This is a genomic window from Lewinella sp. W8 (assembly GCF_004375085.3).
GTDB lineage: Bacteria > Bacteroidota > Bacteroidia > Chitinophagales > Saprospiraceae > Neolewinella.
Genome location: NZ_SNAQ03000010.1, coordinates 1 through 57671, shown reverse-complemented (window position 1 = coordinate 57671; position 57671 = coordinate 1). Strand labels below are relative to the sequence as shown.

At 55.0% G+C, this 57671-nt stretch carries 46 protein-coding genes and 1 tRNA gene (1 of these 47 running past the window's edge); 29 read left to right on the top strand and 18 right to left on the bottom strand.

Annotation, left to right across the window (positions count from 1 at the left end; all coding sequences use genetic code 11):
- The 5 genes from E1J53_RS12545 to E1J53_RS12525 all read left to right on the top strand — a co-directional run.
- Nucleotides 1-393, top strand: partial view of a hypothetical protein gene (locus E1J53_RS12545; protein WP_134270832.1) — the 3' end only. The gene continues 570 nt to the left of window position 1, outside the view; only the last 393 of its 963 coding nucleotides appear in the window; its start codon lies off the left edge, out of view; it ends in the stop codon at nucleotides 391-393.
- An 86-nt stretch (nucleotides 394-479) separates the two neighbouring features.
- Nucleotides 480-1226, top strand: coding sequence for a phosphatase PAP2 family protein (locus tag E1J53_RS12540; RefSeq protein ID WP_134270833.1), 747 nt, complete (start codon nucleotides 480-482; stop codon nucleotides 1224-1226).
- 370 nt (nucleotides 1227-1596) lie between these two features.
- The gene (locus tag E1J53_RS12535; protein ID WP_134270834.1) at nucleotides 1597-2928 is read left to right on the top strand and encodes an APC family permease; all 1332 of its coding nucleotides are present in this window, start codon (nucleotides 1597-1599) and stop codon (nucleotides 2926-2928) included.
- 100 nt (nucleotides 2929-3028) lie between these two features.
- Nucleotides 3029-3775 carry an ABC transporter permease gene (locus E1J53_RS12530; RefSeq protein ID WP_154640192.1) on the top strand — a complete coding sequence of 249 codons (747 nt, stop codon included), beginning with the start codon at nucleotides 3029-3031 and terminating at the stop codon, nucleotides 3773-3775.
- A gap of 14 nt (nucleotides 3776-3789) precedes the next feature.
- Nucleotides 3790-4563, top strand: coding sequence for an ABC transporter ATP-binding protein (locus E1J53_RS12525; RefSeq protein WP_134270835.1), 774 nt, complete (start codon nucleotides 3790-3792; stop codon nucleotides 4561-4563).
- A gap of 127 nt (nucleotides 4564-4690) precedes the next feature.
- Here E1J53_RS12525 and E1J53_RS12520 read toward each other — a convergent pair whose 3' ends face one another.
- From E1J53_RS12520 to E1J53_RS12505, 4 genes are all read right to left on the bottom strand, one after another.
- Nucleotides 4691-5851 carry a homogentisate 1,2-dioxygenase gene (locus E1J53_RS12520; protein WP_134270836.1) on the bottom strand — a complete coding sequence of 387 codons (1161 nt, stop codon included), beginning with the start codon at nucleotides 5849-5851 and terminating at the stop codon, nucleotides 4691-4693.
- A 131-nt stretch (nucleotides 5852-5982) separates the two neighbouring features.
- Nucleotides 5983-7485 carry a right-handed parallel beta-helix repeat-containing protein gene (locus tag E1J53_RS12515; protein WP_134270837.1) on the bottom strand — a complete coding sequence of 501 codons (1503 nt, stop codon included), beginning with the start codon at nucleotides 7483-7485 and terminating at the stop codon, nucleotides 5983-5985.
- 139 nt (nucleotides 7486-7624) lie between these two features.
- Nucleotides 7625-8386, bottom strand: a complete 762-nt coding sequence (proB, locus tag E1J53_RS12510) for a glutamate 5-kinase (RefSeq protein WP_134270838.1) — start codon at nucleotides 8384-8386, stop codon at nucleotides 7625-7627.
- Nucleotides 8387-8843: 457 nt separating this feature from the next.
- The gene (locus tag E1J53_RS12505) at nucleotides 8844-9593 is read right to left on the bottom strand and encodes a LytTR family DNA-binding domain-containing protein (RefSeq protein ID WP_134270839.1); all 750 of its coding nucleotides are present in this window, start codon (nucleotides 9591-9593) and stop codon (nucleotides 8844-8846) included.
- Between the two features lie 89 nt (nucleotides 9594-9682).
- On the opposite strand from E1J53_RS12505, the gene E1J53_RS12500 reads away from it, so the two are divergent.
- The 6 genes from E1J53_RS12500 to E1J53_RS12475 all read left to right on the top strand — a co-directional run bounded on the left by E1J53_RS12500 (nucleotide 9683) and on the right by E1J53_RS12475 (nucleotide 19552).
- The gene (locus E1J53_RS12500) at nucleotides 9683-12907 is read left to right on the top strand and encodes a histidine kinase (protein WP_134270840.1); all 3225 of its coding nucleotides are present in this window, start codon (nucleotides 9683-9685) and stop codon (nucleotides 12905-12907) included.
- A gap of 370 nt (nucleotides 12908-13277) precedes the next feature.
- On the top strand, nucleotides 13278-14756 hold the full coding sequence (locus E1J53_RS12495) for a glycosyltransferase family 39 protein (protein ID WP_134270841.1): 1479 nt from the start codon (nucleotides 13278-13280) through the stop codon (nucleotides 14754-14756).
- A 109-nt stretch (nucleotides 14757-14865) separates the two neighbouring features.
- A complete protein-coding gene (gene aspS / locus E1J53_RS12490) occupies nucleotides 14866-16635 on the top strand; it encodes an aspartate--tRNA ligase (protein WP_134270842.1) in 1770 nt (589 codons plus the stop codon).
- Between the two features lie 64 nt (nucleotides 16636-16699).
- On the top strand, nucleotides 16700-17821 hold the full coding sequence (locus E1J53_RS12485; RefSeq protein ID WP_134270843.1) for a hypothetical protein: 1122 nt from the start codon (nucleotides 16700-16702) through the stop codon (nucleotides 17819-17821).
- A 51-nt stretch (nucleotides 17822-17872) separates the two neighbouring features.
- On the top strand, nucleotides 17873-18847 hold the full coding sequence (locus E1J53_RS12480; protein WP_134270844.1) for a hypothetical protein: 975 nt from the start codon (nucleotides 17873-17875) through the stop codon (nucleotides 18845-18847).
- 87 nt (nucleotides 18848-18934) lie between these two features.
- Nucleotides 18935-19552 carry a DUF4294 domain-containing protein gene (locus E1J53_RS12475; RefSeq protein WP_134270845.1) on the top strand — a complete coding sequence of 206 codons (618 nt, stop codon included), beginning with the start codon at nucleotides 18935-18937 and terminating at the stop codon, nucleotides 19550-19552.
- A gap of 53 nt (nucleotides 19553-19605) precedes the next feature.
- On the opposite strand, the gene E1J53_RS12470 is transcribed toward E1J53_RS12475, so the two are convergent.
- Genes E1J53_RS12470 through E1J53_RS12460 form a run of 3 tightly spaced genes read right to left on the bottom strand, consistent with a single transcriptional unit; the run spans nucleotide 19606 to nucleotide 23157 of the window.
- On the bottom strand, nucleotides 19606-21465 hold the full coding sequence (locus E1J53_RS12470; RefSeq protein ID WP_134270846.1) for a gliding motility-associated C-terminal domain-containing protein: 1860 nt from the start codon (nucleotides 21463-21465) through the stop codon (nucleotides 19606-19608).
- 33 nt (nucleotides 21466-21498) lie between these two features.
- Entirely contained in the window at nucleotides 21499-22647 is a 1149-nt protein-coding gene (locus E1J53_RS12465) for a glycosyltransferase (RefSeq protein WP_134270847.1), read from the bottom strand.
- Nucleotides 22648-22671: 24 nt separating this feature from the next.
- Entirely contained in the window at nucleotides 22672-23157 is a 486-nt protein-coding gene (locus tag E1J53_RS12460; protein ID WP_134270848.1) for a hypothetical protein, read from the bottom strand.
- A 222-nt stretch (nucleotides 23158-23379) separates the two neighbouring features.
- Here E1J53_RS12460 and E1J53_RS12455 point away from each other — a divergent pair, with 222 nt between their 5' ends.
- The 4 genes from E1J53_RS12455 (at nucleotide 23380) to E1J53_RS12440 (ending at nucleotide 30237) form a co-directional block, all read left to right on the top strand.
- Entirely contained in the window at nucleotides 23380-24735 is a 1356-nt protein-coding gene (locus E1J53_RS12455) for a TlpA disulfide reductase family protein (protein WP_253931629.1), read from the top strand.
- Nucleotides 24736-24781: 46 nt separating this feature from the next.
- Entirely contained in the window at nucleotides 24782-25351 is a 570-nt protein-coding gene (gene lspA / locus E1J53_RS12450) for a signal peptidase II (protein WP_134270849.1), read from the top strand.
- A gap of 139 nt (nucleotides 25352-25490) precedes the next feature.
- Nucleotides 25491-27668, top strand: a complete 2178-nt coding sequence (locus E1J53_RS12445; RefSeq protein WP_134270850.1) for a gliding motility-associated C-terminal domain-containing protein — start codon at nucleotides 25491-25493, stop codon at nucleotides 27666-27668.
- Nucleotides 27669-27690: 22 nt separating this feature from the next.
- Nucleotides 27691-30237, top strand: coding sequence for a TonB-dependent receptor (locus E1J53_RS12440; RefSeq protein ID WP_134270851.1), 2547 nt, complete (start codon nucleotides 27691-27693; stop codon nucleotides 30235-30237).
- Nucleotides 30238-30245: 8 nt separating this feature from the next.
- On the opposite strand, the gene E1J53_RS12435 is transcribed toward E1J53_RS12440, so the two are convergent.
- Nucleotides 30246-30842 carry a hypothetical protein gene (locus E1J53_RS12435; RefSeq protein ID WP_134270852.1) on the bottom strand — a complete coding sequence of 199 codons (597 nt, stop codon included), beginning with the start codon at nucleotides 30840-30842 and terminating at the stop codon, nucleotides 30246-30248.
- Nucleotides 30843-31072: 230 nt separating this feature from the next.
- Here E1J53_RS12435 and E1J53_RS12430 point away from each other — a divergent pair, with 230 nt between their 5' ends.
- The 3 genes from E1J53_RS12430 to E1J53_RS12420 all read left to right on the top strand — a co-directional run bounded on the left by E1J53_RS12430 (nucleotide 31073) and on the right by E1J53_RS12420 (nucleotide 34019).
- Nucleotides 31073-31291, top strand: coding sequence for a hypothetical protein (locus E1J53_RS12430; protein WP_134270853.1), 219 nt, complete (start codon nucleotides 31073-31075; stop codon nucleotides 31289-31291).
- 21 nt (nucleotides 31292-31312) lie between these two features.
- A complete protein-coding gene (locus tag E1J53_RS12425; protein WP_134270899.1) occupies nucleotides 31313-32008 on the top strand; it encodes a PD40 domain-containing protein in 696 nt (231 codons plus the stop codon).
- 283 nt (nucleotides 32009-32291) lie between these two features.
- A complete protein-coding gene (locus tag E1J53_RS12420; RefSeq protein WP_134270854.1) occupies nucleotides 32292-34019 on the top strand; it encodes a sulfatase-like hydrolase/transferase in 1728 nt (575 codons plus the stop codon).
- A 356-nt stretch (nucleotides 34020-34375) separates the two neighbouring features.
- Here the strand turns inward: E1J53_RS12420 and E1J53_RS12415 are convergent, their stop codons facing one another.
- The 4 genes from E1J53_RS12415 to E1J53_RS12400 all read right to left on the bottom strand — a co-directional run bounded on the left by E1J53_RS12415 (nucleotide 34376) and on the right by E1J53_RS12400 (nucleotide 37251).
- The gene (locus tag E1J53_RS12415; RefSeq protein ID WP_134270855.1) at nucleotides 34376-35074 is read right to left on the bottom strand and encodes a hypothetical protein; all 699 of its coding nucleotides are present in this window, start codon (nucleotides 35072-35074) and stop codon (nucleotides 34376-34378) included.
- 124 nt (nucleotides 35075-35198) lie between these two features.
- Nucleotides 35199-36047, bottom strand: a complete 849-nt coding sequence (locus E1J53_RS24675) for a LytTR family DNA-binding domain-containing protein (RefSeq protein ID WP_134270856.1) — start codon at nucleotides 36045-36047, stop codon at nucleotides 35199-35201.
- Nucleotides 36044-36667 (bottom strand): hypothetical protein, encoded by a 624-nt coding sequence (locus E1J53_RS12405; protein ID WP_134270857.1) that lies wholly within the window; start codon nucleotides 36665-36667, stop codon nucleotides 36044-36046. The genes E1J53_RS24675 and E1J53_RS12405 overlap by 4 nt, the downstream gene beginning before the upstream one ends.
- Nucleotides 36668-36756: 89 nt before the next feature.
- Complete coding sequence (locus tag E1J53_RS12400; RefSeq protein ID WP_134270858.1) at nucleotides 36757-37251, bottom strand: DUF1573 domain-containing protein; 495 nt, start codon at nucleotides 37249-37251, stop codon at nucleotides 36757-36759.
- A gap of 290 nt (nucleotides 37252-37541) precedes the next feature.
- Between E1J53_RS12400 and E1J53_RS12395 the strand changes: the two genes are divergently transcribed.
- From E1J53_RS12395 to E1J53_RS12375, 5 genes are all read left to right on the top strand, one after another.
- A tRNA-Ala gene (locus E1J53_RS12395) sits at nucleotides 37542-37615 on the top strand.
- Between the two features lie 185 nt (nucleotides 37616-37800).
- Entirely contained in the window at nucleotides 37801-38085 is a 285-nt protein-coding gene (locus E1J53_RS12390) for a GIY-YIG nuclease family protein (RefSeq protein ID WP_134270859.1), read from the top strand.
- 467 nt (nucleotides 38086-38552) lie between these two features.
- The gene (locus E1J53_RS12385) at nucleotides 38553-39236 is read left to right on the top strand and encodes a chitosanase (protein WP_134270860.1); all 684 of its coding nucleotides are present in this window, start codon (nucleotides 38553-38555) and stop codon (nucleotides 39234-39236) included.
- An 85-nt stretch (nucleotides 39237-39321) separates the two neighbouring features.
- Nucleotides 39322-39714: a hypothetical protein gene (locus E1J53_RS12380; protein ID WP_134270861.1), complete on the top strand. Its 393-nt coding sequence runs from the start codon at nucleotides 39322-39324 to the stop codon at nucleotides 39712-39714.
- Nucleotides 39707-40270, top strand: coding sequence for a hypothetical protein (locus E1J53_RS12375; RefSeq protein WP_134270862.1), 564 nt, complete (start codon nucleotides 39707-39709; stop codon nucleotides 40268-40270). Before E1J53_RS12380 ends, E1J53_RS12375 begins: the two co-directional genes overlap by 8 nt.
- A 327-nt stretch (nucleotides 40271-40597) precedes the next feature.
- Here the strand turns inward: E1J53_RS12375 and E1J53_RS12370 are convergent, their stop codons facing one another.
- From E1J53_RS12370 to E1J53_RS12345, 6 genes are all read right to left on the bottom strand, one after another.
- Nucleotides 40598-42163: a pentapeptide repeat-containing protein gene (locus E1J53_RS12370; RefSeq protein ID WP_134270863.1), complete on the bottom strand. Its 1566-nt coding sequence runs from the start codon at nucleotides 42161-42163 to the stop codon at nucleotides 40598-40600.
- 321 nt (nucleotides 42164-42484) lie between these two features.
- On the bottom strand, nucleotides 42485-43627 hold the full coding sequence (locus tag E1J53_RS12365; protein ID WP_134270864.1) for a hypothetical protein: 1143 nt from the start codon (nucleotides 43625-43627) through the stop codon (nucleotides 42485-42487).
- A gap of 236 nt (nucleotides 43628-43863) precedes the next feature.
- A complete protein-coding gene (locus E1J53_RS12360) occupies nucleotides 43864-46035 on the bottom strand; it encodes an amino acid permease (RefSeq protein WP_134270865.1) in 2172 nt (723 codons plus the stop codon).
- Between the two features lie 199 nt (nucleotides 46036-46234).
- Nucleotides 46235-46684 carry a hypothetical protein gene (locus tag E1J53_RS12355; RefSeq protein WP_134270866.1) on the bottom strand — a complete coding sequence of 150 codons (450 nt, stop codon included), beginning with the start codon at nucleotides 46682-46684 and terminating at the stop codon, nucleotides 46235-46237.
- Between the two features lie 132 nt (nucleotides 46685-46816).
- Complete coding sequence (locus E1J53_RS12350; protein ID WP_134270867.1) at nucleotides 46817-47704, bottom strand: hypothetical protein; 888 nt, start codon at nucleotides 47702-47704, stop codon at nucleotides 46817-46819.
- A gap of 4 nt (nucleotides 47705-47708) precedes the next feature.
- Complete coding sequence (locus E1J53_RS12345) at nucleotides 47709-48032, bottom strand: hypothetical protein (protein ID WP_134270868.1); 324 nt, start codon at nucleotides 48030-48032, stop codon at nucleotides 47709-47711.
- Nucleotides 48033-48304: 272 nt separating this feature from the next.
- Between E1J53_RS12345 and E1J53_RS12340 the strand changes: the two genes are divergently transcribed.
- The 6 genes from E1J53_RS12340 (at nucleotide 48305) to E1J53_RS12315 (ending at nucleotide 57072) form a co-directional block, all read left to right on the top strand.
- Nucleotides 48305-49519 (top strand): acetyl-CoA C-acyltransferase, encoded by a 1215-nt coding sequence (locus tag E1J53_RS12340; RefSeq protein ID WP_134270869.1) that lies wholly within the window; start codon nucleotides 48305-48307, stop codon nucleotides 49517-49519.
- A 4-nt stretch (nucleotides 49520-49523) separates the two neighbouring features.
- Entirely contained in the window at nucleotides 49524-51662 is a 2139-nt protein-coding gene (locus tag E1J53_RS12335) for a 3-hydroxyacyl-CoA dehydrogenase NAD-binding domain-containing protein (protein WP_134270870.1), read from the top strand.
- A gap of 130 nt (nucleotides 51663-51792) precedes the next feature.
- Nucleotides 51793-53283, top strand: a complete 1491-nt coding sequence (locus E1J53_RS12330; protein ID WP_134270871.1) for a DASH family cryptochrome — start codon at nucleotides 51793-51795, stop codon at nucleotides 53281-53283.
- Nucleotides 53284-53417: 134 nt separating this feature from the next.
- Nucleotides 53418-53849, top strand: a complete 432-nt coding sequence (locus tag E1J53_RS12325; RefSeq protein ID WP_134270872.1) for a nuclear transport factor 2 family protein — start codon at nucleotides 53418-53420, stop codon at nucleotides 53847-53849.
- A gap of 46 nt (nucleotides 53850-53895) precedes the next feature.
- Complete coding sequence (locus E1J53_RS12320) at nucleotides 53896-54324, top strand: hypothetical protein (RefSeq protein WP_134270873.1); 429 nt, start codon at nucleotides 53896-53898, stop codon at nucleotides 54322-54324.
- A 255-nt stretch (nucleotides 54325-54579) separates the two neighbouring features.
- Nucleotides 54580-57072: a DNA translocase FtsK gene (locus E1J53_RS12315; protein WP_134270874.1), complete on the top strand. Its 2493-nt coding sequence runs from the start codon at nucleotides 54580-54582 to the stop codon at nucleotides 57070-57072.
- Nucleotides 57073-57671: the final 599 nt, after the last annotated feature.

The window sequence follows — 57671 nt, the reverse complement described above, 5'->3', positions numbered from 1 at the left end:
ATTTTCAACCGAATCAGAATGGGTTGGGAGGGCCTCCCTACGGGTACCTTTTCGGTTATTCCCGGCACGGCCTACCTCCTGATGACCCACAAGCCCTACCGGGCGGCGGAGGCGAAGCTCTCCATCAAGGATTACTCGGGGTCGGAATACACATCTGATGCTCCCCTGAAGGCCTACGTAATTGAGTATCCCAGCCAGGAAAGAACCGTCGAGATTGTCTTTGATGCCGAAAGCCCCTACGTGATTCGGGGGTGGGAGGAAAATTACTCTAGCCGGGGAAAACGGCTGACCACCCGGGCCATACTCACCCATCAGGTGATGGAAGCATACTGGAACCTCAACGGCCGGGAGGATGCTCCCCGACGCGCTTCATTAGGACTACCCCTTCAGTAGTTTTATCCCGGGGAATCCCCCAATCTATCGGGCTAACCGCCCGGGTAGGTTACCTTTAAGCTTCACACCGAATAGAACCTTTATTTATGTCCCAAAGATTGTACTTCTCCCGCATCCTGTTTCTTTTACTCCTGCTGGTCAGCGGGCTGCTACCCGCCCAGGGACTTAGGGTCTACGACCCCAGCGGCAGCACCAATGCCGTGCTTTTGGGCATCGGGGGAAGCCTGACGGTCAGCTCGGTTATGCTCGATCGCCGCGTCAAGCCCATGACGGAAGAAGACATCAAGATGCTGGACCTGGAACGCATTTGGGGGATTGACCGGTTTTCTACCCGGCACCTTTCCTTGCCCGCCGATGAGTTCACCGACAAGCTGCTGGTCACCAGTTTTGCTAGCCCCTTCCTGCTGCTGCTCGACGAACCTGGTCGGGATAATTTCGACGACATGGCGCTGGTCGTTTTCCAGGGCGCACTCATCAACAGTGGCCTCATCAATTTGACCAAAGTGCTCGCCAAGCGCCCCCGACCCTACAACTATAATCCGGATGCTCCCCTCGATACCAAGATGCGGAAATCGAGCCGGTACTCCTTCTTTTCGGGGCACGTGGCCACTTCGGCCTACTTCAGCTTTACCACGGCCAAATTATACAGCGATCTCCACCCGGACAGTAAGGCCCGTCCGTTGGTCTGGGCCACGGCAGCCCTCATTCCGGCTACGGTGGCCTACGGTCGGATGCGTGCCGGTCGCCACTTTTTCACTGACGTCCTGGTTGGTTTTGTGGCCGGTACGGCCATCGCCCTGACGGTACCCTCCCTGCATAAAGTGGGGAATTAGCAGAATGATTCCAAGTCCCACCAGACCCATCGGGATCACCGGTTTCATAACAAGGCGGCGAATCGCCGGCAGAGCATGAGGATCTCGACCTTTTGTCGCGGACGCAGGTGCAATGATCCAGGGTGAAGTGCAGGGAAATTTAGTTAAAGACCTTCTTTCTTCCCCACAACTCTTGCTCCCGCCCAGAAGCCTGGCACCCGCGCTTGCGCCCCTTGCTTAAATTTCATTCCCTTACCGGCTCCGGAAACGTTGAATCGGTGCTCGTCCCGAAAATACGTATGGCGCCCACTCCACCTTAGCATACGTTAAAATAAGGTTACGCCCGGGCTTTCGTAACAGCTTTAAGTGTTGAAAAGAGTTTCTTTTCCCTATGGGAAGCCGTGCGGATAAAATCGGATGGAAGAGTGCCACGGCGCTCGTTCTGGCCAACATGATTGGTACCGGGGCCTTTACTACCCTCGGGCTCCAGCTGGAATGGATTTCCTCCGGCCTGGTCCTGTTGTTGCTCTGGGGCATCGGTGGGCTGGTGGCCTGGTGCGGTGCCGTATCCTACGCTGAGCTGGGCACCCGACTGCCGAAATCCGGTGGTGAGGCCCATTTCCTGAGTGAAATTTTCCATCCCCTGGCCGGCTTTTTAAGCGGCTGGGTCAGTCTTACCGTGGGTTTCGCGGCCGCAGTGGCTCTTTCGGCCATGGCCGTGGGGCAGTACCTCTCGGTCTGGACCGGTTGGTCTCCCATGCTGACGGCCGTGGGCAGCATTGTGCTCCTTTCCCTGGCCCACAGTTTCGGCACCCGGGAATCGAGCCGTCTCCAGAACGTGCTCACGGGCATGAAACTGCTGTTGGTCTTTTGCCTGGGACTGGCCGGCATCCTTCTGCCGGCGCCGGCCAGCGCCGAGGTTTCCTGGAGTATGGAAAGCATCGATATGCTGTGGTCTCCCGGTGCCGCCGTGGCCCTCATCAGCGTTTTCTACGCCTTTTCCGGCTGGAACGCCGCGGCCTACATCGTGGAAGAGATCAAGGATCCCCGCAAAAATCTGCCCCGGGCACTGGTGGTGGGCACCCTGCTGGTCACGGGCCTATTTATCCTCCTGCAATACGGCTTCCTGAAGCAGGCCGGAGCCGCCGCCCTGACGGGGCAGATCGACGTCGCTCAGGTCGCCGCGGAAGCCATGTTCGGCCGGCAGGTCGGGGAGTACGTCAGTCTGTTGATCGGTGTATTGTTGTTGACGGGCATTTCGGCCATGATCTGGGTTGGCCCCCGGGTGGTCCGGGCCATGGGGGATCAGCACCAGCTGTGGCGCACCTTCGGCCAGCTGTCGCGGGGAGGTCTCCCTCTGCGGGCCACCTGGCTACAGGGAGGGATCAGCCTGTTCCTCGTGTTTACTTCCAGCTTTGAGCGGGTATTGCTCTACAGCGGATTCGTGTTGCAACTGTTTACCTTTCTGGCGGTAGCCGGATTGTTGTTCCTCCGGTCACGGCAGCCGAAAGCTGCCGGCTACGCCTCTCCCGGTTACCCGATCCCGCAGATTATCTTTCTGGCCTTTAGCGCCTGGTCCTTGGGCTACCTACTCATCAACCAACCCCTGGAAAGCCTGCTCGGGTTGCTTAACGTGGTGGCGGGACTGGTGGCGTACTACTTCGATGTCTCCCAGGATTCTTCCGAATCCAGCCCCCAGGAAGCCGTTAGCCTGAAGGAATAGGCCATTTCTGGCGGAGAAGCCCCGAGGATTGTAGTATTTTCGCCGCCCGCAAAACCTATGTCTCTGCCATCACGTTACAGAGCGTGTCGAGAAACTCTTTATGCTCCTAGAGAAAATATTTTATAGCGTTGGCCGGTATTTCCTGTTGCTCAAATCGGCCGTCGCCCGTCCCGAGCGGTTCTCCATGTACTACAAGGAGACCATGCGGCAGATGGACGCCATCGGCGTCGGATCGGTCTTTATCGTCATTCTGATCTCCGTCTTCATCGGTATGGTAACGGCCGTGCAGTTTGCCGATCAGTTGGGCGACAGCTTCGTCCCCTCCTACTACATCGGTTATATCGTTCGGGATATCACCATCATCGAGATGGCCCCCACCATTACCTGCCTGGTACTGGCCGGAAAGGTTGGCTCCAATCTGGCCGCCGAAATCGGGGGGATGCGCCAAAAGGAACACATCGACGCCATGGAAATCATGGGCGTGAATACCGCGGCCTACCTCATCATGCCCAAAATTGTGGCCGCCGTGATCGTCATTCCCCTCCTGGTGGCCATCTCTGCCTTTATCTCCATCATCGGTGGCTACATCGCCACCGTACTACCGGGCACCATTTCGCACACCGAATACGTGCTGGGATTGCGCTCCTTCTTCGTTCCCCGCTACGTTTTCATGATGTTCGTAAAGGCCAGTGTATTTGCCTTTCTACTCACTTCCGTAAGCTGTTACCTGGGCTACTACGTTAAGGGCGGTAGCATCGAACTGGGCCAGGCCAGTACCAATGCAGTGGTGATCTCCAACGTGCTCATCCTGCTGTTTGATTTCATCATTGCGCTCTTGCTGACCTAAAAGGACCTCCCCGTATGATACGCACGGAAAACATCACGAAAACGTTTGGCAGCAATGAAGTCCTCAAGGGAATCACGACCGAGTTCTACGCGGGCAAGCCGAACCTGATCATCGGTAGTTCCGGAGCGGGCAAGACCGTACTGCTCAAATTGCTCATCGGACTGTTCACCCCAACCTCCGGTAAGGTCTTTTATGGAGATACGGACCTTTATGCCCTCAACCCCAAAGAATTGCGGGTCATTCGGATGAAGGTGGGCATGCTCTTCCAGGGCAACGCCCTGTTCGACTCCATGACCGTGGGAGAAAACATCCGCTTCCCCATGGATATGTTCACCAAGATGACCGCCCAAGAGAAGCGGAAACGCGTGGACGAATGCCTCGAAATGGTCAACATGGAAGGCATCAACGATCGCTTCCCCTCGGAGGTTTCCGGTGGTATGCAAAAGCGCGTCGGTATTGCGCGGGCCATGGTCCTGGAACCTGAATACCTCTTCTGCGATGAGCCTAACTCCGGACTGGACCCCCAAACCTCCATCCTGATCGACGAACTCATCTGCGACCTCACCAACCGCAACAACATCACCACCGTCATCAACACCCACGACATGAACTCGGTGATGGGCATTGGAGACAACATCATCCTACTGAAAAACGGATTGATCGCCTGGCACGGAAACAAAAGTCAGGTACTGGAAAGTGATAACCAGGTACTCGAAGACTTCATCTTCGCCAGTCCCTTCCTCCGCCGGCTGCGCGCCGATGCCCTGAAACAACGGAGTAACGGGTAGGTGGAATCTTAGTCTGTTAGTCTGTTAGAAGTTAAAGCTTACCCCCGCTAAACTAAAATACCAACAGACTGAAATACTAACGCACTAAATTACCAACAGACTAAAATACCAACGAACCAACAGACCATCAATGTTCCATCCAGCTCTTCCAGTAGACGCCATCGTCCAGATCAAGGGCTGCCTGGGTGATTTGTAGTGGCTTGAAGGTATCAATCATGACGGCCAGTTCGTCGGTGTCCTTTTTGCCGATACTGCGCTCATAGGCTCCCGGATGTGGTCCGTGGGGGATACCCCCCGGATGCAGGGTGATCACTCCCGGCCCAATGTCATTGCGACTCATAAAATCTCCATCGACGTAGTACAGCACCTCATCTGAGTCAATGTTAGAGTGGTTGTAGGGAGCGGGAATGGCCTTGGGGTGATAATCGTACAGTCGGGGACAGAAACTGCACACCACAAAGGCCTTGGTTTCGAAGGTCTGGTGCACCGGGGGCGGCTGGTGTACCCGACCGGTGATCGGCTCAAAGTTGTGGATCGAAAACCCGAAGGGAAAGTTGTAGCCGTCCCAGCCCACCACGTCAAAGGGGTGACTGGCGTAGACGTAATCCGTAATTTGCCCCTGCTTCTTGATGCGGATTAGAAAATCCCCCATTTCATCGTGGGCCTGGAGGTTTCGGGGCAGCACGTAATCCCGTTCGCAGAACGGGCTGTGTTCCAGTAACTGCCCGAAGTGGTTGCGGTAACGCTTCGGGGTGTAGATCGGATGAAAGGACTCCGTAATCAACAGGCGGTTATCCTCGGTATCAAAGTGCATCTGATAGATGACACCCCGCGGAATCAGGACGTAATCTCCCGGCACGAAGGGTACCTCCCCAAACATACTCTTCAGTGTCCCACTACCTTCGTGCACGAACAGCAGCTCGTCGGCATCCGCATTTTTGTAGAAGTAGTCCGTCATCGAATGTCGCGGCGCCGCCAGGCTCACGTGCACGTCACTATTGATCAGCACCGGCACCCGGGAATCGAGGAAATCATCTACGGGAGCCACCTTGAAGCCATGAAGTTTCCGCGACTTCATGTTTCGCTCAACGGCCACCTGGGGCCGCTTGTCCACACTCTCCCCTACCTGCTTGACCATGGTCGGGCGATGCAGGTGATACAGCAGCGATGACATGCCGTCAAAGCCAATCGTTCCAAATAGTTGCTCGTAGTGCAGTCCGCCGTCGGGCTTTTCAAAAATGGTGTGACGCTTCGGCGGCAAATTCCCCAGACGATGATAAATGGGCATAAGGAAGGATTTTGGGAGGTATAATCAACCGATAGTTGTCTTGGCAACAAAAGTACAAATATTTAGTTGCCCGATTTCCCTAAACGAGCAGCAATTTATCCCATTTGGTTCAGTTTCTCGCCGGCAAACGCCTACTGCGGCTGCCACTCCAAAGCACCGGCATCCGGGCTTTCGGTATCCCGCTGGTTGCCCCGCAAGTCCTGGGGTAAGGCCGGGAGAAAAACGCCCAGGTTCCGGGCCACGCTGAGGGAGTCCAGCGCGTAGTCGTCCTCCTCGATGGAGACGAACAGCGGGTCACTGAATTCCAGGTTAACGCAATTCTGGCAGATGGTTTCGTAGAAGTCCGCGTACAGCCCGTTTTGGTCCGTCAGGAACCGACTGTCGGTGCGCACCACGGAATTATCGATTTGGACGTCAAAAGTGGTGGGTTCCTCCCCCTGAAAGATATCCACCAGAATAATCTCACTGGCCCGGGAGCCGCTGACGATGCTGTTCTCCAGTCTGGCCACCATCGGGGAGAACACACAATTCTCTCCGTTTTCGTCGCAATCGAAGTTGGTCAGCACCAGCCCGCTGGCGTCCACGCCGTAGTTTGCGATGGTCGTATGCTGCATCCGCAGGGTGCCGCCCTTGACGAACTGCACCGTATTGCCGAAGTTGGAATGAAACAGCGAGTTGCGGACCGTCACGTCGGACTGATAGGCCGAAATGGCCGGACCACCGGAAAAGGCAATGATGCTGTTTTCCACCCTCACCTCCGCGGCGCTATCGATGGTGATCCCAACGATGGCATTCAACAACTGGGCATTTTCCAGGACATTATTCTCGCTCCCTGGCCCGAGGATTAATCCCCGGTATTTGGCCGGGTCGTCGGCGAACTCTTCTTCCAGCCGATCCGTCTGGACGATGACGGGGTTTTCCAGGGTGCCCAACAACTGAAGACTTCCGTCCGGCTGGGTAAAAATGAAGCCGTCGTTAAAGATGCCGCTGCCCCCAATCAATTCGTTGCGTTGCACCCCACCGTGAAGGTAGAGTCGGGTCCCCGGCAGGGCCTGCACGACGCAACTGTCAATGAACATCGAACCGTAAACCACCGTCGGTAACTCCTGCGGCAGCACGGCGACGCCATTGTCACAGGTGATGCGGAAAAACTCCCCGCGATTGAATCCATTGATGTAGTTGGCGTTTTGCCCAAAGGCAATCAGGGTCACCTCTTCCACGGCATTGCCGGTCTCAAAGATCAGGGCGTCTTCCACGATGAAGGGGCTCACCTCCTCGGGGTCGGTGGGGTCGACGAAGACTTCCACAAAAATGAAAATGCTGTCTTCTCCCCAAATGATGACGTCTTCGGCTTCGGGGCCCTGAAACCCGTCCACGTTGAAGATGAAATTGACGCCGGAGCTTTGTCCGACCCGCACCCGATCAATCTTGACGGGCTGCTCGCCGTCGTTGTACACCTTGAAGGAGCGCGTGGCGCTTCCCCGGGCGGTAAAAACCGTGTCGAAGGTCACCGTATCGGTGCTGAAACGTAGTTCGACCTGCTCACCGGTCACAAATTCCGTTTCCACTTCGCAGGCCATCACCAGCGTGCAGCAGAGTGCCATCAGGTATAAAAGGGGGCGCAGACTGTTCATAAAGATTACTTGTTCCTCGGGGGTATGTTGCGGGGGCGAGGGACCGCAGGTGCAAAGAAATAACGAAAAAGGGCAAGGAAGCGTGGACGAGACCACATAAATCTTCCCTTTCGACGCAGGCACGTCCTTTATCCCGACCTTAGCGGATGATGGTTCCCGGCCAGGAGGCCGCCTCCAGGGCGTTCAGAATACCCGGCCGGCGGCCGTTCCCCAGATAGACCGGAATGCCCTCGCGGGCGGTTTTCGTGGCAATTTTCAGTTTGGTGGCCATGCCACCACGACCCCGCGATGACTTTTTCTCCTGGACAAACTCCATGACGGTCTTGTCGTTGGCCTCCACCAACCGGATGAGTGCACTCGCTTCGTCCTCCGGCGGACCGTCATATAGACCATCCACGCTGGAAAGAATTACCAGGGCTTCGACCCGGAGCATCCGGGCCACCAGGCCGGCCAGTTCATCATTATCGGTGAACATCAGCTCGGTGACGGCCACCACGTCATTCTCGTTGACCACCGGGACAATCTGATCCCCAAGTAATCCCCGGAAACAATTGTACATATTGTCATAATGCCGCTGGTCTCGAAAGTCGCCCTTCGTGGCCAGCACCTGGGCGCACACCAGGTCGTGGCCGGCAAACAGCTGCCGGTAAAGCTCCATGAGTCGGACCTGTCCGGTAGCGGAAAATACCTGCCGGCGGGCCACTTCATCCTCGGTCACCAGGCTGGGCAGCAACTCCATGCCGGCGCCGACGGCTCCGGAAGAGACCAACACCAGCGATACCCCATTTTTTTTCAGCAGGGCGATCTGGTCCACCAGGTGGCTGATGTTGGTCACGTCCAGTCGGCCGTCCGGGCGGGTGAGCACATTGGTGCCTACTTTGATCACAAGACTTTTGTACATGCCGCAAAGATAGCTGTTGCCGCCGGGGATGCCATCCTCGCCATCCGCCTCGGCCTACGACTGCAAAACCCATGGGCCGGCCCCCGGTATACCCCCGGCACCTGCCTTTGGCCATCAGTAAATTCCTCCTCCGACCGGGAAGCCCCTAAATAAAAACGGCCCAATTGTCAGTTGACAATCGGGCCAAGTCAATTGGCTATCGTGGTGTTCTTCTGGGATCATTAAGTGTTCATAGCGTTCTCTCAACGGAGTTTAAATCCAGGAAGGTGGGTCAATAGCCAAATCGACAAATAATGGATTCACGAAAACTCTTGCTGCAAATGTAAACGACTAGCCTACCCCAAACCACCTCCATTCCACGAGCGGTTGATCTCGTAGCACGAACGGTTATTTGATCGTTTAATGGAGTATTTCCGATGCCGCAAAAGCGGTTTCTTCCGGAATTTTCCGGCCTATTTCACACCCGATTTTCCTGCAGAATCTTCAAGATGTGGGGGCGGCGACGGCGACTGACGGGCACCTCGTCCTTATTGGCCATGATGAGGAAACCCGAACGATCAAATTTTCGGATGTGCATCCGATTGACCAAATGGGCGCGATGCACGTTCAAAAAGCCGAAGGGCTCGAGCATCCTGACAAACTCCCCGATGCTGTAGCTAGACAGAATATCCCGTTCCCGTGTCAGCCGGATGCGTGTGTACCGATCTTCGGCGATACAGTTGACGATTTCGTCGGCGGGAAAAAAATCAATGCCCTGTTCGGTGGGAATGCCGATGGGCAGACTTCCCCCCGTGGGCTGGGCCAGATGGCCCAGCAGGACGTCCAGGCGTTTGGCACTGTTCTTCTGGCTCACCCGCTCCTCCGCCAACTGGACCGCCCGTAATAAATGCTTGAGCTCAATGGGTTTCATCACGTACCCGATGGCACTGGAGCGAATGGCCTCCAGCCCATAGGCTTCCAGACTCGTCACGAAAATGACCTCCGGCCGGTTCCCTTTGGGCAACTGCTTGATCAGATCAAAGCCCGTTTCCTTGGGCATGTGGATGTCAAGAAAAAGGAGATCGGGTTCGATGGCGGCAATCTTCCTCAGGGCCTCCGCCGCCGAATTTGCGGTGTCCATCACGTTTACCGTAGGACAAAATTCATCCAACAAGGATTGAAGCTCGGCCAGGGCGGCAGCTTCGTCGTCAACGAGTATTGCGGTCAATTTGATAGTGCTTGTTGGACGAAAATACTCAATATCCCCCTATTTTGTGGTTAGTTTTCTGCCTTCCCAGTATTCCCTCTGCTTCCGCTATGCCCAAGTGCAACACCACTAGATATTGTCCACCGGGCCATTTCCTGATCCCGGCTTTCCTGTGCCTCCTGCTTTGCGGAGGCGCATCCGGTGTTGCTCAGTCCGACACCATTCACCACTTTTTCAGCCTGGAGCAGGGCATTCCACACCGCACGGTACAGGCCAGCACCCAACAGGACAATGGGCTGATCTGGCTCTCCACCGATGCCGGACTGTCCCGCTTCGACGGGCATCGCTTCGTAGAATTCACCGAACATCCCCAACAGTTTGTCGGTCCCCTCCACTTTGATGACCGGGGCTTTCTGATCTGCCAACCCCTCAACTATCCGGATTCCATTGAGATTTTCAATCCGCAAGACTTTACCGCCCACGGCGTGCGGCTATCGGGACTACGACCGGGAGTCTTTGCCGGCATGTTCCACCGCGACCATCAACCACTATACTTTGCTAACGGTGCCGGCATTTTCAAATTCTCGGTGGAGGGTGAACTACGCCAGGTCCATTCCCTGTACCGCGAAATTCAGCTGGGCGACCGCTTGCTGTACGCTGATGAGCGGAGCTTCTCCATCTACCGGCCGGAAACCAACCAGGTTATTTACAAACACGGTGGCGTGCCCGGAGTGGCCAAACTTCCTTTTTCACCTCCCTTCGACTTACTCCACCAGGATGCTTCGGGGACCGTCTGGGCCAGTAAGGACGGGGAGCTTTATCGCAAAAAGAAGTATCGTCGATCCTTTGATCCCATCTCCGCCCTACCCTCCGGGCGCATCATTAATTTTTCGGCCGAGGATGCCGTGGGGAACCTGCTATTCGCCAACATCACCAACCGCTGGGTAAAGGACATGATCAAAATCCGGGACGACTCCGTCCGGGATTGGCGATGGCAGCTTCAGATCGACTCCAGTTTCACTTCTTTGTCGGGCACCAATTTTGAGAAGCAGATTCGCGTCAACTCTTATTTCGGCCTGTACATCATTGACCTGACGAGTGCCAACCGAAAGATCTTCACCAATTACTTTGAGCAACAAATCACGCCCGGTCGGTTTGGCCACATTATCCGCGGCTTCGCCGCGGATAATCGAGGTAACGTATACACCAACAAAGACTCCAAAGACCCCTGGTGGCCGCGCCTGAACATCAGGGATGGTTCAATTGACACCATGCTCATCCGGGATAATCAAAATCGGGTGGTGAACCAATTTGGTTGCGGCACCCAGTTGATCAACTACCGGGGAGACATTTACGGGCACAACTGTCGTTTGGGGAGCCTGGATACCACCCACCTCTACCGTTACCGGCCCGCCGACGATAGCTGGAAAAGGTGGGAAGCACCGGTGTTGAACCAAAAAATCCGCGGCCTGCAACTCACCAACCGGCCGGGAGAGTTCATCCTGGCCCTGGAGGATGCTCGCGACCTGCGCCTGGGAAAACTCCTGTTCTTCGACCTTACCCGCGAAGTGTTTACGCCCATCCTCCCCCACGGGGAAGAGGCCCTGGCGGGTAGCATCCGAAAGGCCACTTTTGACAGCACTCGCAACACACTGTGGATCGCTTCGTCGGTGGGACTTTACGAATACAACCTCGATTCGGAGTTGCTCACCAAACACGTTTTCGACAACCTCCGCACGACCCACGTGCTGGAAATCGTCCTCATAAAGGATGGCAATCTACTCGTTGGCACCCTCAGCGAGGGACTCTTCCTTTTTGAGCCGGCCACCAAAGAATTCACCCTGGTGGGCGGGATTAGCCAAAACCGCCGGGAAGAACCCTCCTTCTTTATCCCCCTCCCCAGCGATGATGTTGCTGCCGCCGCCCTAACAAAAGATGATTACCTGCTCATCTCCACCTTTAACGGCCTGGTTCTCCACGGAGGGCCGGAAGGCATGACCTACGTATTCAACGAAAAGGACGGCCTGCCCTCCAATGAATTCAATACGCCTTCCCTCTTCTACAATGAAGCCAGCGACCTTTGGTACGCCGGCACCATCAACGGGTTTACGGAATTCTCCCTGGACTCCCTGCTTCCTCCCCCCAGCCCCCACCGCGCCCTGATTACCGGGATGAATATCCTGGACGAAAAGGAGGAGCAGGAAATCTATCTACCGCTGTCCAGGGTGCCGACCAAAGGGCTCTCCATTGCCCCCAGCGTAATCTACTTCACCCTCGAATTAAGCTTACCCGATTTCCGTGACCCGGGGGAGGTGAGTTATCAGACCAGGTTACGGGGGTACGACCCCGACTGGACGCCCATCAACGATAACCCCACCGTTCGCTACACCCGCCTGCCACCGGGGTACTACACCTTCGAATTGCGGGCCTTTGACGCCCGCGGCCAGCAGGCACCGGAAGTCATTTCCTTCCCCATCCGGGTGAGAAAGCACTGGACCGCAGAGTACTGGTTTTACGCCCTCCTGATGGTACTGGCCGTGCTGGCCGCCACGGCCTACTACCGTTGGAAGCTTCGGGAGGAGAAAAGGAAGATGGCCGAGAAGAAGGCCCACGAGCAACAGGTGCTCGAACTGGAACTTCGCGCCCTGCGGCAGCAGCTCAACCCTCACTTCCTGGCCAATGCGATGTACTCCATTCGCCGCTACATTCTGAAAAAAGACCGCCAGGTCGCCGCAGACTATCTGAGGGATTTCACCCTCCTGATGCGGCAGTTCCTCGAATCCAGCCGCTCCCGCTTTACAAAAATTGAAATTGAGGTCAGCATGCTAAAGCGGTACGTGAGACTGGAACAGCTGCGGCATCCCGGAAAGTTTTCCTTCAAATTACTCCTGGACCCCAACATCGAGCCCGGATACGATGATGTTCCCTCCCTGCTCATGCAGCCCATCGTCGAAAACGCCATCACCCACGGACTCTTTAACCTGCCGGATACGGGCGAGCTGACGATTGCCATTTACCGGGCCCGGGAATATGAAGACATGATCGTCTGTACCGTTACGGATAACGGCATCGGCCGGCGGGCGGCGGAGGAGATCAAGCAAAATTCCGCCGATAAAAAACACATCTCCCGTGCCACGCAGATTCTGAAGGAGCGGCAGGCGCTGTTGGCCACGGACGATACGGTCACCATCAGTCTGTTTACCGAAGACCTCTACCCGGACCAGGAGTACACGGGAACCCGGGTGACCCTCCACATCAATTATGGAGAAGAGCCCATGCCGTCGTCCCCCATCCGTATTCCCACGGCGGCCCTCGGGCCCCTTCCGACCACCTGAGTCCGCCGCAGCGGGTAATTCCCCGTCAACGTAAAGTTTGTTTTGGTTTTGGCCTTCTGGCCGGATTTGAGCCTTTTTAGATAATGGCCAGGCGGGAAGACCAAAGCCCAGGGCTAAGTTAGGATATTCCCAGCGCAGCCACCGCCGAAAAAGGCCAACTGGAGGTCGAGTACTGACTCTTAGTACCAGGCTGTTCCGTAAGGTTTCATCAGCGATTCCTGCGGAATCGCGGCAGTTCAACGGGGCAAACGGTAGCGGCAGGTAATTACCTGCCGCTACTAAAAAATTCAAGGACTTGATTGCCAAATGATTAATTCACGGAACACCTACTCCTAGTGCGGAAGAAAAGCGGCGATGCTACCTTTGCGCCATGCGCAACCTTCACGCAAATCCCTGGGCGAGTCTGTTGGCTCTGGTTTTATTTTCCATCGCCCTGCGGTGGGGCTCCTTCTTTCATTCCGTGATCAATCACGATGAGAGTACCTACATCGTCATTGCCGGAGAACTGGTGCGGGGAGCAACCTACCTCAAGGACGTCATCGACACCAAACCGATCGGAATATTCTGGATCTATGCGGCCCTGATTAAAATCACGGGGGGCAGCATTCCCGCACTCCGGCTGGCCGCCTCGTTGTTCGTCGCCCTCGGCGGCTGGGGCCTTTACTGGGGTACGCGCAGAGCTACGGGAAGCTCCCGGGCGGGCCTGGCGGCGGGTATCATCTACTGTTTCGTTTGCACCATTTTCACCTATTACGGGCTGAGTCCCAACACGGAAATTTACTTCAACGTGCTGACGATCGCCGCCGTTGCGCTGGCGGTTGCGCCGCGGGTCCGTCGCCCTGAAGAAGACCATCCCGCCTGGCACTGGCCATTGGCCGGCCTCCTGCTCGGAATGGCCGTGGTGATCAAACCCTTCGTGGCCGCCGAGTCGCTGGCCATCGGACTGTTCCTGGTTTGGCACTACGGCAGTCGGGGAAAATGGGGGGCCATGTTCGGCAACGGCATCACGCTGCTGCTCGGCTTTGCGCTTCCGCTTGTCGGCGTCTACTACTATTACGCTTCCCTGGGATTATTGGAAGAATTCGTCTTCTACAGCTGGGAAGTTAGCCGGGCTTATCCCGTGGAACTCGCCTGGCATTTGCGGCTGCTGTTTCTGCTGGATTACGTAGCCCGGTTCATTCCCTTCGTCATTTTGGGCGGCGCAGCGCTGGTGCAGGCTTTTCGCCAAAAAGCCACGCATCCCACCCGAATTTGGGGCACCTTCCTGCTCCTGCAATGCCTGTTGGTGGCCCTGATGGTCATCACCCCGGGAAAACGCTTTGGTCATTACCAGATTCAGTTACATCCCGTCCTCAGCCTGATGGCCGCCATGTGGTGGCTGCCGGGCATGCGGTCGCTCGGCTTCCTACGGTCCGAAAAGTTGCGGCGCTGGGCGCCGGCCATAATCACCACCTTCGCACTGGTGCTGGGTACCGTGTTCTTCTTCAAGTACGAGCACAAGGAAGACCAGCCCGAAGAAATTGTCCAGTACCTGCAAGCCCAACTCGGGCCGGGAGAAACCTTTCTACCCCTGAATGGATTTCAGATCACCTACCACCTGCTGGACCGCCGGGTTCCCACTCCCTACGTCCACTCCTCCCTCCTCTTTTTGCCGCACCACGTTCGGGCTTTCCAGATTGACGAGCGGGCCGAAGCCCAGCGACTGCTGGACAACCCCAAACTGACCTTCCTCGTCGGGCGCACGGAAGATGAATGGGCCGACACGCCCCTCACCGAAATTCTCTTTGAGGAGTTTGAGCCCTACGATACGATCGGAGAGAAACTTCGCGTCTGGCGTCGCAAACCCTGACGAAAAGCCCCGCCGCTTTCCTCCCGTAAGGAAAACCGAAACCTTTCCCCGAATTGGTTCCATTCTGTGAACATTCCGCTTTACTTTTGCGGGCCTAAACTTCAAAAGCATGTTTCGTACGCACAATTGCGGTGAACTCCGCCTGACCGACGTCGGTAAAGAAGTCAGCCTGAGCGGCTGGGTCCAGATTGGTCGCGACTTTGGTGGTCTGACCTTCGTGGACCTTCGCGACCGTTACGGGATCACCCAGATCGTTTTTGATCAGGACGACCACGCCGAGCTCGCCGAACGTGCACGAAAGCTTGGCCGGGAGTGGGTCATCCAGGTAAACGGTGAAGTACGCGAGCGGACCAATAAAAACCCCAACCGGGCCACCGGTGACGTGGAAATCGTAGCCCGGGAGTTGATCATTCTCAACCGGGCCAAAACGCCCCCCTTCACCATCGAAGACGAGAGTGACGGCGGAGACGACCTGCGGATGCAGTACCGCTACCTCGACCTGCGGCGCGGCCCCCTGCAGCGCAACATCATTTTTCGCAGCCAGCTGGCCCTGGCGGTGCGGGCCTACCTGGGAGGACAAAACTTCGTAGAAGTAGAAACCCCTTTCCTGATCAAGTCAACGCCCGAAGGCGCCCGTGACTTTGTGGTCCCCAGCCGCCTCAACGAAGGGCAGTTTTACGCCCTGCCGCAAAGCCCCCAGACCTTCAAGCAGCTGCTGATGGTTGCGGGATACGATCGTTACTTCCAAATCGTCAAGTGCTTCCGCGACGAAGACCTGCGGGCCGACCGCCAGCCGGAATTCACCCAGATTGACTGTGAAATGGCCTTCGTGACCCAGGATGAAATCCTGGACACCTTCGAAGGCCTCACCCGCCACGTTTTTCAGGAACTCAAGGGCATTGAACTCGGGAAGTTCCCCCGGATGCTCTACGACGACGCCATGCGGCGGTACGGCTCCGACAAACCGGACCTCCGCTTCGGCATGGAACTCGTGGAGCTGAACGACGTCGCCCAGCAGAAGGGATTCAAGGTATTCGACGACGCCGAGTTGGTGGTGGGCATCGCGGTGCCCGGTAAGGCGGACCTGACCCGCAAGCAAATCGACAAGCTCACCGAGTGGGTCAAGCGCCCCCAGATCGGTGCCAAAGGATTGGTTTACGTCAAGTGTAATCCCGACGGCACCTTCAAATCCAGCGTCGACAAATTCTTCGATCAGGAGGCCCTGGCCGCCTGGGCCGAAAAGTGTGGCGCCCAGGCTGGCGACCTGCTGCTGGTCATCAGTGGAGAAGACGAAAAGAGCCGGAAGCAACTGGGTAACCTCCGTCTTCACGTCGCCGAATCCTTCGACATGATTCCGGAAGGAAGCTTCAAGCCACTCTGGGTGGTAGACTTCCCCCTGCTGGAATGGGACGAAGAAAGCGAGCGCTTTCACGCCATGCACCACCCCTTCACCAGTCCGAAGCGGGAAGAAGTGGAGCGGATGCTCACCGGCGACCACGAAACGATGAAGTCCCTCAAAGCCGACGCCTACGACCTGGTCATCAACGGCGCCGAAATCGGCGGTGGTTCCATCCGGATCTACGACCGCGCCCTGCAGGAGAAAAACTTCAAATTGCTTGGCTTCACCCAGGAGGAGGCCGAAGAGCAGTTTGGCTTCCTGATGGGAGCCTTCGAATACGGTGCCCCTCCCCACGGCGGTATTGCCTTCGGCTTTGACCGCCTCTGCGCGGTCATGAACGGCCAGAGTTCCATCCGGGACTTCATCGCCTTCCCCAAAAACAATCAGGGACGTGACGTGATGATCGACGCGCCGGCGCGGGTAGACGAGGATCAGCTGGAAGAACTCAACCTGAAGGTGACCTTCGAAGAAAATCAGTAAGTACTCTCCGGAGCTGACGGGTTAAAGGCTGGTGTCTTGTGCATGAAACTTGTAACTTACTGCCATGTACGAAGACATTCGACAACTGATTGTAGAAAACAGCATTCCGGAAGCACTGGAGGCAACCGATAATCTGGGGCCTACGGGGGAGTTTCGGACCAGCCTGCTGCTCCTGCAGCGGCGGTGGCGGGTACTGGAAACCCAGGCCCTCAACCAGTCTCAGCACGAACACATTATGCGGGTGGAGGAGAATCAGGTCATCGAAGACCTGATTGCTCTGCTGGACCGGATGGAAGTGGCCAGCCATCAGGCGGAAATCCCGACCACCGAACTACCACCGTCGCCACCCCAAGAAACTGCAACGTCTGCTTCTGCCCCCCGACCGCCGGCTCCCAAAAAAGCCAAACCGGTGGTTTGGGTCCTGGGAGCCGCCCTGGCCCTGTTGCTGGCTTTTTCCGCGTACTGGATATCGCAAAAATTATCCAACAACAATCCCGGGAAGCCCACGCAGGCGGAGGTAAGCGAGCGCGATCCCCGGCGGCCAGCCCCCACGGAAGAATCTCCCGGCAAGGAAGCAACCAATCCTGCGGACGAACGGGGCACCCCAAGCATTACCATCGATCCTTCCCTGGCGGAAAAGCTGCAGGACCGGGCCGTTCTCGACGTTGATCGCCCCCTGACCGTAAACCCGGATATCCTGAAGGCCAATCTGGCCCTCTTTCGGGGGAACGAATTCATGAGTGCCGGTAAGAAAGTCAACGCCGGACTGGCTTTTTACTACAATAAGGGCTCCGGCGCCACGCAATACGTGGACCGGATCACGAAAGAGATGTCGACTTACCTTACGGAAAAATTCAGGGTGACCGTAAGCCCTGACGTTTTGCTCTCCGGCTTTCACACCAACAGCCTCCGCAATACCATCATGACCCGGGGAGATCGCTCCGATGCCCGACTTTCACCCCAACGGGCCAATTACCTAATCATGGTGGATTTGCGCAACGTCAAGCTCAACCGGGCGGAGCTTCGGGTTTGCCTCTTTGACCTCTCCACCCAAACGGCGCACAATGTGCGCGAGAATGTGGAGGTAAAGACGGGATCGGGCTTTCCCGGCAAGGACGTGCTCTACACCACTACGGAAGTGCTGCGGGAGTTCGCCAACAAAAAACTATGGGCGCTGAAGCAATAGTGATTCGCTGACCATTGGCCTATATTTGTCCATCATTCCAGGTAAGTTTTAATGCCCCCTCTCCCATCTTTTGACGCCATCCGTAACCTCATCGCCGAGAACAACATCGACGGGGCCCTCGAAGCGCTATCGGAACACGCCGCCTCGTCGGTGTCCCGGAATGACCTGGTAAACCTGCGCCGCCGGTGGACCGAAATTTTGCGTAAAGAAGAAAGCAACAGCGAGCACGGACACATCCTTGCGGTAGAAAAGTCCCGACTCACCGGCGACCTGCTGAGTTATGTTGACCGTCTGGAATCCGCGCCACCCGCCACCGCTCAGTCACCCGCGAAAAAATCGCTCTCTCCGGGAAAAATAGTGATTGGGGCCGCAAGTATCCTGCTGCTGGCCATCATCGTCATCTGGGGCATTCGCGACGGACAACCGACTCCCGCCACCCCGGACAACGACACCACCCAAACAAATACCGAGGGGAAGGAGGACGACGCTCCGGAGGAAAAGACGGATCCTACCGGGAAAAAAATCTATGATGACCTGTTGACCTTCGAGGACGAAAGCTCAGAATACTTCATGAAAAACACGGACGATCGTGAGATTGCAGTGGCCGTCTATTTCACCGAAGGCCTTGGGTTTGGGGAGTTTAGTGAATCATTTACCCGTCAGGTAATCAAATTTGCCGATTGGGAAGGTCGGGCAACCGCCACGGGGTTTAAGCGTAAATTTCACGAGTCCTCCCTGGTGTCGAAGATGTACTTTGATGGTCTCGATAAAGTCCCCGAATTGCCCAGCTTTTTTCCCAAGAATTGCCCTTACGACGTAATCGTCATCATAAACATCAACGGAGACCTGGAATATATGCCAGCAGAAGTCGGTATCGCAGCCTGGGACGTAAAGGAAGGCTCCCCGATTACTTCAGTGTATACCCGCAACTATCGAAGGATAATGGGCGATGATGGAACCCTTGACCCCGGTGAAGAATTTTACAATGCCCTGAATACCGTTGGTACCCTGATTTCTCAGCGATAGCCAAACTCTTGGTATATTTTAACACCTTTACCACACCCAGAAGACCCCGAAAAGCATTCTATACAACAGAAACAGAGCTTCTTATCCATGCGTATCCTACTCACCTTGCTCGCTTTGGTAACGCTGGGCACCTGCGTCCTCGCCCAAACCGGCTACACGAAAGTGAACGGAAAATACTACCCCTACACCGTGGACGACTGTGGGGATACCCTGATTCTGGCGCAGCTGGAAGACGTATCGGTAAGCTCTCCGGAAGTCTTCAATTCCGACGAAGAATACAAGCAGTACCGCCGGTACCGCATCTACGCCCAGCGTGCTTACCCCTATGCGGTGGACGCCATCCGGATCTTCCGGGAAACGGAGTACATCACCCAGAATATGTCGAACCGCGAGCGGCGCAAATACATCAAAAACCTCCAGAAAGAACTGAAGGAGAAGTTTGAAGACCCGCTGAAAAAGATGTCCAAAACCCAGGGTAAAGTCCTCATCGCCATGATCGAGCGGGAGCTGGACGTACCGATATACGACCTGATCAAGGACCTCCGCGGCGGGCTGACGGCCCGCTACTGGGCAACCTTCGCCGTCTTCTACGGTCACCACCTGAAAAAGAAATACACCGTCGGCGAAGACCGGATTCTGGATATGGTCCTCGACGATTTCGACATCAGCTACGAGCTGCCGGAAGCGGCGGGCTCGGATAAGTAGGGTGCTGGTTGCTGGTTAGTCTAGTTGCTGGTAGTGCGCAACCTTTTTTTGCGCTAGCGCAGGAGGACGACGCTTCCCCGATACTGTTTCGTAAATCCATCCAGAAAGCGGACCTCCGCCCGGTAGGCGTAGGTGCCGATCGCCGCGGGTGTTCCGTTAAGGTTTCCGTCCCAACCCGCCGCGAGATCATTCACGGCTGCATTGGTCTGAGAAAATACCTGCACGCCCCAACGGTTATAGATTTCCAGGCTCAGGATGCTTTCCACTCCCGGAGTGGCCCCGAAAAGCGTGAAGAAATCGTTGACGCCATCGCCGTTGGGCGAAAATCCGGTCGGGAAGTAAACCCGTCGGTTCTTTACCACCGAGATCCGCAGAGAATCTTCGGTAACGCAACCGTTCGCGGAGGTGGCGGTCAGCGCCACCGTCAGGGCCTCCGGCGGGACGATCAGTGCCTGATCACAAGCTGGGAGACAGTCTATCAATTCGGCCGGGCTCCAACCGTATTCCGCGATGGGTTCCGTGGAGGATACCGGGATGCGCACCGTTTGCCCCAGCTCCGCCACCTGATTGGCGCCCAGGTCAACGACGAAGGGAAAGGGTAGTTGCAGCGCCACCGTGCCAATGGCCTCACAGCCGTAGCGGTCCACCACCGAATAAGAATAAGTTCCGGCGGGCAGTCCGGAAAAGGCCCGGGGTCCCAGGAACAGGCTGTCTTCAAACGTAAATCTCAATGGGAAAGTGGCGTTGGCCACCGAAAGGAGCTCTACCCTGCCGTCGGTGGTGTAGGAACAGCTGGGATCCGTCAGGTTGAAGTCGGGGCTTAGCCCCGGGTCTTCTACCACCGTCAGTCGTAGGGTAAGGATGCTATCGCAACCGATGGAGGAGACCAGCGTGTCCACGTAGGTGCCCGATTGGTCGTAGGTCCGGTTGCCAACCGCGAAGCTTCGCCCCGCGCAGATGGTATCGGTAACGGAATACGCTTTGGGGACCACGCGAACTACCTTTTCGTTGGACACTACCCGACAGTTGGGATTGGCGAGGTTGGTCACCCCATTCCCCAACAGGTAGCGGTAGTAGTAATCTCCGGTCGCCACGTTGGTGTGCGTATACAAGAAGGAATTAGCGCCGGGGATGTCGGTCCACCGGTCTCCTCCGTCCGTACTTTCCTGCCACTGAATGGCGGGGTTGTCGTACTGATCTCCGTTGAGGGTAGCGTCCAGGGTGATGGGGTCGCCGTCTTCGCAGATGTTGCTGATTTCCAGCGGAAGGATGAGGGCTTCCGGGCCACAAGCCCGGAAACTGATGTTGTCGATGGCCAGGTCGTTACCGATTCCTCCGGGGGCGTTGTTGCGCAGAGAGAGGGTTACCGAAGTTTGGCCCGGACCGGTGGTAAAGGTAAAGCCGTACGTCTTCCAGGTCTCGTCTTCGGAGATGTTGCCACTGGTGAAAAAATTCACTCCGTCGATGAGGAAAGAAATGTTGGGGCGGATGCCGTTCCTCCCCGTCTGGTACAGGTTGATGACGTCGGCGGAAAACTCGTACACCGAATTTTCGCAGAGGTTATCCACCCGTTGTTCGTAGAACAGTCCGGGATTAAAACTGGCGTTGACCACCATCATGTACCCGAAAGGATCTTCGCTGTTGTCGCCGATGGCCAGCCAGTCTCCGTAAAGGTTCTCCCAGGCACCGGTATTGTTGGTGATGGTGTAAAAGCCGTCGAAGGGCGGCGGATTGGTCTCGTAGATGAAACCCGGGGCAATGCCGGGGTCGGGCACCAGAATATTATCCGTACCGGACCCAAAATCACCGGCGTCAAAGATGTTTTCGCCCAGGTTTCCGCCGCAGATTTGCCCCCACACCGTACCGTTCAAAAGCAATAATAGGAAAAGGAGGCATCGTTGTTTCGGGGGCATAAACGTCGGTTCTGGGGTAGTGCACAAACTTACTCAATTCCCCGGCAACCCATCGGCTTTGCGGCCCTTCCAGTCGGCCCGAAGGCCCAGCAGCGCCGCCGTGCCCACCGCCACCAGAAAAATGGGATAAATCAGTGCCGTGGTGGGGTACCACCGCATCCGGTCACGCTGTCCGTAGTGACGGGCGATGTGGTCGAGGCAAAAGCCGTCCACGAGCGCCTTAAGGATCCAGGCGATCAATACGATGGCGAGGGACCGCGGGTGCCAGAGCGTCCCCAGGGTGCCCACCACCAGACTCAGGCTGGTCAGGTAACTGAGGGCCTGCGCCCACTTCAACCGAGGCTCGGTGTAGTTGCCGGCCTTTCCCGCCCAGCGCAGTCGTTGTCGCCAGAGGTTCCTCCAGCCCCGGACGGGCCGCGTCATCACGGGAGTCCCCGGCACGTACCCGTACCGGGGGCGCTCGAGCGCAAACTTATGCAACAACAACACGTCATCGCCGGAGGGAAGGTGATCTACCCCGGCGTAGCCACCCACGCGCAGAAAAAGCTCCTTACGGAAAGCAAAGTGCGCGCCATTGGCCAGAATCGGTGCGCCCCCACGCATACTGGCGCGGGTCAGAAACTGATAGGCCATCAGGTCCAGGGCCTGATATCCTTCGCAGATGTCCCGCACCGGATCAATCAATACCGGCCCCAGCACGACCTCCTTCCCCGACCGGAATTCCCCGGCAATCCGCGTCAGGCCGTCGGAAGGCCACCGGCAGTCGGCATCGGTGGTTACCATGACCTGGCCACGGCTGCGGGAAATGGCCAGGGTGATGGCCGATTTTTTGTGGGCGATAGTCGTCAGGGCGTCCGGTGCATCCACCAGGTGCAACAGGTGGATGTGCTCGTCGGTACGCTCCTCCAGAAAGGAAGCTCCTCCGTCCGTAGAAAAGTCGTCAATAAAGATGGCTTCCCAACGATCCGTTGGGTAGTCTTGGGCCCGTAAATCCTTCAGGAGGTCGGGCAGATGCTCCCTTTCATTGCGAAAGGGAATGATGAGCGTCAGAAACGGCCAGGGGCCTCCGGTGCGATCTTCCACCAATTTACCGGTCTCCTGCCATTTCCGGAAGTTGTTCAGTTGCCAGAAAGTGTAGACCAGCACCAGACTCATTGCGGCCAGGGCAAGGTAGTCGGCCATCGGAAGAAAGTTAAAAATTAGGGGCTACTCGAAGAGCTCGTCGTAGTTCGTATCGCGGCCCTTGCGGGTTTCGGGTTCCGGTGGCGGAGGGAGTTCTTCATAGGGGATCTCCAGGTCCATGGAATCTTCGGAAACGTCTTCAAATTCCGCCCATTCTCCGTTGCGGCGAACGTCGGCCTGCTCGGCTCTTTCCCGGAGTTTCTTCTTGAACAGCCCCATGCCCAGCAAATAGGCCGCTACAATGGGAAACAGCACGATACTCAATACGCCGGCGGCCAGGCCCATCAGCCAGTTGCGCTCAAAGAGGCGTTTAATGCTGCCGACATATCCGAGAAAGACCTTGTGATCAATGATCAGGGAGGCGATGAAGATGATCGGTGCCGCCCACCACAATAAGCTGAAGAACCAGCTGGCCAGCTTAAAGAGCACGTAAAGGACGACCAGGCCGATGATGAATCCGCCAATCCCGCCAAGGGGTGAACGATCGAAAGGAGAACGTGGTGAAGCCATAAATCTTTGGACAAGGTGGTTTGTTAGCAATATGCCGGATGGTTCCCGTTTACCCGGGTCGCCAAGTTAATCAGGAACCGTAAAAAGTAAACGTGGGTACCTCCTCCCCGGTTTGACTTTGCCGACGAGTACCCGGGAAAAATCGCCGTAAGGACGTCAGCTTACCCATTAAGGACCGTTTCTGGTGAGTCTTCCACCGACCAATTTCGTAATTTTGTGGCAATGAAGCATTTGGTATTCTCCCTTATCCTCCTTTTTCCCTGCTGCCTGATGGCGCAGCGGACCACCAACCTCACCGTTGAAGCCACCGGCTGCAAGCAACTCAACCTGTACGCATTTAATGGCGTAGGGATGGAAAAGCTTCAGTCCCTAAAGGCTACCGACGACGGTAACTGGACGGTAGACGTAGCGACCGAAGGTCCCATTTTCCGTTACGTCGGCAGCAAGCCCGATGACGCCCTGGCCATCATCCTCGGCGCCGAGGACTCCATTAATGTTTCCGGTATTTGTGGTCGCATGCGGGTGGCCAAAGTCCGCAAATCGCCCGCCAACATTGCCTACGGCAAGCTGAAGGGCGAATTTACCCGGCAGAACCAGAAATTCTCCTCCGCCATGCGTGGCTACCAAATGGCCATCCGGAAGCAGGATTCCGTTACCGTAGCCGCAAAAATTGCGGAACTCGCCGCCATTGATCAGGAAAAGAAGCAGCTCCTGGAAGACGCCAAGACTAATGGTCCCCTGCTGGCGCAGGTAGCCTCCATGAATACCTACCTGAGTTTCCTGAACGAAAACGCAGGCCGCTTCACCAACGAGCTGGATTATTTTGTCAACACCTACTTCCAGTACGTCGACTACCAGGATCCCGTTTACAACGAACTGCCCTGGACCTACGAGGGGAACCGCAATTACGCCAACACCCTGGCCCGGGCTATCCGCTCCGAACAGCTTGCTGAGATCTTAATGGCCGGCTATGATCGCTGGCCCGCGGGCAGCAAGGCCCAGTTGTTCGCCATGAACGGTGGGCTGTCCGCCCTCACGGCCGCCAAACACCCCGCTGCGGCCATCATTGCCGAGGCGATGGTGGAGCGGTTCGCGGAAACCTACCCTACCCCGATGAAATCCATCATCGCCCAGGTCGACAACCTGCGCACCTTTGCCATCGGTGCCGTCGCGCCCACCTTTGCCGGTGAAAGCCCGGAAGGAGATCAGATCGCGCTGGATGACCTGCGGGGAAAAGTAGTACTCATTGACTTTTGGGCCAGCTGGTGCGGCCCCTGCCGCCGGGAAAATCCCAACGTCGTGCGGCTCTACAATCAGTACAAGGACAAGGGCTTCGAGATTCTCGGCGTGAGCCTGGACCGCACCAAAGACCGCTGGGTGAAGGCCATCGAGGACGACAAACTGACCTGGTTGCATATTTCCGACCTCAAGGGCTGGCAAAGCAAATACGCCAAACAGTACGGCGTATCCAGCATTCCGCAAACGGTACTTCTGGATGAGGAAGGTAAAATCCTGGCCCGCAACCTGCGGGGGAAAGCCCTGGAAGACAAGCTAGCTGAGATATTTTCTACGAAATAACCCCGAACTTTACCCCCCTCCGGCCCCCGGCCGCTAACTACTCCTGATGAAAGATTTTAAAACTCGTCTCCTCACCGTAGGATCCGTGGTAGCCATTACCGTTGGCCTGGACCAGTGGACGAAGTACCTGGCCACGAATATGCTTCAGGGGCAGCCCGACCAGTTTTATCTGAACGACATCCTGCGGCTCACCTTTGCCCGCAATACTGGTGCCTTTCTGTCGCTGGGGTCCGAGCTCGGCCCGATCCTGCGTCCCCTGCTGCTGAATGCCTTTCCGGCCATCCTCCTGATTGGCCTCCTGTGGTACATCTTCCGGGAAAAAGACCTCAACCGCTGGCAAACCGTTGCCCTGGCCCTCATCGTCGGGGGTGGACTCAGCAACATCGTTGACCGTTTACTGTACGGGCACGTGGTTGACATGCTTCACCTCAAAGTGGGCAGCCTTCAGACCGGTATCTTCAACGTGGCCGACATGGCCATCATGGCGGGTATGTTCATCATGATTCCGTTCGCGTTCAAGAAGCAACCCGAGAAGGAGCCTGCAGCCGAGGCCCCCGCGGAAAAAGTTGTGGTAGAGGCCGACGAGGGGGATCAACCCTCGCCCACGGCCCTCTGAGGCATCCGAACCTACGGCTGCTGGCAGTATCCTTACCTTTGTATCAGGATTGACAATTCTTGCCGGCAATCAAGGATTGATTGTGACGGTGGCCGGCCTTGCCGTAATTTTGGGGTATCCCCGACAATCATCCCTTCCCATGAATCTATTCTGCCGGGTACTCGCCCTGGTAACCATCGGTTGCTTACCCGCTGCGCTGTTGGCCCAGCCCGCACAAGCCAATAACTGGCACTTCGGTTCCCAAATCAGTGTCCGCTTCGTTGACGGCCAGCCAGTGCTCAATCCACCTTCCGCCATCGTAGGATTTGAAGGCGTCGTGTCCCTGAGTGATACGCTGGGCAACCTGTTGTTTTACACCAACGGTGGTGGACGCCCGCCGGGCATGAGTGGCCAGAATGGTGGCACCATCTGGAACCGCAACCACGAAGTCATGTACGATATGCGCGGGGAAGAAGGCGGTGGATTCAGCGCCCGCCAGAGTGCCATCGCAATGCCCGCGCCCGGCAATAATCCGGACCTCTACTATCTCTTCACGATGGAAGAAACGGAATTCAACATCGGAGGCAGCGTTCCCGGTCAGCCCCTCGGAAGAGGACTATCCTATTTCACCATCGACATGTCGCTAAACGGCGGACTGGGTGAAGTCGTCCTTGCGGATCAGCGAATCTTTACCCCCAGTTACGAAGGCCTGGACGCGACGCCCATGGCCGACGGAGAAGGATACTGGATCATTTGTCAGAACATTACCCCGCAGGGAGACTTCAATTTTGTCGTCACCCCGCTGACGGCTAACGGCGTGGGTACCCCCACTCCCGTTTCCGTTCCCAATCCGGTAGAAGGAAAGATCAAATTCTCCCCCGACGGATCGTTGCTGTTCAACAACGGCTTCATTTACGAATTCGACCCCAGCACGGGCGAGGTAGGCAACACCCTGGCCAATCTCCCCGACATCTCCGACGTGGCGGTCACCTTTACCCCCGACAGTCGGTACCTGTACACCACCGAGGGCAGTTTCGTGCTCGGCGAACTCATCGTTCGCTACGACATGCAAGACTTCACCAAGATTGACGTGGCGCGGCTGGAGGAAGACCCTGCCGTGACGGTATTGCAGGCGGGCCCCTTCCAGATCGGGCCCAACGGTAACATCTACTTTCTGGAGCAAAATCTGGGGCTAGAACAACGCTATGGACTGAGTGAGATCGAATGTGTGTCCAGTCCGGTCCCCGTAGTTAACCGCCTGGTACTCGATCTGACGGAAGAAAACGGCGATGAGTTTGCGTCGTTTTCACCGCCCCAATTCGTCGACGCCATTTTCAAGCGCCCCGTCGTACAGGATACCCTTTTTCTGGACACCCTGATGGTGGACCTCTGCCCGAATTCCTCGCTGACTTTGCGTCCCCGGGAAGCCGGCACGGAATTTCTCTGGACTGACGGCAGTACCGCTGATTCGCTAGCGGTTTCGGTACCCGGCACCTACTGCGTGACCGTTACGGGCGGCTGTCAGCCCACCGTCGATTGCCAGCGGGTGGAAGAACTGACGATCGGATTCCGGATCCTCGACGAGGTAGACCGGGGCTGTGACGGAGATTTTTTACTCCTGCGTTTTGCGGGTCCCAACCGATACGACAGTATTCGCTGGACCATCAGTCTTCCCGGTACTCCCGACCCCTTCATTTTCACCACCGATACCATTGAAGCTCCCCTGGCTTCCCCGAACATCAACGTGAGCATTACCGGATTTGCCAGTTGTGGAACCGTGCGTTCGGCATCGGTGCTGGATTTCATCGCCCCAAGGTTTGCCGCCGAATTGGCCATTGACGGTCCCACCGGGGAGGTGTGCGCGGGAGATGACGTTCAACTGTCGGTCCTCAATCAGGGGCGGGACGAACTGGCCCTGATCCAGTGGTTTGACGGCAGTACGGAGGAAACGCTGGACGTGAACCTCTTGCCGGACGAGGAATACTTCGTGGACGTCATCGGAGAGTGCGGTGACAGTATTCGCCTGTTTGCGGACTTTACCTTCACCGAAGAATGCGATTGTGAAGATGAGATCCCGGAAATTTTTTCCCCCAACCGTGACGGTACCAACGACTTGTTCCGGCTGTACACCAACTGCTCCCCAACGGATTACACCCTGATCATTTACAACCGTTGGGGGCAGGTCGTCTTTGAGAGTACGAACCCCGACCAGGCCTGGGATGGCTCCGTCAATGGCATCCCACAGAATTCGGACGTATACCTCTACCGGATGGCGTTTCGATATCCGAACGCTGACGCAACCGAAATCCGGGAAGGACAGTTTAGTCTGATAAGGTAATCACTTGACAAGCGTGGCTTTGATGGACTCATTCGTCAGCCCGGCCCGAATGCGGCCGGGAGAAATGATGGTTATGCTCGGGACTTTATTCCTGCTGTTGGCCCTCCCTTCCGGGTTGATGGCACAGCAGGCGGCATATCTGCGCAGTGACACCGGAACGCCACTTCCCTTTGCTACGCTGAGTGTGCCGGCAAAAAGCATTTTCCTGACCACCGACCTTGACGGCCGGGTGATCCTCCCCCCACAAATTGAACGTCAGGATACCCTGATCGCCCAGTATACGGCGATGGCCACCACCATGATCACCCTCGAGGAACTGGCCAACCGGAATTACCTTCTGGAACTCTCGCCGCTCTCCATCACCCTCGAAACTCCGGTGATCGTCGGGCGGCGCGACGAACTTTCTCCCAACCTGATTTACGCCACGGAGGTGGTCACCGGCGAAGAGATCGAACGGCTGCAGAGCCGCACCAGTGCCGACGCCCTGGCCAACCTGAGTGGGGTCTTCGTGCAACAATCCCAGTTCGGGGGCGGGAGCCCCGTGATTCGGGGCTTCGAGGCCAACCGGGTACTTCTGGTGGTGGACGGGGTACGGATGAACAACGCCATTTATCGCAACGGGCACCTGCAAAACGCGATTACCGTCGATCCGAATGCCCTCGAGCAACTGGAGTTGATCTACGGTGCCGGGGCGCTGGCCTACGGCAGCGACGCCATCGGCGGCGTGGTCCATTTCCGGACGCGACGCCCCCGCTACCAAACGAGCAAAAACCAGGTTTCCGGAGGAATTACCCTCGGCTACGCCACGGCCGCTAGCACGCAAAGTGGCGTGGGTTGGCTGGAATACGGGGGAAAACGCTGGGCGGGACTCACCCAGCTGTCCTACGCCGATGCCTCGCACCTGCGCTCCGGCGCCCAAAGGCCCCGTCGCTTTCCCTCCTTCGGCGAACGCAATGAATTCGTCGAACGGATCAACGGCCAGGACCAGGTGGTGCCTAACGACCGGCCGGAAGTGCAGGTAGGCACCGGCTACCGTCAGGCCAACCTCCTACAGAAGTTCCGCTTCCGCTTGCGGGAGCAGTTAGAACTGGACCTTAATCTGCAGTACAGTACCAGCTCCAATATCCCCCGGTATGATGCCCTCACGGCACGCCGGGACGGTCAGTTGCGGTGGGCCGAATGGGACTACGGCCCCCAAACCCGCCTGATGGGCAGTGCCCGACTCACCGACCGGAGAGCCACCAAATATTACGACGTGGCCAATTACCTCATCAGCACCCAGTTCATTGAGGAGGATCGGCTGCAACGGCGGTTCGGGGACCCCCTCCGGGAAAACAGTCTCGTGGACGTATACTCCCACAATCTGCAGATCGACTTCGTTAAGGACCTCGGCAAACTGGAGCTCCGCTACGGCATTGATGCGCGACACGACGAGGTGGACAGCCAGGGTTTTCTCACCGACATTACCGGATCGGGAGAGCGTATTTCCGGGCTGAACAGCCGCTACCCCTCCGGCGGAAGCTCCCTGACCACCCTGGGCTCCTATAGCGACCTGAGCTACCACTTTGCCCCGTCCTGGCTGTTGCGCGGCGGACTGCGCTCCAGCTGGCAGCGACTGCGGGCCACCTTCGGTACCGATGACCCGATCGACTGGCCCGCAGCTTACCTGGCGGGGATTACCAATGCTGACCAGGCCATGACCGGAGCACTTGGCTTGCGGTACAACGGCGTCCGTAATCAGTGGCGGCTGCAATTTTCCCAGGGCTTTCGGGCCCCCAACATCGACGATTTTGCCAAGTTCCGTGAGCGCAACGGCTTCATTCTGGTCCCCAACCCCAACCTTTCTCCCGAACGCTCCAACACCCTCGAAACGGGCTACAGCTGGGCCGACGCCACGGGGCGGCTATTCCTTACCGGCGGCCTTTACCATACGTGGTTGAACCAGGCCATCGTCCGTCGCGACGGCACCCTGCCCAGCGGGGAGGATTTCTTCGTCAGCCGGGGAGACACCCTCCGTACCCAGACCAACGTCAACGCCGAAAGTGCGCGGGTGTACGGCTTCGACCTGGGTTTCCGGTGGGACGTGCGGAAGAAGCTCCGGCTGGCTTCCAACTTCCACTGGCTGCGCGGCCGGCGGAAGCAGCTGCCGCCGGACGGCGCGGTACTTGAACTGCCCCAGGACCACATTCCTCCCGCTTACGGCACCACCTCCCTGACCTACCGGGCGGCCAAGTGGACCCTGGAAACGCGCTTCCGCTACCAGCTGGCCAAAGCCCCGGAAGATTATGCCGTCGGCAGCATCAGCGGTACCGCCCGAACGGGCTACACGCTCGACCGCACCGGTACCTCCGACAATTTGGAGCTGAGTCCCGTCGACCCGATAACCGGCGCATTTGCGGGAACGTACGGGTGGTGGACCGCCAACGTTTACGCCGAATACCGTCCATCGTCCCGCTGGGCGCTACGCCTCAAGGCCGAAAACCTGCTCGACCGGCATTACCGGACCTTCTCCAGCGGCGTTTCTGCCGCGGGCCTTGACGTGGGGCTAAGTGCTAGCTATACTCTGTAGCGCCCCTGCTATCCACGATCCCGCTCCAGTAACACCATCATCATGGTACCCAGTAGGATGCGGGTAGCTTCTCCTTCCTCGAAGGGAGCTTTCTGTTCCAGGGTGAAGGTTCGGCCCAATAATTCCGGTTGTTTGGTGAAGACGGCAACCAGCTTTCCGTCGGGTCGGGTGATGTTGTAGGAGGGGTTGAAAAAGTAGCCGGTCAAAAAGCCTAGAATGGGGATTTCGCCGAGCATCCCGTCCAGGACCTTCACCCAGCCGTTGTCTTCCTGGATGCTTAAATCCTGGTTCCCGTTTTCGTCGATCAGGTCGTAATGGGCCTTCCAGAGCGAACGTGCGCCGCGGCGGGCAATGCGCCCGCATTCCCGTCCGGCAGCGTCCGTAAAGGCGTAGCTGGCGTTCCAGTCCAACCACCGATCGGCCTTGATTTTGTAGATCATTTCCCGCTCCGACTCGTCGCTGAATACCCGAATATTCTCCCGCAGCTTAAAGACCTGCTGCTTCACGAAGGCGACGGAACGCCCCAGGGAATCGTGCACCGTAAACTTGGGCGTAACCAGCGTAATCTTGAAGTTGAAGGTGAGGGGGAATTGCAGATTTTGCACGGGTAGAAGGGGATTATTTGGGGGTAAAATAATTCATGTTTTCTCCGGAGACAAGTGAGCGCTTACTGCAGGGGAAGCAAAGTGGCAACATCATGCTTCCGGGAAGTGAGATCATTGCCTGGAGTTCTTACCGGAATCATAAGATCGGTCGATGGATGAACCAAACACCCCGGATGTCACTTAGGCCCTCGCCACGGCAATCGTTCTGGCCACAACCAAATCCCCCCCTAATGCAATACGTCATCCTAATTACCCTGTTCAGTATCTTTTCTCCCGTCCAACCCGAAGGCCCGACGGCCAATGGTTTCCCGCACCGCTACGCCGACGACGAAGTCCACCTCATTGCGCCCGGGCTGGTATCCACCAAGATGGGAGAATACAGTCCGACATTCGATCCGGCGAGAAATGAGCTCTACTTCATGCGAAGAACGCCCGGTGTCTTTGACTAAACCATTTACCGGTCCAAGCTGATGGACGGAGCGTGGACCAGGCCGGAAATCATCAACATCTCCGGTCAGTATCGGGATGCCGCCCCCTACTTATCTCCCGACGGCAACACCCTGCTTTTTGATTCCAGGCGACCGACGCCGGAGGACCCCAGCAACGCCATCAACCTTTGGCAATCGCGTCGAACCGCGACGGGATGGAGCCAGCCGGAATTCCTCGCGGTTCCCTCCCAAAATACCGACGAAGAACCCACCGTGGGTCAGGACGAATTCGGTCCGGCCATGGACGATAGCGGGCAACTCTATTTTTACTCCTTTCGGCAGCCCTACCGGGGCGGTGCCCGCTACGTTTTGCCCCGTCTTTCCGACCAAGACATTCGGCTGGACAACAGCATTCCCGACCCCTCGGATCAAACTTTTATTTCCTACCTCTACGTTTCGCCCGACGCCACCTTCGCGGTTATGGAGGGTCGTGCCCGGGGGCGCCGGGATACCGACCTTTTTTGCTCGTGCAAGCAGGAAGACGGCAGCTGGACGGAGGCCGTGGAGGTCCCCGGCGTGAATACCGCCGCCAACGAGGGCGGCCCCTTCGTCACGGCCGACGGCGCCTACCTGCTGTTCACCAGCAATCGCCGGACGAAGGAAGCTAGCGCCGGAAACGCCAACCTGTATCTGGTCAGCGCCGGAAAACTGCGGGAGCAGTGTCAGGGGAAGGACTAATGGCCGTTACCGTGTGAAGCGGAGGAAAAAGTTGGGGCAACGTGGTGCAGGTGCCGGGTAGTTCCGTTTGGCCGGGATATTCACTTAGAGCTTGTTTCGATTTTGGTCGTCTGGCCGAATTTGAGATTTTTTTGGTGGTAGCAAGGCGGGAACCACGAAGTAGCCGCGAAGCGAAACCGGAGTTTAGCAGCGCTAAATGAGGATTTTACCAACGAAGCTAGCGCCAAAAAAGGCCAAATGAAGGTCGATTACTAAAGTCTAAACAAGCTCTTATTTTAGCCACATGGATCGTATTCTTCTTCTCGCCTTCACCGGCTTACTGCTCGTCGGGTGTCTACCCACGGAACCGGCCGCCGAGGCGGCCACCGCAACGGACCGCCGTCCCAATATTCTTTGGCTCACCTGTGAGGACATCAGTCCGATCCTCCCGATGTTCGGTGACAGTACCATTGAGACCCCCAACCTGAGTCGCCTGGCGGCACGCGGGGTACGCTTTCCGAATACCTTTTCGGTGGCGGGGGTTTGTGCGCCCAGCAGAAACGCCATCGCCACCGGCATGTACCCCATCAGTATTGGTGGGCACAATATGCGTACCCAGTGGAACGCGGAAATTCTGGCCAAGGTGGGGCTGAAGCCCTACGGAGCCCTCCCGCCACCCGAGGTGAAGATGATGTCTCAGATCATGCGGGAGCACGGATACTTTGCCAGCAACAACCAGAAGACCGATTATCAGTTCGAGCACCCGAAAACGGCCTGGGACGATATTGGTCCGCGGGCCCATTGGCGGCACCGGGAGGACCCTGATCAACCCTTCTTCAGCATCTTCAACATGGAGATCACCCACGAAAGTCAGATTTGGATGACCGGAAAGGGGAATCTCCGCTTCCGGCCCGGCTTCGAGCGGGACACGGCGACGGTGTACCGCTGGGGGGATGTGCTGGCGGACGAAGGTCGTCCGCCCCTCACCGTCCCGGCCGACGCGGAACTGCCCATTCCGCCCTACTTGCCCGATACCGAGATTGCCCGGACGGACGTCCGGCGGGCCTACAGTAACATCCAGATCATGGACCAGCAGGTGGGTTTCCTATTGGACCAACTGGAAGCGGATGGGTTACTGGACAATACCATCATTTTCTTCTACAGTGACCACGGAGGACCTTTGCCCCGCCAAAAGCGCTTGCTTTACGACAGTGGTCTCCGGGTACCGATGATCGTGGCCTGGCCCGACGATCGGCGGGCGGGAGAGGTTGACTCCATCCTCTTCAGTTTTGTGGACCTGGCGCCAACCGTTTTCAGTCTTTGTGATATTCCCCTACCCGATTATTTGCAGGGGCAGGCCATTCTGGGACCGGCGGCCGCTCCGCCCCGGGACTACGTTTTTGGGGCTTCCGACCGGCTGGACGAGCACTACGACCGGAAGCGGGCCGCCCGGGACCGGCGCTACAAATACATCCGCAACTACTATCCCGAAAAGGGGTACTACCTGCCGCTGGCCTACCGTGAACAGATGCCCATCATGCAGGAGTTACTGCGGCTGCGCGACGCCGGGGAGCTGACCGACGCCCAGGCCCAGTGGTTCCGCAAATCCAAGCCCACCGAGGAGCTATTTGACACCCACGAGGACCCGCACGAGTTACAAAACCTGGCCACCGATCCCCGATACGCCGATAAGCTGGTTAAGCTTCGCGGAGCACTCGACAACTGGCTGGCCCGGGTGGGTGATCTTGGAGAAATCCCCGAAATCGAGCTGGTGGATCGGTTCTGGAGCGGAGGGGAAGAGATGCCGCAGACCGGTCGGGTGCAACTCCGCCGGGACAGCATTGGCCGCTTCGTCCTGACCAGCAAAACACCCGGCGCCCGGATTGCCTACCAGATCGTCCCTCCCGGAGCGGAGTCGGGCAATACCTGGGAGGTATATACCGAACCCATCGACTACACCCGCGGAGACACGCTCAAGGCCGTGGCGCAACGGATTGGCTACCGGGAGAGTGAATTGAGTATTGGGTGGTAGGAAGGAGAAGGAAGAGAAAAGAAGGAAGAAGGAAGCAGCGTTCATCGGATATCTTAGCGAAACGCGAAGGGTCATCCGATGCATCACGGGGTTTAGGGGTGTGACTTGGTTGCTGGTTGCTGGTTGTCGTAAATATGTAGAAGTACGACAAAACGAGGCTTCCCGGGGCGCCTGCGTCGTAGATATGTAGAAGTACGACCTAGGTGATATTTTCCCGGAACCCGGAAGGCAGAAAACATGGCGCCTTGCCCAGTTCCCTGGCACCTGCACACCGTTGCAAAAAGTTAGAATAATCGCTCTGGAAAAAGACCAGATCTCGGCGAATAGCTGAGCGACAGCACATAGAATAGAAATAATTAGCCAGCCGCCGACTTCTTGGCCACGCCACCCAGCTTCCACTTGTACCAGCGGATGATGGCTACCCCAATGATGGTAGGGGCCACCCAAAAAATCACCTCCGTGTTCCCCCCGAAGGCACTACCGAAGAGGGCCCTTCCACCAAAGGCGAAGAAGGCCGTAAAGGCGGCGATGGCCGAGACCAGCATGCCCGAAAGGTGCTCGTGTAACCAATTGTAGGGACGTTGGTGTCCCCGCAGGCGGTCGTAAAAGCTGGGGAGGGCCAGGACCGTACCCAGGGTGCCGAAGATGATCAGGAGTGGGTGTCCCCCCGGTCCCCACCACCCGAAGCCAAAACCGATCAGGGCCGGTCCTCCGATGGCCAGGGCCAACACCAGGGCGTCGCTGATGAATTGCATGCGGGCCGAAGGCCCGCGCTTGTTACGGAGTACGGCGATGCCGTAGTAGAGTGGACGGCTGGTCAGCAGGGCCAGAAAGCCGAGGAAAAGAGCCATTACGGTCTGGCCCTGCCCGAAGCGAATGATGCAGAGGAGACTGGCGGTCACCATTACGGCCCACATGCCCCGGACGTACCAGCGTCCGGCCAGGTTATGCCATTTGCCGCCCTTGCGGGCAAGGATGGGAATAAAGAATAACCCCAAACTGCTGAAGCCAGCGGTCACGTGGGCGATCAGTAGGTACTTTACGAGGAGGTCCATGATATTGACGTTTCCCCAAAGGTGGCCGTCACCCCCAGTACATTCAAGGCCCCGGGACGAATGACAAGGCCTGAGTGATCAGTGACAAGGCGCGGGGACAGACAGCAATTCCAGTAATCAGGACTCAGCCGATTTTCTCCCGCAGCGGTTTAACGTAAGTCCGCGAAACGGAGACTTCTTCCTCCGGCCAGCCCTGCATTTTGAGCCGGAGGCCCTGGGCGTTCCCGCTGGCCTGGGCGATCAGGTGCGTATTGACGACGAAAGACCGGTGGCAGCGCACGATGGGGGTATTGTCCAGCTTTTCTACCACGCTACTCAGGGTGGCCCGGATGGTCTGTTCGGTGCCCTTTCCCTCCTGGAGGTACGCGCAGCGCAGGTAATTTCCCCGGGCCTCACAGAAAAGAATGGATTCGGGGTCCAGCAGCAGTTGGCCTTCTCCGAGGTCGACCAGCCTGGTGGAGGCCGGAGCGTATTTTCGTAGGGTGGCAATTTGCATTTCGCCGGCCACCTTCTGGTTTTCCCGCTCCGCGCGCATCTGCACCGCCATCCCGCTGAAGGCGATTGGGAAGAGTCCGATCAGGACCGTGGGGATGGTAATGTAGACGAGTGCCAGTAAGTCCATGGCCCGCCAGTCCACCGTCAGGTTATAAAAAAGAAAGTTGCCGACGGCGATGCAGGCCAGGAGCAGGCCGGCGTCGATGATCCATTTGCCCAAGGTCCAGTTGGGGCCGGACTTATTCCACCCCAGCAAGCGGGTGGTCACGTAGGCGTAGGCGGTGCCCACCAGAAAGGTTACGAGGCCGTAGCCGAGGCAGGTCAGGAAACGGTCCCCCTCCACCTGCATCCCAAAGGGACGCAGCAGGAACAGCGCGAGGAAGACAAAGAGGGCCACCCGTGCCATACCCAGGACGGTGGCGCGGGAGAATTCCCGATCGGGAAAGGGGCGTTTTAGGGGGTTGTTGTGCCAGATCACGTTCCGAAGATGCGATTTTGGGCATCTTCGTCGGTCAGAAGCTGGTAAATCTGCTGTCCGCGCTTAAAAAATTCTTCCACCTGTGCACTGGGCATGAGGGTGCCGGACTTGTAGATGAGCAGATAGAAGCCCAGTCCTTCCACCGTCCATCCCTTGTTGATGGTGAAGTATTCCAGTACTTCATCGGTGAAGTGATGGCGGATAAACTCGTCGTCGTCTCCGGTCAGGACGTACTGCCCGCTGAATTTGGGGTAGCGCACGAAGTTGATGTCCTTGACGCCAAGGAGTTGCAGGAACTTGTCCCCCAGGGTTTCGGGGCGCATGAGGAGTTCGGGCAGGGAGAGCTTGGCGCTCTGGAGGAAGAAGACCGTTTGGTAGGTGTACTTATCGTCTCCGGAGCCCGTCCAGTTCTTGTAGCGGTAATCGAAGATGGAGATGTCGAATTCCATCAGTCCGTCTTGTTTCCGCAGAATCCGCTTCACTTCCCCCTTGTACCCCTTTTTAAAGAGGCGGAAGTCCTTCAACTGCCCTTCCAGGCCCCAGTCGTCATTTTCGAGAAAGGAAAAGCCCAGTCGGTCGGCGACTTGCTGCAGGTTACGTTGGCGGTAGGGGTGGATCATGGTACAATTATCGGAAAAGTGGGGCAAAAACAACAAGCCCCCCGCCAATTACGGCGGAGGGCTTAGTGTTTCAAGGAGGGAAGCAAGAATTACTTGCCGCCACCGTTGTTGAACATACCCTGTTCACCGGCGGGTACGGCTTCGGGCTTGGCGGGCTTGGCTTCCACCAGACCTTTGATGGTCAGGATGATGGGCTCGTCGCCAACGTTCGTCGTCAGGGTTACGCGCTTGCGGAACTGACCGAGACGGTGGGTGTCGTAGCGTACTTTAATCTCACTGGTTGCACCGGGAGCCACGGGGGCTTTGCTGTAGCTGGGTACCGTACATCCACAAGAACCACGGGCGTTGGTGATCAGCAGCGGCTCCGTACCGGTGTTGGTAAACTTAAATACGCGGTAGGGGTCGGAGTCCTGCTCGATTTTACCGTAATCGATCTCCATGGCCTCAAAGGACATCTGGGGACCGTCCTGCTGGACTTCGGTGGTTTCTTCTACTGCATCAACGGGAGCAGCGGCGTTGTTCTGGGCCAGAGCCGTTGCGCTAAAGGTGGCTACCAGGGCGAAAAATAGGATAATTCTTTTCATGTGGATCATTATTTATGTGCACAAATATAGCCCAAAAACCGGGGTCGGCCGGTTAACGAGCTGTTAACGGGTGGAGGGTGGGTTTCCCCACCGCTCCACCGGTGATTCTTGGGATTACAATCCCCCTTAAGACGCCACTGCCCCCCGGATGGGTACATGATCGGCGTTAAGTTTTTCAAAAAACTCTCCGAGGCTGTTCACAAAAATGAAGAAACTTTTCGCCCTTGCTTGTGCATTTACCAATTGCAATATATCTTTGCGTCCGCTTAACCAATTAAGCAGCTCTATCTGGGGGATTAGCTCAGCTGGCTAGAGCGCTTGCATGGCATGCAAGAGGTCGCCGGTTCGACTCCGGCATTCTCCACTAAAGGCCCGTTCGACGAAAGTTGAACGGGCTTTTGCTTTTACTGGATGAGCCTCAACCAGAGCGTCCCGCGACAGCGGGAAGGTCGCCGGTTCGACTCCGAAATGCTACACTTAAAGCCCGTTCGACTTCGCGTTGAACGGGCTTTTGTTTTTAATCCAAGACCCTTTTAAAACCCATTCATCATGAAATCGAGCTGCTTCGTTTACGTGCTCTACTCCCCCAGTAAGGATAGATTTTACGTTGGGTATACCCGTCAGTTAGCCGATCGATTTCAGCGGCACCAAACTGGTCGCTCCAAAAGCACAAAATCCGGTAGCCCGTGGCTGATTGTTTATTTGGAGCGGTTTGATAATGCAAGTGTTGCCTATCAACGAGAAACTCAGATCAAGCGACGCAAATCAAAAGACTATCTGCGCGAATTAGCTGATGGGTACATTGCTAATCCGTTCCTCCTTCCAAATGAATAGCGCAACTCGAGCGTCCCGCGCCAGCGGGAAGGTCGCCGGTCCGACTCCGAAATGCTTGTATTCTAAAACCCAGTAAGCAAGGTGTTTCTTTTGTCGTGTTTGCTGATTAGCTGTACTAGTTTTAGATTGCTTCGCCTAAGCTTTTAAAGCAGCAGGAGCACCATTATAAAGGGGGCTTCATTATAGCGTTGGGAGGCTCGTTCGAGTACAATCTTATAGGCTTAGTTAAAGTATCAGGTAGGTAGGTCGCTTCGGTTCTGGTTAAGATAAATATTCCGGCATCTTTGAACAAAGCTTAGCCCGTTTTAAGCACATTTCCCCAAAAGAACGCCTTTAAATATTACGCATTATAGCGTTGATTAGTCACAAACCGCCTAAATAGATTTAAAAGTTTGTATATTTGAAGTAACACCTTGGTTAGAGTTGACTTACTAGTTATTAGTTAACTTAACTAAAACACTTATGATATGCCCATCAATAAAAAGAAGATTCAGGAGATAGTTAATGTGTTCGAAACAGGCACCAAAGTTGGAAAATACGATGCTATAGCCGTATACAAAGATGGCCCTCGTATAGATGGAAAAGCAATTTATCAAATAACTTATGGAAGAAGTCAAACAACTGAGTTTGGGAATTTAGGAAGACTCATTGAAATGTATATTTCAAAAAACGGGATTTATGCTTCTGCATTTGCTGAATACCTAGCCAAAATTGGCAAAATTCCTTCACTTAGGCATGATCAAAGATTTCGGTCTTTGTTGAAAGAAGCAGCTAACAATGATCCCGTTATGCGAACTGCTCAAGACGAGTTTTTTGATCGTTACTATTACCAACCAGCAAAAATTTGGTTTGAAGGTCATGGGTTTAAAGAAAATCTTAGCCTACTAGTGGTTTATGATAGTTTCATTCATTCTGGAGGAATATTTAATTTTTTAAGAAAGAGGTTTTCTGAATATCCTCCTGTTAATGGAGGGAGGGAAAAGGTCTGGATAAAGCAATATGTTGAAACAAGGCATAACTGGCTTGCCAAACACAACCGACCAATTCTAAGAAAAACTATATACAGAACTCAATGCCTCTTGACTCAGATAGAATCAAACAATTGGGGTCTTTCCGCCGAAATAAACACAAATGGAGTAGCTATATCTTAACACAATTAGAGGGTTAAATAATAGCCTTAATATTTGTAGCCAGGATGAAAATATGCTACGCCTGTTTAATTACAATTTCATTAGAATGAAGAGTTTAAGTGATATTCTGCTAATATTACTCCTAATTGTTGGACTTGGAACACTGTATTTTATGTTCATATCAAGGGGCGACTTCTCGACTATAATTCAATCTCTAGACGAGACAAAAACACAAATTAAAGAGGCTCAACGTATAAACACAGAGGCCATAAAAAGCTTAAGTGCATTACAGTCAGAGATTAGAGCTTACGAAGAAGATATAAAAAAGCTTCGAGAAGCAAGGGACTCAGGCTTGTTGACGATTAAAAGAGGTAACGAGAACGCGCTTGAAAAGCTAACTACCTTAGAAGAAAGAGCGATTGAATTTGAAAACGAAATAGAAAAAACACTAGACCTTCTATCTCAGAAAAACAAAGAAAATCCGATCAAAAATGATTAACCCAACCATCCTAACAATTTTTTCTCTTTTTCTATTTCCATGTGGAACAGTCTTTTCACAGGATAAAATTCATTCAGATACTCTAATTGTCCCTCAATCGTTTTCTGCTCCAGGTGCTTTAAACTCAACAAAATTTGATGGTGATTTACTTATCAATGAAACCGATTCAATATTCATTCTTAGTCCGTTACTGTTCAGAACATATGAAACTTTAGAGAAGTCAATGTCGAATGACAGAGTCTTTGAATTAAAGCTCATTCAAGAATTCAGACAAATCATCTTAAATAATCAAAGAGTATCTGAGCAACTAGTTGAAATACTTTCAAAATCGGACAATCTTAATGATGAAATTTTTAATTCAGCAAACAATTCACTAGAGCTCACTATTCAGTCTTTAACTCAGAATAACAAAACGCTAGAGAATGCTAACAACTTATTAGACCAGTCTATCAATCTAACTGAAAGCTTGAAAAGAGCAACTACCCTAGAAAAAATAGGCGTAGGAATTGGTGGCGTAGGAATTGGACTGCTTATAGGCGTTTTAATTACCAATTAGAGCTAGCCTTAATAAGTCGTCACCAGGCAACAGTGTATCCTCTGCAATATGATCTTCTTCTTCACCCTCCAGGGCTTGCTCCAAAAAAGCGTTGAGAAGAGGCGTGAAGGCTCCGCCCTTCACCAACAAGCCTTCTCCAGCCTATAATTTGGCAATCGCTTCCTTACGGAAGCTTTCCATATTAAATTCATTGTTATACTTCATGACTCAGTGTGTTTAGGAAAGTTATGGGTTTACTTCGTGACACACTTTTTGCAACGGTCTCTGCCACTACATATTTACTTAAAATCACCATATCACTATTGAGTATTTTGTATGGTGCATTGGTTAGTATAGAGATTTATTTACCTTTACTTTCCCATTTACCTTAAACATGCCTACTTTCATTTCTTCTCTCATATGGTCATAGCTTGTAAGTGTATTTAAGTACTCTTCTTCCTCATCTGTAATGATTCTATTTGATTCTTCTTCTTTCACTAGTGTAATTTCCAATTCGCCTATATCGAAAAATTTTCTTAGCCCATCTAAAGCCAAAGAGTCAACAAAACTATTTTTGAAAATTATTGGATTAGAAGTACTATCTACTAATAAAGGCGCGCCGTATCCATATAGAAAACTGTTTTCGATTATTAAACCGTCAAGGTATGCATCGTTTAGGTACAGCTGATATATATAGCTATGTGTCATCTTTGAGTTTACAATGTTTGTACTAGAAAAGTCGACGCTGCTTAAGTCATTTTCATTGAATTCTACATCCACAAGTGAGCCTTCACTAAAATCACTGTTGCTGAATGATGTTTTGTAAAAAATGACATTGCTAAGATTACAATTTTGAGCTTTAAGATATCTTAAATCTTTAATTTTACTTCGCATATAATCTTCTGACACAAAATCCGGAGAGCCAATTTCTAAATTAGCTAAAGCCATAAAGGAAAAATCACCATTCGTTAGTGAATTGAAATTCAAACTAGACTCGACTAAAGAAACTAGTAGCTGCCCTCTTTCAGGGGAAAGATACGTGCTTAGGGTAGTATCATTGCTAAGTTGTCTATATGGTCTAAGGACTTTTGAAAGAGCAATAATTCGACCAACTAATCTAGAAGAAATTTCATTTTCATATCTCTCAGTGTTAAAATAGCCCCAAAAAGTGTTCTTAACAAGTCCAAGCTTTTCTAAATATTCTTCATATTCATAATCTACTGTATCCAATTTTAGTGATTTAATATTTATCTTCTCTTTAATTCTTTTTTTTTCAAGTATATCTAGCTCTTCATCAATCTCATCTAAAACTGCGGTCAGTTCATATATCAAAGCAGCCCTTCGTGTAGCCTCGGCAAGATTGTTCTGTACGTCAATCTTTTTATTTTGTGCTGAAATTAGATCGTTTTGTATTTCTAAGTGCTTTACTTGCATGTAGGTGGCTAGAAATAATGCTAAGCTTACAGTTGCCCCAAGTACGCTTAGCAGTGTACTTAATGCGAAGAAGCGAGCTATTAGCCCAGCTACTATCGGCGATAATTTAGCTATTGCCTTTAGCGATTTACTTTTTTTCAGTGCTTTAGGTACCTTTTTGGCCCTTTGAGGACTCATTGTTGCCTCAACAACTTCTATAATTACTCTCTGCTCATCTTCAATGAAATCATCAACGTTATCCTCTACATATTTCTTAAATATTTCCTTATTCTTATCGATATAGATGCTTGCCATAACAATAGCAGTTACTAATCCTACTCCAGTAAAAATCATTGGCTTTACTATAAACTCAGCAGTCTCAAATGCATCGTATACGGTGTAGAACATCATAAGGATTAATCCAATAGATATTCCTTTGATAAAATCCTTGTTTATGTTTTTACTTATTGCATTGAACCAAATAATTATTTGATTAATCATAAAAGTATTTTTGTTGTATCAGGTTAGTAGTCAAATCTACACATTTTCCTTTTGTTCATAAAATATTGCGACTTTAAAAAGAAGGGTATACATAAAACAGTTTGTACATTTGATAATTAAAATTTCTACCTAGTTTATTTTCTACCCGCAGCTATCTCTTGATATGAATAATGATGACTCTTCAAATGAGGTCTGTTTTATGATGGAATAAGGTAAAAGCTTATTCTACAACAAATCCATAGCATCCTTCAACTTATTCCTGTCCCTCACAAGCCCGACATACTTAGAAGTAGTCTTGATCGAGGAGTGATCAGCCAAAGTCTAGACCACATTAAGATCGACTCCCTTTTCAATAGTCAGTGTGATCGAAGTATACCTTGTCGTGTACCAAGTGATGTACCTATCATCCGTGAAGTTGATCCGCTTAGACACCCTTCTCAAAGACCTTCTCAGATTTGAGGAATAATTACGAAGCCTAACATGCTTACTTTCTGCACTGTCTTCGTAGCCGTTCAGTACATCCAGAATATACTTCCCGCCCGAATCATACTCTTTAAGAATCTTCATAGCCTCTTCGGGTACAGGCTTTCCACTAGCACTACCAACCCCTGTTTTTGATCTTTTGTACTTCCAATATTGATTATTGATGTCAGACCATTTAAGGTGCGCTAAGTCGATGAAGTTGACCCCAAAGAGTTTGTACCCTAACACCCAGTATGCCAAATGCTTCTTTTCCACGGGAGGGATGTCGGCCTTGTAGTAGAAGTCTACCACCATTTCCTTTTCCTCCTCAGTCATGTCCTTAATCCTGTTCTTGTTTGACCTACCCGATGTCTTAGCTTGACGCTTGTTGATGTTATACCCAATTGGTGAATACTGTGTTTTGATCGGGCATTCCTCAGGCTTCAGGTAGCCTTTCTGCATCGCTTCACAAAGGGCCGTTTTGAGCGTTTTGAGATAGTTCCAACCTTTGATACCTCTTTTATCCATTTCCTTGAGAATGATCTTCAGCTCACGATCCCCAAAGTCTTGTAGCCGCATGTCCTTGGTGAAGCATTTGTTGAGAAAGGATGAAAGCCCCTTGAAGTCGTTGGCGTAGGCTACTTGGTCGTTCTCGAAGTAATACTCTTCCAGTTCCTTCAAGTAAGCAAGAAGCCTTTTGTACTTCTGCTCCTTCTTTTCCTCAGAGCGGTTCAGCTCCTTGACGAAGTGGTTGTAGTCCCATTCGTCCATGTAGTCCGCAATCCTCCGAGCCTTCTTCTCGTAGGCATCGAGCAGGTCATTTTTGCGCTCAGAATGAAGGAAACGGTTGCGGTCAAAGTCCCAGGATTGTTTCTTGCAAGAGAAGCCCTTAAGTCTCTTGCGTCTTACGTTGTTTCCCCAGGTGACCATCAAAACGACGGGGTGATTCCCACTTTTTTTGAGCTTCGTGGAGGTGTCTAACCTCAGATAAACGTTAATCATAGTGGCAAAGATTCTTAAAATGGCAAAGACATCCTTGTGATTAACTTACTGACTATCAATTATTTATCAAGTCCTTTATTGCATGGCATGCAAGAGGTCGCCGGTTCGACTCCGGCATTCTCCACTAAAGGCCCGTTCGACGAAAGTTGAACGGGCTTTTGCTTTTGCGGCAAGGCCCTATTCACCCACCATTCCCCACGGAAACAAGCTGCTTTGTCACGGCACCAATGCCCCTCCTAAGCATAAATATTCTCGTGCCCAGAATCCAGGACAAACAAACAGGTGGTATCGACCATGACCGCGATCTCCCGGTAAGCATCGATGTCGCGCCCCGGGGTGATGCCGAGTAAATTAATGTCCGCGAGGGGCGCTTCTTCCAGGTGGGTCTTGAAGTCCCCCACGGCGACCAGGGTCTCGTCAATCGGCAGGCGGGCCAACTCAATCACTTCGTGGAGGAATGCCTGGGCCTTTGGCCGATCTTCTTCGTCCTCAATGACGGTCATCATCCGGATGTGCGCATCATTCCAGTTCCGCTTTAGTTTGTAGGCGAGCAGTAAGGCCAGGTCCTGCGTTTGGTGAGCGTGGGCGACCTTCCACTGTGGCCCCTGGGGTCGCATCCAGACGTTGATCGCCTGCTGCTGCCCCAGCATGGCCCGCGGATGGGGGGCGTACAGAATAACCCCGAGCTCTAAACGCTCGGCCTCCGTAATGATGGCGGAGTAATCAGCCACTACTTCCGGAGGCTCCAGCAGATTGAGGAAAACGATGTTCGGACGAAAGTAAGACGCCATCAACGCCTGATTGCCCAGGTTTACCCCGGTCGCGTAGGACGTAGTCTGCATCATCGCAACCGAAGAGTGGACATTATCCTTGCGGAAAGCCTGCGACAAGTGCCGGAGTTTTTCGTCCAGGTCTTTCCGTTTCCCCCTTCCCGGTCCGATGCCCATCAAGACGGCTCCACCCTTGGGATACGCGAGATCTTTGATGATGGAGAAAGCCCCCTGGACGGAGGCCCCGTCGGTGGCGGGCACCAACAGGTTTGGCTTCCAGGATCGTTCCTGCGGGAAAGCATTTCCGGAAGTATGCTTGGCCGCCCACTCCGCGAAAGAAGTAAACAGGCCACTACGGACGTCCTCAATTTTTACCTCCAGTTTGCGGCGGCTCAGCACTCCGTATACGAAGATCATCAGGGCCCAGGATACCAAACTGATCATAGGATTGATGATGAACATCGTCAGTAACGAACCCACTAATCCGACAATGGGAATCAGGGGATGCACCTTGAACTGAGGCCGGAAACTGATTAGGCCGAGTTTTTGCTCGATGATCACCACGATGTTGAGCATTGCGTAGGTGATCAGGAAAAACATGGTCACCAGGGGAGCCACGGCATTAAGGTCACGCAGCAACATGGTGGCAAAAATCAGTACCCCGGTCACAATCATCGCATTCCGCGGCTGCCCCGCTTCGTTCTGATACTCCAGCCACTCCCCCTTCGGTAATACCCGGTGTTGGCCCATGGCGTACAGAATTCGGGAAGAGCCAATGATGGACGCCAGCGCCGAGGAAAAGGTAGCGCCCAACACCCCCGCGATGACCAGGGGCGGGAAAAAGGAGCGCTCGATCATAATGTTGTAGTTACCGATTAATTCCGCCTCGGAAGCAGAACGCGCCACCCAGTAGGCCAGGACCATGTAAATCAGGAAGCTAACGCCAATCGCCCACAGGGTGCCTACCGGAATCGACTTCCGGGGATCAATCAATTCGCCCGACATGTTTGCCCCCGCCATGATACCCGTTGCCGCGGGAAAGAACACGGCAAAAACCAACCAGAATTTTTCGGAACCTTCCGCTGCAACCCCGGCGTAAGTCCCGAACCTTGCCGCCTCCGCCGTGGTATACTGCATGGACCCAAAACCCGCCGCTAAGGCGATGGAGACTAACGACAGGCCGATGATCCCCATAATGATGTACTGGGTCTTGATCGCCAGATCCGCACTCTTGTAGGCAATCGCGTACAGTAAAATGAAGACCAGGAGGTCCACCAAAAAGGCGTGATGCTGCGGAAAAATAGAAAGCCACCCCTCCCGAAAGCCGAAAATGTACATGGTTACGGCGAGGCCCTGAGAAATGTATCTCGGAATCCCCAGGCTGCCCCCCACCTCCAGGCCAAGGGCCTGGGAAATGATGGCGTAAGCACCGCCCGCCCCGATCCGGGTATTCGTCGTAATGGACGACATGGACAAAGCCGTGCACAAAGTGATGGCAAACGCCAAAATTATGATTAGCCAGGCGCCCAGTAGTCCCGCATTACCGACTACCCACCCCAGGCGCAGGTACATGATTACCCCGAGAATGGTCAGTAGCGTAGGCGTGAAAACACCGCCAAAAGTTCCAAATTTCTTCATTTGCCTGCGGTCCTCGTTGTGCGAATGTAGTCCGTTTACTGCCGTAAAAGCGTCAGATGCTGCTGGTGGATAGAACTTTTCCTGTGTCCTCTGTCAAATGAGGAGCGCGACACGCGCGCCCTGCGACGGCGGGAAGGTGGCCAGTTCGACGCTGAAGTGCTACGATATGGGTGAATATCGATCAGGGGAAATTCTGGGATTATCCAGGAACAAATTGATAAACATTCTCGGTTTCATCAAAAATCACTTTTCCTTTCCCCATGAGAACGTATACTACCCTGGTGTCCTCAGGATCCTTCTCAATTACCGCAGTTTCAATTAATACTTCCGCTATTCGATCCTCAATTATGAAGGGATTCTTCCGGTCTTTTACTAAGAATTTATACTGTTTGCTTTCCAAAATCCAGGCACTGAAGGTCTCCAGGTCTGGATAGATTGAAGCACAATCTGGTTGGGATATTAGAAAACCACCATTTCTAAGTGAATAAACCTCAGCTCCGGTGAATGAAGGAAATAATTGTCCTAACTCCTCCTCGTAAGTAGTCTCCTCATCCGCGATTAAGTTTTTAACGTAGTCTAAGCTAAAGTAGTCGTAGTAACTAGAGGAATATGACTTCCCGTTTCTGCTCTTAAAACTCTCTTTAATCATAAAGCCTTAATTCATAGGATACACGAACCCTTTCCCTACTTAGCGCCTCACCGATTTCTTGGCACCAGCACCGGCTTAGCCGAGTATTCCGCTTCGCTTCACGCTCCGCGCCCAAATAAATATTCTTGCTCCCTACACCTGCTCCGGCACCGGCGGCATCGGCAGCCCCTTCCGGCGGGCTTTCCTCACCGCTTTTTTGTGCTCTTTGGCCAGGCGTTTGTTCTCTTTTTCCCGTTCCTTTTCGCTCATCTGATAGCCCACGATGTGCAGGTCGCTCTTCTCCCGCAACACGATGGCGGCGGCCACCGAGGTAACCAGCGGCCCGAGGATGGTGCCGAACACGGGAACCTTGAGCATGAGGAAGAGCGGCATACCGAGGCCGAGGCAAATGCCCAGGTAATTCATCCGCAGGTTACGGGCACTCTGCTCGATGGTGAGCCCAAACTGTTCGTTGTAATTATCGGCAATGGCGTAGCCCAGCAGCATGGATTCCACGCCAACGGCAAAGAGGGATTCCAGGGAACCGCTTAGGAAAATTCCCGCGATCCCCAGGATGACCGACTGCACGACCAGGGCCAGCAACGACACCTTAATCATCCGAAGCTGGGCGTCGAAGAAGGGGCGGAAGGTGTGCGCTTTCTCGACGTTCTTTTTGAGGATGATTTGCAGCGTCCGCCGCATAAAGTGGTAGATCACCACTTCGAGCAGGACGAGGGTCACCCAGTTCAGGGCGCCGCTCGACATGGATTCCGCCATGAAGTTAAACAGGCGGACCAACAGGCTGTCGGCTCCGATCATCATGGCCGCCAGCGGTTCGTTTTCGTGGCTCGAGAACCACTCCACGATCTCGTTGATCATGGTCACGCCCAGCAGAACCCCGACGAAAACGAGGAAGCGCGCCACCCAGCCGTAGTCCTTCAGGCCTACCCACAGGCGTTGGTTGACCATGAAGCGCCAGGCCCGCGGAAAGGCGAGCAGGGTATAGAAAAATTCGTGTATTCCGTAGCGTAATCGCTCCACCGTCCTATTCTACATTTTTGGCCTGACAACGGGCAAGTTCCTCCCGGGCAACCGCCAGATCACGCAGTAAACGGGTGTTTTCTTCCCGCAGTTTCTGTACGCTTTCAAAGGTAGTAGTTCCCGTTTCGGAGCTGCCTGAATTGGGCGTGGTCGCAGGTGCCGTGTATTCGGTAGCAGCCGCGTTGGATTGGTCCATTCCCAGTACCTTTTTAATGTTGGCCACGGGATCTTCGCCGTTGTAGTAACTGGCGCCCACGTAAGCGATCGGCACGAAGATCAGCAGGAACAACAGGAGGCGACTAAAGGGGGTTAGTTTTGTCTTTGGCATCTTTATTAGAGGTTATCTGGCCCCAAATAACGGTGCCCAAAAGATAAGGAGAAAGTTATATCTACGAATTGGGGGATTATGTCGACGGGGAGGGAGTTGGTCGGTTAGTCTTTTGGTCTGTTGGTTCGTTAGTCCCTTAGATCGTTCGTGGAGATGCTGTGGGTAGAACGGGAGAAGGAAGTTTTTTCATTTCGGTAGCAAATATACCGGGGAGAAAAAATATTGGGTAGTCCGCGCTGGGCTACTCGGTGTGGCCTGACTACCTTTGTCGCATGCCCACCCAAGCTTTCATTTACGATGTTCTGCGCAGTCCCCGTGGCCGTGGCCAGGGTACCGCTGATCTGTATGAAGTCAAGCCCATCGACCTGCTCAGCCAGTGCCTGCAGGCCTTTCAGCGCCGGACGGACCGCCCCGACCTACCCGCCGCCATCGATGATTTTGTGGTGGGCGTCAATACCCCGGCGGGAGATCAGGGCTACAATATTGCCCGGGCCGCCCTCCTGAAGGCCGGCTGGGCCCAAGCCCGGGGTGGGCTGCAGCTCAACCGCTTCAACACCAGTGGCCTAGAGGCCATCAACCTGGCCGCCGCCAGGATCACGGCGGGGTACGGAAAGACCATCATCGCCGGCGGACTGGAGTGCATGAGTCGGGTACCGACCTACCTGAACAGTGGCCCCATGATGAACGATCCGGCGACGGTGATCAACAGCCACTACATCCCCCAGGGGGTTGCCGCCGACCTCGTGGCCAGCACCTACGGCCTGAGTCAGGAAGACCTCGATAAATTTGCGCTCCGCTCCCACCGGCGAGCCCTGGCGGCCCGGGAAGCGGGCCACTTCAGTAAGAGCCTCGAAACGATTTATGACGTCAACGGACTGGTCATTCTGGACCACGACACCCTCCCCGACGCCGATCTGAACCTGGAGGCGCTGGCCGAACGGTCTCCCCGCTTTGCCGAAATGGGACTGGCAGGCTTCAACGAAATGGCGCTGCATCGTTTTCCCCTGGTGGATCACGTTACCCATTTGCACACCACGGGCAATACGAGTCCGGCCGCCGACGGCTGTGCGCTCTGCCTCCTCGGGGACGCGGCGGCGGGAGAAGCGCTGGGGCTCAAGCCCCGCGCCCGCATCCGGGCCGTAGCCCTGAGCACCGTGGATGCGACCCTCCTGACGGGTGGGCTTAACGCCGCGGAACTGGCCCTCGGCCAGGCCGGGCTGGAACGCCAGGATATCGACCTGTGGGAATTCAATGAGTCCTTTGCGGCGCCCGCCATCCGCTTCCAGCGGGAGCTCGACCTATCGGACGATCAGTACAATGCGCTGGGTGGGGCCATCAGCCTCGGCGAACCCCTGGGCGCCGTTGGCGGCATGATGCTCTGTCACCTACTGGACGAATTGGAGCGGCGGGACCTGGCGCTCGGCAGCCTGACCATTGACGCCGGTGCCGGACTGGCCGTGTCCACCATTATCGAACGCCTAGCCTGACGCCATGATCTACTACCGCAAAGACACGGATAACATCGTTACCCTGCTCCTGGACATGTCGGGGCGGGAAGACAATTTGCTGAACCACGAACTGGTGGCGGCCTTTGCACCGGTGATCAAGCACCTGAAGGCAGAGAAAGAAGCTGGTCGGCTGCGGGGAGTGATCATCACCTCCGCCAAGGATACCTTTTTAGAGGGGGGTGACCTGGGATATTTGCTGGAGTTGACGGATCCCAAAGAAGCCTTCGAGGCTTCGCAGCAACTGAAACAATTCCTGCGGGACATTGAAGAGCCCGGAGTCCCCGTGGTGGCGGCCATCAACGGCAACGCCATCGGCGCGGGCTTCGAGCTGACCCTGGCCTGCCACCACCGCGTGGCCCTGGCCGACCCCAAAATGAGGCTCGGACACCCCGAAGTGAAGATCGGGCTGATTCCCAGTGGCGGCGCCGCGATCCGCCTGATGTGGCTGCTCGGCATCGAGCGGGCCTATCCGCTGCTGATGGAGGGCCGGCGGTACAGTCCGCAGGAGGCCCTTAAAGTGGGCATCATCGATGACCTTGCGGCCAACGAAGACGAACTGATTCGGAAGGCCAAGGCCTTTCTGCTCGGCAATCCGCCCACGCGGCGGCCGTGGGACGACCCCTCCCAGGAGATTCCCGGCGGCACGGCCGCCGACCCCAACCTGGGCCACCGGATTCGCCTTCTGACCGCCCGGCTGTCGGCGGACACCAACGACCTCTACCCCGCCAAGCGGGCCATCCTGGACTTGCTGGCCGAAGCATCGAAGGTAGACTTTGAAACCGCCTATCGGCTCGATAGCCGCTATTACGCCCAGGTGGCTACGGGGACGGTGAGTAAGAGTATGATCTCTACTTTCTGGTTCGACAAACAGGCCGTTCGTCGGGGCAAGGGCCGGCCACGGGGATACGGCAGGTTCCGTCCGCGGCGGGTGGGCGTTATCGGCGCCGGGCAGATGGGGTCCAGCATTGCCTTCCTGTGCGTCCGTAACGGACTGGAGGTCGTTCTGAAGGACGTCAGCCAGCCCATTGCCGATCGGGGCCGGGACTACGTCGTCGAACGCATTGACGAATACATTGACCGGGGAACTTTCCAGCCTTCGGAGCGGGAGGAATTGCTGAGCCGAATTACCACGACGGACAAGAGTGAAGAGTTTCGGGATTGCGACATTGTGGTGGAGGCCGTCTTTGAGAATAAATCGGTGAAACACAAAGTCACCCGGGAGGCGGAAGAACAATTGGACGAATACTCGGTATTCGCCACGAATACGATTTCCATTCCCATCACGGAACTGGCAAAGGAGAGTCTTCGGCCCGCCAATTACGTGGGCATCCACTTCTTTTCTCCCGCGGAGAAAACCACCGTGGTGGAAATTATCCGTGGAGCCAAAACGAGCGAGGAAACCATTGCCCGCGCCTTTGACTTTGCCCTGGCGATCCGTAAGGTCCCCATCATCGTAAAGGATACCTGGGGTTTTTTCGCCGCCCGGGTGCTGAACACCTACATCCTGGAGGGAGTGACCATGCTCAACGAGGGTTACCCCGCCGCCCTGATCGAAAACCTCGGTCGCCAGGCCGGTATGCGCACCGGCCCCCTCGCCCTGGCCGACGAACTGGGGCTCAAGCTGGTGATGCGCTACGAACAGCAGGCCGCCGACCATTACGGAGATAAGTATCAGCAGCACCCCGCCGTGCCCGCGCTGAAAACCATGTTGAAGGATCTGGAACGGGGAGGTAAAGGCAAGCAGGCCGGTTTCTACGAATACGCGCACGGCAAGGCCCCGCGATTATGGTCGGGCCTGGGCAAACACTTTCCGGTCACCAAAACGGACTACGACCGGCGACGGATGAAGGATCGCTTCCTTTTCTGCCAGGTGATTGAATCCGGCTGGTGCCTTCAGGAGAAGGTCGTTACGGAACCAGCGGCCGTCAACCTTACCAGTGTTTACGGCTGGGGATTCCCCGGCTACACCGGTGGCGTTTTACAGTATCTGGAGACCTATGGCGTGGAGGATTTCGTGCACCGATGCGGAGAATTGGAGGAACGTTACGGTCCCCGGTTTTCGGTACCGCGATACCTGAAGCAGTACGAGCCCTACCAGCGGGAATACGGCGCTCCCGAGTAAATCCGCGGCCCGTGGGCCACGGGATGACGGGACCATCACGGCATTGTCAAATCGGTGGGTAGAATCCTGGTTTTTTCGCAACCAACGGCGAGGGGTGCCGTTACAAACTTGCCCGTAATACGATACCATTATGAAGAAACGTACCGCCATTGTCTGGTTCCGTCGGGACCTTCGGTTACACGATAACGAAGCACTCGCCGACGCCATGAAGCACGCCGATGAAGTGCTGCCCGTGTACGTTTTTGACCCCCGGGTGTGGCGGGGCACGCTGCCCCATACGGGTTGCCCGAAGATGGGCGGCCACCGGGCGAAGTTTGTCCTGGAAGCGGTCGCCGACTTACGGAAGAATCTGCGAAAAAGGGGCGCGGATCTCATCATCAGGGTTGGTAAACCCGAAGAGGTGATCGTTGACCTCACCATCGAATCCCGGGCAAGTTGGGTATTCTGTAACCGGGAACGAATGGACGAAGAGCGCCGGGTGCAATCCAACCTGGAGCAAAATCTCTGGGCCATCGGGCGGGAAATCTACTATTCCCGCGGTAAGCTCCTCTACTACACGGCGGACCTGCCCTTCCCCATCACCCAGACCCCTGACGTCTTTACCCAGTTTCGGAAAGAGACGGAAAGAATCACCCCGGTACGGGAACCGATTCCCACTCCGGTGCGCATCAGCTTCGACCCCAGTGGGCTTCCCGACGTCGGAGAACTTCCCTCCTTAAGTGATTTTGGCATCTCAGAGCCCCCCAGTGATGAGCGGGCGGCCATTCAGTTCGAGGGTGGAGAAACTGCCGGACTGGACCGCCTGGCGTACTACCTTTTTGATTCTCATGCGGTGGCTACCTACAAGGAAACCCGCAATGAATTGATCGGCGCGGACTACAGCACCAAGTTCAGCCCCTGGCTGGCGTACGGCTGCCTGTCCCCAAAGAAAATTTACTGGGAAATCAAGGCATACGAAGAGAAGAACGGAGCCAACAAGAGTACTTACTGGGTCATCTTTGAACTGCTCTGGCGCGACTTCTTCCGCCTCATGGGCAAAAAGCACGGCAACGCGATCTTCCACAAGGGGGGAACCAAGGGAGAAAGCCGGGCCTGGAGCAAGGACCAGGAGACCTTTCAGCGCTGGGTGGACGGTACTACGGGTACGCCCTTCATCGACGCCAACATGCGAGAAATTGCCCGGACGGGCTTCATGAGCAACCGCGGACGGCAAAACGTCGCCAGCTACCTGGTCAAGGACCTGAACATCGACTGGCGCATGGGCGCCGAGTATTTCGAAAGTCAGCTCGTCGATTACGACGTGACGAGCAACTGGTGCAACTGGAATTACGTGGCTGGCGTCGGTTCCGATCCCAGGGAAGACCGCTACTTCAACATTCTCAGTCAGGCACAACGCTACGACGGCAACGGTGACTACGTGAAACTATGGTGCCCGGAGTTATCAACTCTCTCCGAGGATCAGGTCCATACCCCCGATGAACTGAGCGATCAGGACCAATCCCGACTGGGCGTAAAGATCGGCGTGGACTACCCCCGCCCCCTGGTGCCCAGCAAACGCTGGAAGAAAAAGCAGGGCGGCCATCATCAGCGGCGAGGCGGGAGAAGGAGTAAGCGCTCCTAACCGAGGAAAAGGGTATGCGCGCCCCAAGCATGCAACCCTGCGCGCCAAATCAGGTCTTTTCGTGATGGACTAGGAACGGTAAGATTCCTTACTGTGCCCTACCCTCGTAGGTAACCATCACCAACACCACCATCATGACCAGAATTTTCCTCGCCTTCGCCACCTTATTCACCTTCGGCAATCTGGCCGCACAAAACGCCCAGGATTATGCCGGCGTACAGCAGGCCGTCCGGTATTACCTCGACGGCGGCACCAACAACGATTTTGCCACCCTGGAGAAAGCTTTTCATCCGGAAGCAAGTATGCAGTTCATCAACGGAGAGGGAGAGCACGTTTCGGTCAACGCCGTGGAATTCTTCCGCAAGGGGATGAAGCCCGGACCACCCTCGAAACGACAAACGCGGGTATCCTCCATTGAAATCAACGGCAACGCCGCTTCGGCACGACTGGAAATCGACTATCCTACCTTCCGCTTTATTGACTACATGAATTTGCTCAAGATTGACGGGGAATGGAAGATTGTGAGTAAAATCTTCTTCCGCGAAATGCGGCCCAAACAGGAATAGCGAAATCGGGCATCTGTCTTATCTTGGGGGACAAACCCTTCGCCTGATGTTCGCCCCATCCAATCGACCTTACCGCTTTGCCTGGGTCGCCGCACCGATCGTATTCGTACTCCCGCTCCTTTCGGCGCGCTCAATCGTTGATTTTCAGCTCCATGATACCTACTTCGTAAGTGCTTCGGTGCACCTTGGTCTTTTATTGGCCATGGTTCTCTTTATTATTGGTCTGGTATACTGGCTCGCCCGCAGCTTGCGATTGGTGCCCTGGATGACCGCCATCCATCTCTTTCTCACCGTGCTATTTTTTCTGGCCATTGGCGTGGGGATCATGCTATCTTCCTACTTCAGCCTGGGTGACTTCCGGTTTTTTGCCCGTATCAACGCCGTGATTTCGGTCCTGGTGGTGGCGGTAGTAATTAGTCAATTCCTCTTTCTGCTGAACCTGTCGGTTGGTTTGATCCGCCGCCTAACCGACTGACTGAGTGGGGATAATTTTTTCTCGGGAGGGATCGTAAATCATTCCCCACTCCCGGAGGGTTCCGTTTTTACCGGTCCATTCCCCTACACTGCGGCGGTGCCAAAGTCAGCCGAAAGGGGAAAGTGACCTACTTTCCTTATTTTCGCGGTAAGTGTTTGTTGGTTATTCTGGGAATTTACCTCATTTTGGCCCGTTCAATCTTGGCCTTGAGCCCCGCAACCCTCCAACTCTAAGCGTTTTTTTCCTACTTACTGTATGGCCAGAGCAAAGAAGAAAAACCCGAACCAGTTAGGTCTCAAGATGGGGCTGAACGACGAGCGTATTCCCAAGCTCTTCGGGTTACTCCTGATTTTCATTGCCATCTTCCTTTTTGTGGCCTTTACCTCCCACCTCTTCAACTGGAAGGTGGATCAGGACCGTGTTCTGCGCTTCAACTGGAAGTTGTTGCGCAATGACGGCCCAACGGTCGACAATGCCCTGGGTCGTCTGGGCGCCTACCTTTCCAACTGGTACATGTACTACCTGTTCGGGCTCCCGAGTTACCTGGTGGTATACTTCATCTGGCGAATGGGGCTGAATTTCCTGCGGCGCCTGCCCCTGCGGAAGATGGCCAACCTCTTCGTAAAGATTATGCTGGCCACCATTGGCCTGGCGGTACTATTCGAATTTGCTTTTGGCGCCCTGACGGAATTCCCCCTGGGCGGTGGCGTAGGGCGTTACCTGGTCAGCCACCTGACGGGGGTTCTCGGAGGGTTTGGGGTGATTTTGCTCCTGCTTACCCTGGTAGGCCTTTACCTGGTGTTTGAGGCCCGGATCGACTTCAACGGCTCACCCCGGCAGATCCAAAACGACATCGTTGACCACTTCAGTGAGCGCGTCCGGTTCTGGGGCAAGCCACGCCCCAAGCCCTTTGAGCCTACCGCCGCTAAGGCCGCGGCCACTACCGGAAGCACGGCACCTGCGGCCACGCCAAAAAATACGCCCCCCTCTCTGGCCCCCGGTGACGGCAGCGATTTTGAGATTTCCATGGACGAGCCTGCCCTCCCCTCGGACCGGGGCATTGAGCAGTTGCCCGGCAACCAGATGGCCATGCCACTGGAGGAAGTGGAAATGCCCGAGATCATTCAGCCGGACCCCCTGGCGGTGGGTGGTGACAACCTCATCGTGGCGGGTGCCGGTGAAGGCCCCGATACGGAACTGGCCGCCACCGAAGAGAACAAGGACCACAGCGAACCCTACGATCCCACCCTGGATTTACCCAGCTACGAGAAGCCGGTCATGATGCTGCTGGAAGACCGCAGCTCCGGAAAACACGAGGTGGACCGGGCCGAACTCGAAGCCAACAAGGACCAGATCATTGAGACGCTGCTCAATTACAAAATTGAGATTACCAAGATTCGGGCCACCATCGGCCCCACGGTCACCCTCTACGAAATTGTTCCCGCGCCCGGGGTCAGAATCTCCAAGATCAAGAACCTGGAAGACGACATCGCTCTGTCGCTGGCGGCCCTCGGCATCCGGATCATTGCGCCCATTCCCGGCCGGGGGACCATCGGTATTGAAGTACCCAATAAAAATCCCCAAATGGTGAGCATGCGGGAGGTCTTGGAAAGCGAGAAGTTCCGCACCGCCAAGATGGACCTTCCCCTGGCGCTGGGTAAAACGATCAAGAACGAAGTGCTCGTGGCTGACCTGGCAAAAATGCCTCACCTGCTCGTAGCGGGTGCCACCGGTCAGGGTAAATCGGTGGGGATCAACTCCATCGTGATGTCGCTGCTTTACAAGAAGCACCCCAGTCAGGTCAAGTTGGTGATGATCGACCCCAAAAAGGTGGAGCTTTTCCCCTACGCCAAGCTGGAAAGTCACTTCCTCGCCTTCCTGCCCGGACAGACCGAGCCCATCACGACCGAGACTACCAAGGTGATTCACATTCTGAATTCCCTCTGTATCGAGATGGACCAGCGGTACGATTTGCTCAAGAAAGCCGCCGCCCGGAACATCAAGGAGTACAACGAGAAGTTCGTTGCTCGCCGGCTCAACCCGGAAAAGGGGCACAAATTCCTCCCCTTCATCGTGCTGGTCATCGACGAATTTGCCGACCTGATCATGACGGCGGGCAAGGAAGTTGAAATGCCCATCGCCCGCCTGGCGCAGCTGTCGCGTGCAGTGGGCATTCACCTGGTGATCGCCACCCAGCGCCCGTCGGTGAACATCATTACCGGCGTCATCAAGGCCAACTTCCCGGCCCGGATTGCCTTTAAGGTAACCGCCAAAGTAGACAGCCGGACCATCCTGGACGCCGGCGGAGCCGATCAGTTGATCGGCCGGGGTGACATGCTGCTCAGCAATGGAGGAGACATCGTCCGCCTCCAGGGGGCCTTCGTTGACACCCCCGAAGTGGAGCAGGTGATTGACTTTATCGGCAAGCAACGCGGCTACGTGGAGCCCTACCTCCTGCCGGAGTACAATACCGACGAGGAAATGAGCGGCGCCGGCCACCTGAGTTACGCCGATCTGGACGATATGTTCGAAGATGCCGCCCGCCTCATCATCTCCCAGCAGCACGGTTCCACCAGTATGATCCAGCGCCGCCTCAAACTCGGCTACAACCGCGCCGGCCGCATCATGGACCAGATGGAACAACTCGGCATCGTGGGTCCCGCTCAGGGCAGTAAGCCCCGGGAAGTCCTCGTCTACGACGAGACAGAACTGACGCGGTTCATTGATGATCTACGGAATAGAGGGTAGGGATGTTTGACGTTTGATGTAGGGGTTCGGGCGGAGGTACTAGGGCGGTAGTGCCCAGGGGAGGATGTTTGATGTTTGATGTAGAGGTTGGGGCACAGGTACTAGGACGGTAGTTCCCCGGGGAGGATGTTTGATGTAGAGGTTGGGGCACAGGTATTAGGACGGTAGTTCCCCGGGGAGGATGTTTGACGTTTGATGTAGGGGTTCGGGCACAGGTACTAGGACGGTAGTTCCCCGGGGAGGATGTTTGATGTTTGATGTAGAGGTTGGGGCACAGGTACTAGGACGGTAGTTCCCCGGGGAGGATGTTTGATGTTTGATGTAGAGGTTGGGGCACAGGTACTAGGGGTATCCTCGCTTGATAAGAAGGGTTGACCGCTCGGAATGAAAGTTTAAAGTGGTGAATCGTATCACTTGATGATGATATGCCCGAAAAAGGCTTGCTCCCTAAGTAGGCCGTTCTTAAATTAAGAGAGACTGTTCAAGTAAGTGTGTCTACTATCTTTAAGAATGAAAAGCGCAAAAGACAAATTACCAGCGGATCTCCAAAAGCTGTTAGCAGACCATCTTAAAAGTGGTAAGCCCCTACTTGGTCAAGA

Coding starts and splice junctions, on each gene's coding strand:
- E1J53_RS12495 (WP_134270841.1), top strand. CDS start 13,278: ATGCGCAACCTTCACGCAAATCCCTGGGCGAGTCTGTTGGCTCTGGTT.
- E1J53_RS12330 (WP_134270871.1), top strand. CDS start 51,793: ATGAAGAAACGTACCGCCATTGTCTGGTTCCGTCGGGACCTTCGGTTA.
- E1J53_RS12360 (WP_134270865.1), bottom strand. CDS start 46,035: ATGAAGAAATTTGGAACTTTTGGCGGTGTTTTCACGCCTACGCTACTG.
- E1J53_RS12390 (WP_134270859.1), top strand. CDS start 37,801: ATGAAATCGAGCTGCTTCGTTTACGTGCTCTACTCCCCCAGTAAGGAT.
- E1J53_RS12500 (WP_134270840.1), top strand. CDS start 9,683: ATGCCCAAGTGCAACACCACTAGATATTGTCCACCGGGCCATTTCCTG.
- E1J53_RS12440 (WP_134270851.1), top strand. CDS start 27,691: ATGGACTCATTCGTCAGCCCGGCCCGAATGCGGCCGGGAGAAATGATG.
- E1J53_RS12400 (WP_134270858.1), bottom strand. CDS start 37,251: ATGAAAAGAATTATCCTATTTTTCGCCCTGGTAGCCACCTTTAGCGCA.
- E1J53_RS12520 (WP_134270836.1), bottom strand. CDS start 5,851: ATGCCCATTTATCATCGTCTGGGGAATTTGCCGCCGAAGCGTCACACC.
- E1J53_RS12420 (WP_134270854.1), top strand. CDS start 32,292: ATGGATCGTATTCTTCTTCTCGCCTTCACCGGCTTACTGCTCGTCGGG.
- E1J53_RS12365 (WP_134270864.1), bottom strand. CDS start 43,627: ATGATTAACGTTTATCTGAGGTTAGACACCTCCACGAAGCTCAAAAAA.
- E1J53_RS12345 (WP_134270868.1), bottom strand. CDS start 48,032: ATGCCAAAGACAAAACTAACCCCCTTTAGTCGCCTCCTGTTGTTCCTG.
- aspS (WP_134270842.1), top strand. CDS start 14,866: ATGTTTCGTACGCACAATTGCGGTGAACTCCGCCTGACCGACGTCGGT.
- E1J53_RS12335 (WP_134270870.1), top strand. CDS start 49,524: ATGATCTACTACCGCAAAGACACGGATAACATCGTTACCCTGCTCCTG.
- E1J53_RS12430 (WP_134270853.1), top strand. CDS start 31,073: ATGCAATACGTCATCCTAATTACCCTGTTCAGTATCTTTTCTCCCGTC.
- E1J53_RS12375 (WP_134270862.1), top strand. CDS start 39,707: ATGATTAACCCAACCATCCTAACAATTTTTTCTCTTTTTCTATTTCCA.
- E1J53_RS12535 (WP_134270834.1), top strand. CDS start 1,597: ATGGGAAGCCGTGCGGATAAAATCGGATGGAAGAGTGCCACGGCGCTC.
- E1J53_RS12385 (WP_134270860.1), top strand. CDS start 38,553: ATGCCCATCAATAAAAAGAAGATTCAGGAGATAGTTAATGTGTTCGAA.
- lspA (WP_134270849.1), top strand. CDS start 24,782: ATGAAAGATTTTAAAACTCGTCTCCTCACCGTAGGATCCGTGGTAGCC.
- E1J53_RS12525 (WP_134270835.1), top strand. CDS start 3,790: ATGATACGCACGGAAAACATCACGAAAACGTTTGGCAGCAATGAAGTC.
- E1J53_RS12445 (WP_134270850.1), top strand. CDS start 25,491: ATGAATCTATTCTGCCGGGTACTCGCCCTGGTAACCATCGGTTGCTTA.
- E1J53_RS12405 (WP_134270857.1), bottom strand. CDS start 36,667: ATGATCCACCCCTACCGCCAACGTAACCTGCAGCAAGTCGCCGACCGA.
- E1J53_RS12485 (WP_134270843.1), top strand. CDS start 16,700: ATGTACGAAGACATTCGACAACTGATTGTAGAAAACAGCATTCCGGAA.
- E1J53_RS12530 (WP_154640192.1), top strand. CDS start 3,029: ATGCTCCTAGAGAAAATATTTTATAGCGTTGGCCGGTATTTCCTGTTG.
- E1J53_RS12315 (WP_134270874.1), top strand. CDS start 54,580: ATGGCCAGAGCAAAGAAGAAAAACCCGAACCAGTTAGGTCTCAAGATG.
- E1J53_RS12515 (WP_134270837.1), bottom strand. CDS start 7,485: ATGAACAGTCTGCGCCCCCTTTTATACCTGATGGCACTCTGCTGCACG.
- E1J53_RS12370 (WP_134270863.1), bottom strand. CDS start 42,163: ATGATTAATCAAATAATTATTTGGTTCAATGCAATAAGTAAAAACATA.
- E1J53_RS12380 (WP_134270861.1), top strand. CDS start 39,322: ATGAAGAGTTTAAGTGATATTCTGCTAATATTACTCCTAATTGTTGGA.
- E1J53_RS12425 (WP_134270899.1), top strand. CDS start 31,313: ATGGACGGAGCGTGGACCAGGCCGGAAATCATCAACATCTCCGGTCAG.
- E1J53_RS12415 (WP_134270855.1), bottom strand. CDS start 35,074: ATGGACCTCCTCGTAAAGTACCTACTGATCGCCCACGTGACCGCTGGC.
- E1J53_RS12325 (WP_134270872.1), top strand. CDS start 53,418: ATGACCAGAATTTTCCTCGCCTTCGCCACCTTATTCACCTTCGGCAAT.
- E1J53_RS12460 (WP_134270848.1), bottom strand. CDS start 23,157: ATGGCTTCACCACGTTCTCCTTTCGATCGTTCACCCCTTGGCGGGATT.
- proB (WP_134270838.1), bottom strand. CDS start 8,386: ATGTACAAAAGTCTTGTGATCAAAGTAGGCACCAATGTGCTCACCCGC.
- E1J53_RS12540 (WP_134270833.1), top strand. CDS start 480: ATGTCCCAAAGATTGTACTTCTCCCGCATCCTGTTTCTTTTACTCCTG.
- E1J53_RS12455 (WP_253931629.1), top strand. CDS start 23,380: ATGAAGCATTTGGTATTCTCCCTTATCCTCCTTTTTCCCTGCTGCCTG.
- E1J53_RS12320 (WP_134270873.1), top strand. CDS start 53,896: ATGTTCGCCCCATCCAATCGACCTTACCGCTTTGCCTGGGTCGCCGCA.
- E1J53_RS12340 (WP_134270869.1), top strand. CDS start 48,305: ATGCCCACCCAAGCTTTCATTTACGATGTTCTGCGCAGTCCCCGTGGC.
- E1J53_RS12475 (WP_134270845.1), top strand. CDS start 18,935: ATGCGTATCCTACTCACCTTGCTCGCTTTGGTAACGCTGGGCACCTGC.
- E1J53_RS12465 (WP_134270847.1), bottom strand. CDS start 22,647: ATGGCCGACTACCTTGCCCTGGCCGCAATGAGTCTGGTGCTGGTCTAC.
- E1J53_RS12470 (WP_134270846.1), bottom strand. CDS start 21,465: ATGCCCCCGAAACAACGATGCCTCCTTTTCCTATTATTGCTTTTGAAC.
- E1J53_RS12480 (WP_134270844.1), top strand. CDS start 17,873: ATGCCCCCTCTCCCATCTTTTGACGCCATCCGTAACCTCATCGCCGAG.
- E1J53_RS12355 (WP_134270866.1), bottom strand. CDS start 46,684: ATGATTAAAGAGAGTTTTAAGAGCAGAAACGGGAAGTCATATTCCTCT.